Source organism: Paenarthrobacter sp. 2TAF44 (assembly GCF_052114885.1).
In the GTDB taxonomy this organism is placed as follows: domain Bacteria; phylum Actinomycetota; class Actinomycetes; order Actinomycetales; family Micrococcaceae; genus Arthrobacter.
Window position 1 is genome coordinate 112199 of sequence record NZ_JBFRFP010000010.1, and the last position, 49142, is coordinate 161340.

Here is a 49142-nt window from a genome sequence, read left to right on the forward strand (position 1 = left end):
TAAACTTCAAGACCTGTTTTACGGACGCGAACGGCGGTAGATTCGGGGCCATGACGAACAATCTGAGCGTTGTGATTAATGCCGACGCGCAGCAGGTTTGGACAATGCTGCGCGAACCCTCCCTGGTGGCTCAATGGCACGGATGGGAAGCCGATGACCTCGCCGATGAAATCAAACAGATCTACTTCCACCCGGATGTTGTGGAAAATGCGGATCACACCAAACTGACTGTCCACGCCGGGGATGAGTTTGAGCTCCACCCTGTTTCCGGCGGCACCGAAGTCAAAGTCACGCGCGCCGCGCTGGACCATGACTCCGAGTGGGCGGAATGGGACGAGGACATCACGCAGGGCTGGCTTACGTTCCTGCAACAACTCCGTTTCGCCCTTGAGAGACACCCCCATGGTCAGCGGCGCACCCACTTCGTGTCCCTTCCGGGAAGTGGTGGCCTCGCCATCGAAAAGCTGGGGCTTGGCGACCTCCCGCCGGTCGGCGACGAGTATTCGCTCAAACTTTCCAGCGGTGAAGAGATTTCGGGCAAGGTCTGGTTCAAGAGCCGGCACCAGGTGGGGCTCACTGTTCACAGCTACGCAGAGCACGGCGATGGATTGCTGATCGTTGCCGAGCAACTGCCGATCCCTGACAAAAGGCCCGACGGCGGTTCCATGGTGATTGCCTCCACGTACGATCTGGGGGCTCACACCTTGGCGGACATCAGGTCATCCTGGGACAAGTGGAAGGATGAGAACTACAGCTCGTAGGAAGGGTTCCGCAGGTTACCCGGGGTAAAGCTGGCACACTTGTTAGCGTGCCAGCTTCCGCTTTCCTGCCCTCGTCTCCTCCGTCCACTGCCTTGCCGGGTCTTTCTTCACGGCAATCCGAGTTCTCGTTTTCGGTGGGCCAGCGCCTGACCGAAACGTGTTCGCCGTCGGACGCCTTGATCGAAACCAATGGCGGCACTTTCCTGGGCCGGACCGGAACCATCACCACGCCGCACGGAACCATCCAGACGCCCGCGTTCATCGCCGTCGGAACCAAAGCAACAGTCAAGGCCGTGCTGCCCGAGTCCATTGCCGGGCTCGGTGCGCAGGCAGTGCTGGCCAACGCCTACCACCTGTACCTGCAGCCGGGCCCTGAGATCCTCGACGCCGCTGGCGGGCTGGGGGCCTTCATGAATTGGTCCGGCCCGACGTTTACGGATTCCGGCGGATTCCAGGTGATGAGCCTGGGTTCGGGGTTCAAGAAGGTCATCGACATGAAGAATGTGGACACCTCCGGCCCCGATGACGCGGTGGCACCCGGCAAGGAACGGCTGGCGCACATTGATGACGACGGCGTGTGGTTCAAGTCGCACCTCAACGGGGACCGACACCGCTTCTCCCCCGAGATTTCCATGCAGGTCCAGCATCAGATCGGCGCTGACATCATGTTCGCGTTCGACGAGCTGACCACGTTGCAGAACTCGCGGGCTTACCAGGAGGAGTCGCTGGAACGGACGCGGCTCTGGGCTTTGAGGTGTTTGGAAGAGCATGCCCGTTTGACTGTTTCCCGGGTGGGAAAGCCGTACCAGGCACTGTTTGGTGTGATCCAGGGTGCACAGTACGAGGACCTCCGGCGAAAGGCCTGCCGGGACCTCGGGGCCATGCCTTTTGACGGGTACGGGATCGGCGGTGCCCTGGAAAAGGAGAACCTGGGCACGATTGTGCGCTGGTGCAACGAGGAACTCCCCGAGGACAAGCCACGGCACCTGCTGGGCATTTCCGAGCCGGACGATATCTTCACGGCAATCGAGAACGGCGCGGACACCTTCGACTGCGTCTCGCCCACCCGCGTGGCCCGGAACTCAGCGTTCTATACCCCGTCTGGTCGGTTCAACCTGTCCGGGGCCCGCTATAAGGCCGATTTCGGACCACTGCAGGACGGCTGCGACTGCTACACGTGCGGAAACTACTCGCGCGCGTACATCCACCATCTGTACAAGGCCAAGGAAATGGTCTCGGCCACTCTGATCTCCATTCACAACGAGCGCTTCGTGGTGAAGATGGTGGACGATGCGCGGTTGGCCATCGAGTCCGGGGACTTCTTCGAGTTCAAGGCGGAGACGCTGGGCCGGTACTACTCGTAGCTGTGGTTGGCGTGGCAGGTCTCGCGGGGTTCCCTAGGCTGCGACTGGCCCGTAGCTCGGCTCGCGCTTCTTGATATAGCCGACCACCAACACCGTGATCGGGACGAACAGGAACTCCACGCCGGTCTTGTAGACGAAGCCCACCAGAACGTAGTTGGCGAACATGCCAAAGTCAGTGATGCCGATGACCGAGGCCGCGATGCTGCAGAAGATCAAGGTGTCCACGAATTCGCCCACAACGGATGAACCCATGAGCCGCGCCCACAAGGTTTTCTCGCCCGTGCGCTCCTTCATTTTCACCAGAATCCAGGAGTTGATGGTCTGACCCGCGAGGAAGGCCAGAAGTGAAGCGAGCACGATCTGCGGGACGGGGCCGAGTGCGCCTTCGATAGCCGCTTGCTTGGCGGTTCCGTACTCATCCGTGAAGCCAGGCAGCACGATGATCACCCAGTAGCAGAGTGAAGCGAAGGCTGAGAGAGCGAAGGAGGTAATGATGGCCTTGCGTGCCACCTTGAAGCCGTAGACCTCACTCATAACGTCGCCCAGGATGTAGGCCAGGGGGAACAGGAAGAATCCGCCATCGGTGATGATCGGACCAAGCACGACGCCCTTGGATGCGCCGATATTGGACAGGATCAGCACCACGGCCATGACGGCGAGCATGATGCCAAAGTACGGGGATCCGATCGAAGCGAAGCGGGGTGCAGGCTTGCTCAAGGTGCTGGAGCCGGAAGGCGAGGGCATGGGTCATCCATTTCGTAGTGGTTCGCGCGGGCGCTGTTGGTTCAGGCACCCGGCTGTATTAGCACTGTTGTTGGTGGGGCTCAGCCCGACACCAGCTTTATTGTCCCACCCACCAACGTTCTCTCACATCCTGACCGGTTTCCACCGATCTTCTCTCACATCCTGACCGGTTTCCACCGATCTTCTCTCACATCCAACCGGCTTCCTTCCGAACGTTTTCTGAACATGTTCAAATATGCAGCTATACTCGTTATTGAACACGTTCAAATTTAGTTCGAGGAGCAGTGCCATGGCAACAAAAAGCGAACAGACCCGGCAGCTTGTAGCCGACGTCGCACTAAGAATGTTCCGGGAAATCGGCTTCGAGAAGACCACCATGCGCGCGATTGCACAGGAGGCGGGAGTTTCCGTCGGCAATGCCTACTACTACTTCGCATCGAAGGATGAGCTCGTCCAGGAGCTGTATATCCAAGTCCAGAACGAGCATGCGGAGGTTGCGGCACAGGTTCTCAACGACGTCCACGATCTCGCCGGTCGACTGAAAGCCGTGCTGCACACGGGCGTCGACGTCATGGCGCCCTATCACGAGTTCGGCTCAGATTTCATCGCAACCGCGATCCGGCCGACGTCGCCAGTCAATCCATTTGGCGAGGCGTCCACCGCCGCCCGCGAGGCTTCGCTTGCGATCTTCCGGTCCGCCGTCGACGGTTCCTCCCCCGCCGTCGCCAAGAAACTGCGCGAAGATCTACCGGAGCTGCTGTGGCTTGCATATATGGGTGTCGCCCTTTTCTGGGTCTACGACAAATCCGAGGGCCAACGCCGCACACGGAAACTGATCGACGGTGCCGCGCCCTTGGTAGCGAGGGGGTTGTCGCTGGCGAAGATTCCTGGCGTCGGCAAGGTATTCGACGACGTTCTGGGACTCGTCCGCAGCGTGAAGGAAGGCTCGTGATGGAGCGGACAGTGGCACTTGCGGGCGCTACCGGGTTCATCGGCACCTACTTCAGGCATCGATTTGCCACAGAGGGTTGGCGGGTGCGAACGGTTGGACGAGGCGGTTCAGCTGATGCTTTATGGAACGACGACGGCGCCATCACCAGGGTGCTGAACGGCGCCGAACTGCTGGTGAACCTCGCCGGACGATCTGTGAATTGCCGCTACAATGACAGGAACCGCCGGGAGATCGTAGACTCCCGGGTCTTAACGACTCGTGCCCTGGGCCGTGCCATTGCTCGATGTGCCCAGCCGCCCACGACGTGGATCAACTCCAGCACTGGCACCATCTATCGGCACGCGGAGGACGGTCCACAATCCGAAGCATGGGGTGAGCTGGGTAGCGGGTTCTCCGTGGCAGTTGCCCGTGCCTGGGAGGACGAGCTGGCTGCTGCCCATGTTCCGGGCACTCGAAAGGTTCCCCTTCGCATTGCGATCGTCCTCGGTCCGGGCGGTGGCGTGATGACTCCTCTGCGGATTATGGCCCGGCTTGGTTTAGGTGGGCGTATGGGGCCGGGCACGCAGAAGTTCAGCTGGATTCACGTGGAGGATCTGTTCCGCGCGGTGGCATTTGTCCACGGGCAGTCTGCACTTACTGGTGCAGTAAACGCAGCAACGCCATATGCCGTGGATAACCGCGAACTGATGTCGCTTATTCGGCAGAGTATGGGTCCCGTGGACTCCCGACGCCAGCTTGGCTGCTCGAAGCCGGAGCTGTCCTCATCCGGACACAGACGGAACTGGTGTTGAAGAGCCGGTGGGTCGAACCCCGGAAGTTAGTCGATGCGGGTTTCACCTTCTCCTATCCAGCTCTGGGCGGCGCGCTCAATGCGATCGCGGGGGGCAAGTGATGAGTCTGACCGCCCGTTCGGAAGTCTGGATCTACGGACCAAAGGATCGAGTGGTTTTGGGCTGGAAGGCCCTGATCATCGGGATCTTGATGTCACACCTTGTCTTTGGCGTCCTCCTAGCCCTATCAAACCCAGCATGGGGCGTCGTCTTGTTCGCCTTCAGTGCCCCGCCAACATGGGGAGCCGCTGCTGCGGTCGGCTCACTGTTGGGCCTGGCACTGCGACGCATCCGGAATCAATGGATTCATGTCGCTGCCTTCTTTGCGACCCCGGCTCTTGTGAGTGTCCCCTTCGGAGGGTTTTGGAATCCCTCAGCATGGGCCTTTCCCTTGAGCATTGCCGTCGCTGCAGGAATCGCGCGCCTTTCCGTTTGGAAAATCGTCCGGATCAACGACCTGCCTTCTCTCACATAATCACCGCCTTCCGGGCAGCAACGTTCTCTCACATCCCGACGCTTTCCGGGCAATGTTCTCTCACATCCCGCAGTGCGCGAGCGGTCATCGGCGTCGTGATCTTGTGCCTAGGTAGCGGTGAACCCTTTTCTCGTATTCCGCGTAGGGCCGCCCAAAGGCCTCCAAGAGCGCAGCCTCTTCACGCAGCACGCCCAAATGGTCCATGAGCATTCCGACCGGCAGGGTCACCACCACCCATGATGAACCGGTGAGTGTCCCCGCACCCAAGTGGATCAACCACCACCCCACGTACATAGGATGGCGGGTCATTGCATAAGGACCGCTCGTCAGGAGTTCCTCAGGCCTCTCCAAATCGAAACTGCCCGTCGAGCGGCGGTCTCGTTCGGCCAAAGCCCAGGCATTCAGCCCACCGCCAATCACCAGCAGCCCGGAACCCACCATCCGGTGAAGCAGGTCAGGGCCGGGCAAGGACCGCGGACTAGTTCTTCCGAGAAAGAACATCACGGCCACTCCGGTCACTTGGCCCGGCGGCAGGGGCAGGTTTCCGAATAGCCTCCTCAAGGTGAGCCGAGGGGTCGGGGATGGCTGAGAAATAGTCGCCATGCCTGAACAGTAACCCCGCGATCCGCTCTTGTCCGCAGCAAGGAAACAGGACGTGACAGAGCATCCACCGAAAGCGGTCAGCATGTGAGAGAACATCCGCCCAAACCGATCAGGACGTGACAGAGGAACCGCCGAAAGCGGTCAGGACGTGAGAGAACATCCGGAAGGGGCCACAGCGCAAAGGCGGGATCAAAGCAAAGCCGCACACCGCCGTCGGGCGTTCAGGTCGTTCAGGGTGTTCACGTCGTTCAGGGTGTTCACGTCGTTTAGGGCGTTCAGGGGCTTGAAACCTAAGGAAGTGTTAGGAAATCGCTTCCAGCGTTGGCTGTGCCCTGCATCACCAATAGTTTGGATTATGTCCTCTTCACCCATGGAGGACCTTTCTTAGTCGACGAAGAGCCATGCGCAAGGACGCCATGAGCAAGAGCTTCATGGACAGAACGAACTCATGCAAGACACGGCTGCCATCGCAGGCGCCGTCCAGGAAGGTTCATTGATGAGCACCCAACAAGCTGCGCCCCTCAGCGAGGCCGCACAGACACGCAAGGCCGTGAGCAACATCCTCAAAGGCTCCGCGGGCAACCTCGTGGAGTGGTTCGATCTCTACGTCTATACGGTTTTCGCGGCGTATTTCCAGTCGCACTTCTTCAATTCCTCGGACGATCTGCAGGCTGGCCTCGAAGCTATGGCGGTCTTCTCGACGTCGTTCCTCATGCGTCCGATCGGCAGCTGGTTCTTCGGCCGTTACGCGGACCGTAAGGGCCGCAAGGCAGCACTGACCCTCAGTGTGACTATGATGTCGGCCGGTTCGTTTGCTATCGCGATCCTGCCAACGCAGGACGTGATTGGGCTCTGGGCCCTGATCCTGCTGGTCTTCATCCGCGTTGTGCAGGGCTTCTCGGTCGGCGGCGAATACGGCACCAGCGCCACCTACATGTCCGAGGCTGCGACTGCCAAGCGCCGCGGCTTCTTCTCCAGCTTCCAGTACGTGACACTCATTGGCGGGCAGATGTTGGCCCTCCTGGTGCTCGTGATCCTGCAGAACACCATGAGCAAGGAAGACCTGACTGCTTGGGGCTGGAGGATTCCTTTCGCGATCGGTGGCGTGGCTGCATTGGTTGTCCTCTGGCTTCGCCGATCCATGGAAGAAACGCTTTCCGCGGATCAGCTCCGCGCCGCCCACGTGAAGGTTGAAGGCGAGGCACAGCCGGGGACCATGAAGCTGCTGTTCACCAAGCACTGGAAGCCGCTGCTCATCTGCATTGGCATCACGCTCGGTGGCACGGTGGCGTTCTACACGTACACCAACTTCATTCTGAAGTTCATGAACGATACGTCCGGCATCGCCAAGACCGATACCTCCGTCATCAACTTCTGGGCTTTGTTCATCTTCATGCTGCTGCAGCCGGTCTATGGCTTGATTTCGGACAAGATTGGCCGCAAACCGCTGCTTATCTGGTTCGGCGTTACGGGCGTCCTTTTCACTTGGCCGTTGCTCTCCACGTTGTCGGGAACCAAGGACCCATTCATGGCGTTCCTGCTCATGCTCGGTGGCCTGCTGATGGTGGGCGGCTACACCTCGATCAATGCGCTGGTGAAGGCTGAGTTGTTCCCGGCATCGATACGCGCCCTGGGTGTCGGCCTGGGATACGCGATCGCGAACTCGCTGTTCGGTGGCACGGTTCCCCTGATTGGCGCCGCTCTGCAGAAGGCCGGGCAGGTGGACATGTTCTTCACCTACGTGACTGCCGCGATCTTCATCTCGCTGCTGGTGTACATCTTCGCGCTGAAGAACAAGAAGGCCACGCACTTGGACGCCGAGCAGGGAAGCGCATTCGCCGCGAAAGGCTCTGATTCGCGCGACGCCGACGAGGACAAGAAGGACCTCGCCAAGGCCTAACCCTGCCGCTTGTGAGGCCCGTTCTGCGCTCTTTGGTCACTCCGAGGGGCGCAGAGCGGGCCTCGCAACGTTAACCCGGCGGCCGCGGGACGTGAGAGAACGTTCCGGCAAACGGCGCACGACGTGAGAGAACGTCCTGCCAAAGGCCGCGGGACGTGAGAGAGCGTCCTGCCAAACGGCACACGACGTGAGAGAACGTCCTGCCAAACGGCGCGGGACGTGAGAGAACGTACGACGGCGGGTTGGGAACCGAGGGCGTGCGGGCGCTGGAAGGCGGATCCGGCAGGAAGGGAGTAATCTCCAAGACGGACCATCGGGCCTCCAACCGTCACCCATCAGCCGTCAACCGACCAACCAACCCCGTCCAACCTTCGGGCACAAACCCACCAACAACCAAGCGGCAAAGGATCACACAGTGCACGTGCTCATCGTCGAGGATGACGACGCGATGGCGTCCGCTTTGAGCGCTGCTGTTGCATCTGCCGGCCACAAAGCCAGCAGGGTATCCCGCGGCGAGGACGCACTCCTGGGGCATCGGCACCACGAGGTGATCCTGCTCGATCTCGGTTTGCCGGACTTGGACGGCCTGGACGTCCTACGGAAACTGCGACAGGTCACGCAAGTCCCCATCCTGATCCTCACGGCGCGCGACGACGAGCGCAGCGTGGTCCTGGGTCTTCGTTCCGGGGCAGATGACTACCTGGTCAAACCTGTGAAGCTCGTTGAATTGCTGGCAAGGATCGAGGCAGTGACTCGCCGTACCAATCGTGCCGGGCAGTCGGCGCCCCACAACATCCAGGTGGGAGACGTCAGTGTGGACCTGGACCGAAGGATGGCATCTGTGGGCGAAAGGGAACTCTCCCTGACCGCAACAGAGTTCGAACTCCTCAGCCTCCTGGCCAGGAACGCGGGGTCAGTGGTGACCAGGGAACAGATCCTCGATGCCCTCTGGGGTGATGCTTTCCTCGCAAATTCCCGCTCGCTGGATGTGCACCTCACCGGCCTCCGGTCCAAGCTCCAATTACCCGGCTTCATCATCAACGTCCGCGGGGTCGGTTACCGCGTCGAGCAACCGTGAAAATCCGTGTCCTGGCCATCCTGAGCGTGATCGCGGTGCTCATCGTGGTCACGGTATCCAGCGTGGTACTGACATCGGCCGGCAGGGAGCTTGCCCAGGAACTCCAGATCAACCGGGTCACGTCTTTGAACCGCTTCGCCCAGCTCGCCAATGATGCTTCTTTGGACAACGACACCACCCAGCTGCAACGCGAAATGGACCGCTATTCCGAGCTCTACGGCGAGGGGATCCTGATCCGCCTGCAGCAGCAGACAGTCCGCTCGGGCAATCTCAACGAGGACCGTGCCGAAGTCAGTGACGCACTGAACCGGGCCAGCCTGAACCTCAGCGACACCACGCTCAGCCCGCTGAGGCCCTTCGGATCCGGGACGGAGGTTATCTCGAGGTCCTTCGGCACAGCCAGCCAGGTGCTTGGTGAGGCCGTCCTTGAAGTCAACCCCGAGGCGGCCCGGCAGAAACTACGCGAGCGTTGGCTCGTCGTCGGGCTTGCCGCAGTGGCGCTCGGTGCGCTCCTCCTCCTGGCAGCGGCCCGCCTCACCGGCTGGGTCCTGCGGCCGGTCCATCGCCTGAGCAAAGCCGTTCACGAACTTGAGACGACGGGCAAGACGAGCCATCTTCCCGACGCCGGCCCACCCGAGCTCAGGGAGCTGAGCCGTTCGTTCACCGCGATGGCCAACACTGTCACCGAGAGCATCGATTCGCAGCGCCAACTGATCGCCGACACATCGCACGAACTACGGAATCCAGTGGGTGCCTTGCGGCTCCGGATCGATCTGCTGCAGCTGGCACTGAAGTCCGAACCCGAAAAAGCCGCGGCAGCCGGCGTGGTTGCTGAGCTTGAGCGTGTGGAGGCAATTCTCGACGGCGTGCTGAAGCTGGCGACGGCGGAACACCGCGCCTTCGAGGGCTCGGCGCGCGTGCAGCAGGAAACTGAGCACAAACACCACACCGTCGTTGACCCTTTCCCTGTCCTGCAGGGAGAGGTGGAGCGGGCGACGCCGGCTGCTGAACGAGCTGGTTCGACGATCACCCTGGCGCAGCCGGAGCAACCGCTCCACGTCGCCTGCAATCCGGACGAACTGGCGCATATGGTGGGTGAGCTTCTGGCGAACGCGATCAAGTACGCTCCTGCCGCCCGGATTACGGTGGAAATGAAGCGGACGCGAGGAGGGGTCGCCGTCGAGATTTCCGACGACGGTCCCGGGCTTTCCGCCGAGCAGCGCGCTGCGTCCACGACGCGGTTCTGGCGGGCACCGCAACACAGCAGGATCGCAGGGAACGGCCTGGGCATGACGATCGTGGACCGTTTGGCGCATGCGAACGGCGGTGAGCTTATGCTCGAGGGAAGACAACCACACGGATTGACGGCACGGCTTGAATTCCAGCAGCCTCCCGGAGGCCCGGATGAGTAGCAGGACCATGCCAAGGCGCGCTGTACTCAGAGCCGGACTGTCAGCTGGTTTGGCTGGACTTCTGCTGCCGGTGTGGACCGCTTGCACCCCTGAGGAGAAGCCGCAAAAGCTAACGGTCGCCGGCGGTGAACCAGGTGGCTTTTACCTTGAGTTCGCAACGTTGTTCGCGGAGCTGCTCCAACGTGAGGGTGTGGCAGAAGCCGCCGTGCCACTGACCACTGGCGGAAGCCTGGAAAACATCCGGCGGGTCTTGTCCGGAGAGGCAACGTTCGCCGTCGCGCTCGCGGACGCAGCTGCCCAGGCTGCGGCCACCCGACAACCCGGCGGGAATCTTGTGGCGCTCGGAAAGGTGTACCAAAACTACGTTCACTGCATCGTGCGGGAGGACAGCGGTCTGCGCTCCTTCGCCGACCTGGCTGGGAAGACAGCCGGTGTTGGCGAGGTGGGCTCCGGGACGTCACTGACCGTTCCGCGCATCCTCTCCGCGCCGCCGGCCAGCATGGGCCTCAAGCAGGTGAACCTCGGCTTGAATCAAGGGTTGGCGGCGTTACGCGACCGTTCCATTGACGCCCTCTTCTGGTCCGGCGGTGTGCCAACCGCTGCCATCGCATCCACTGCCAATGACATTGGCCTTCGACTGATCGACCTCTCCGAGCACATCAAGGCCATGCGCGAACAATATGGCGTTTTCTATGATCGCGTCCTGATCCCCGCCAAGAGCTACGGGGACGCAGCTGCCACCTGGACCGTGGGCGTGGCCAACCTGCTCCTTTGCCGCAGCGACCTGGCCGATCACCTGGTTTCGGAGGCCGTGAGACTGTTGGCAGAGAAGGCACAGGAACTGGTACCGAAGACGAGCACCGGCGTGCAGTTCCTCAGCCCTGAGACGCTCATCAACACCGCGGGCGTGCCCCTTCATCCGGCCGCCGAGGCAGCCTACCGCCGCTTGCACGGCTAGGGGCTACCTGCGCTGCCGCCCTAACGGCGCCGGGCCGAAACCGGCTGGCCGGCCCGAAATCGGCGCCCCGCCAGGCAGCTGGCAAGATGGAAGACATGACTTCAGCCGTTGCCCCTGCCATTGCACTGACGATCGCCGGCTCCGAAGCGACCGGCGGCGCCGGTGCGCAGGCCGACCTCAAGACCTTCCAGGAACTGGGAGTGTTCGGGATCGCGAACCTCACGTGCATCGTTTCCTTCAATCCTCAGGACAGCTGGAACCACCGCTTCATGCCGGTTGACCAGCAGGTCATCGCGGACCAATTGGAAGCGACGACGGCGGCCTACGGTCCCGCTTCCGGCGCACCATCCGTGCTGGACACCGTGAAAATCGGCATGCTCGGAAGTCCGGCAACCATCAGCACAGTGGAGAAGGCGTTGGCCGACGGCTCTTTCGCGAATGTCGTCCTTGACCCTGTCTTGATCTGCAAGGGACAGGAGCCGGGCCACGCCTTGGATACTGACCAGGCCTTGAAAGCGCAGATCCTGCCTCTGGCTACCTTCGTCACCCCGAATCACTTCGAGGCCGAGTCATTGTCCGGGCTGAGCATCACGGACGAAGAATCGTTGAAAGCCGCTGCCATTCGCATTCACGAGATCAGCGGCGCAGTAGTCCTCGCCAAAGGTGGAGTGAGGCTGGAAGGCCCTGACGCCGTCGACGTTTACTACGACGGCGAAACGCTGGAAGTCCTGCGCAGTCCTAAGGTTGGCGACGTGGCTGTGTCGGGTGCCGGTTGCTCCCTGGCTGCCGCCGTGACTGCTGAATTGGCCAAGGGCGCCACGCCAGTGGAAGCTGCCCGCACCGCCAAGGCGTTCGTAACAGCCGGCATCAAGAACCGCGTGTCCTCGGGTGCTCCGTTTGATGCCCTATGGCAGGGCGGAAACCGCTAGCGCGAGACCTTGCCCATCAGCGAGGCGACCGGTCGCAGGAACAGCGGGCGGGCAAGGAACCAGGCGGCCGCCGTGAAGACGATTGAGGCGGCGAAAATGCCGAAGCCCCACCAGCTGTAATCGTTGTTCGAGGCGTACATGTGGTTCAGGTTGTTCAGCGCGCCGGTGGCCAGGACCAAGGTGACGTGGACGATCACGAACGCCACAAAGTAGATCATCACCGGGAAGTGGATCTGGCGGGCGAGCTCGATCGGGTAGAACTTGTTGATCGCCGCCTTTTTCGGCCATGCACCGGACATCCGCAAGCCCGTGATGATGGCCAGCGGGGCGGCGATGAAGACGGTGACGAAGTACGTCAGGAGCTGAAGGCTGTTGTAGTTGTTCCAGCCGTTCTCAATGGGCCAGTTCAGCGAGGCGTACTGCAGTGCTGCGGAAAGAGCGTTGGGGAAGACGTCCCAGTTGGTCGGGATGATCCGCAGCCATTGGCCGGTTGCGAACAGCAGGACGATGAAGATGATGCCGTTCAACACCCACAAGGCATCCAGCGTGAGGTGAAACCAGAGATCAAGGCTGATCTTGCCCGGTGCGTTCTTGGTCTTGATGAAGCCTTTGTTGTTCCGGGTCCAATAGGCCGGCGGCCTTGTGGTGGTCCGGACCTGCCAGCCAGAGCGGATGATCAGGACCAGGAAGAACATGTTCAGGAAGTGCTGCCAGCCGAGCCAGGCCGGGAAGCCTGTTGGGGTGCCTTCGGGGATCGCTGAGTGTCCGGGGTAGTCCACCAGGAACTGCTGGACGGGTTGCATCGTCCGGAGCCACTGCGCGATAAGCACCAGGACCAGCGCCACCACCAAAGCTATGGCGGTAACGACGACGGGTTTGAACCACCTGTTCGACGTGATCCCGGACGACTTGCTTGAAACGGACATCAGGCCGCGTTCCTCTCTGGCTTTGTTTGGCGTGCGACCAGTTGGCGCTCTCTCATAGCGATTCAACCAGTTACAGCGCGACGGTGAAAACGGCACCCGGGTTTCGGGGCGTTTGACGTCAAAAATCGCAGCATTCGGATACATACCGCAACACATATTTCTAGAACGAGCTTCTAAGATTGTTTCCTTTACTTGATTGACGGTCAAGGGGTTTGATTGCTTAAGTTCCGGTCCTGGTGAAGGTACGATTCCAGAAAGAAGCCCGACGACACTCCGGCAAACAGCAAATCGCGGCGAAGGGAGCATCCTTGGTTCGCAAAACCTCCGACGCGGCAGTCCATGCCGGCTCGTGGCAATGGACCCGGACAGCCGCCACCCGAAGAAACCTCCTGGATGCAGCCAGTGTAGTTTTCTGTGAGCACGGCTTCACCGATGCCAGCATTTCCGACGTCGTAGCCCGTTCCGGGTCAAGCGTTGGCAGCCTCTATCACCACTTCGGCGGCAAGACCGAACTCTTCCTGGCGCTCTGGGATGACTACCAAAACGAACATGAGAGACTCGTCGCCGCGGCCGTAGCCAAGGCCCGGAAGTCAGGCGAGAACGATCCATTGGCACTGTTCAACGTGGGCAGCCGCAGCTACTTCGACTACACCTGGACACATCGCGCGCTGGAGCGGGTGTTTATCGAGGGCGACACTCCCCCGGGATTCGAGGTACTGCGACGTGAACGTGGACGCGAGTGGGTCCGGCAAAACTCCGTACTTCTGGGAGCCAGCGATGACACCCTGGGAAAGCTCACGGTCGCTGTCATCACGGACATGATTACTCTGGCCGGACACGAGGTCGCCTTGAGTTCATCCAAGCGGCAGGCCGACGACGTCGTTGAGGCTGCGGCAGTGCTCGTGGCGCGACTGGTTCACTAGCCGACGTTCTCTCACATCCTGATGCCTTCTCCCGGACGCTCTCTCACATCCCGCCCCGTTGCGGCCGGTGCTCTCTCACATCCGGGCGCGTTCCGGCCGATGCTCTGTCACATCACTCCTATAGCGAGCGCTACCAATCTTCTGCTGAGCTCTTGCCGGATGGGTGATTAAAGGCGTGGAGTAGTCTGGCGAGCGTCTCGACGTCGGCGTCGTTCCAGTCCTTGATTCGGTCGAAAAACGAAGTTCCCCGCAGGTCGAGGGCTTTCTTGACCCGGGCTTCTCCTTCAGAAGTGAGCGACACGATGACGGCTCTCTTGTCACTGGGGTCAGGCGTGCCCTTGAGCAGGTTGAGTGCTTTCATGGACCGGATCAGGCTGCTGGTGGAACTTCGGTCCATCCCAACGGACTCTGCCAGGGTGCTTGGCTTTGCCGGCCCGTAAGAGAAGAGCCATCGAGCGAGATGAAACGCAGCAGGCTGGAGATCCGGGTGAAATGCCGCAGCACTCCGCTCGGTAAGAACCCTTGATGCGCTCAGAAGGGCGCTCAATTCTGAGCCGAGGGCGAGTTCGAGATCGCGGCGGTCTGAATTCTTGTCGTCGTTGGAAACACTGGAACTGATGGACATTTCCCCATTAACTCCCTATGGTTAGGAAATCCCCACTATATCCCGTCGCCTTGAAGCCCTGCCGAAGGAGAAATCTTTGCGTTCCACACCTCTGATTGTCATGACAGGAGCAACAAGCGGCTTGGGCCGCATCGTAGCCATCGAATTGGCCAGACGGGGTGCCCGTCTCGCGCTGACTACCCGGGATGCCGAGCGCGCTGCGGCAGTCTCGGCCGAAATCGAACTCTCGGCACCTGGGACTTCAGTGGATTTCTTCACAGCGGACTTCTCGCGCAAGGGAGATGTCCGACGCGTCGGCCGTCAGATGGCAGAGCGCTACCACCAGATCGACGTCCTGATAAACAACGCTGGCCTCCACGCCTTCGAGCAGCGCATCACGGCGGATGGGTTTCCGGAGATGATGGCCGTCAACTACTTGGCACCGTGGATACTTACGCAGGAACTGCTTCCCTCCCTCAAAGCCACACCGAATGCCCGGATCGTGAATGTCGCCTCGGAGGCGTCACGTCGGCATGGATCCCTGGCTCTCCCTGGGGATCTCACCGATACTGCCCCTTTTTCCGCGCGAGGCTCTTCTGCGGTGTATGGGAAGAGCAAACTGTTGGACATCATGTTCACGTTGGAATTGGCCCGACGTCTGGAGGGGACCGGAGTCAGTGCCAACTGCGTAGACCCTGGCTTCAACGTCACGGGCCTAGGGCGGGAACTCAGGTTCGCGCCACTGCTGGAGAAGATCCTCGCTCACCTTCATATTGGGGATCCCGAACGCGGTGCAGGCCTCATCATCAAACTTGCCAGCGACTCCACATTCTCAGGAATAAGCGGCGGCTACTACACAAGGCGGAACACGAAGCGCCTCACGCCAGTTCACCCGGCAGATGATCCAAACTTGTGCAGGCAGCTATGGGAGCACACGGAGCAGTTGCTTGCCGCATCATTTGACGGTGATGTCGCCAGCAGGTGAGAGAACATCCCGCCAAAACGGTCGGGAAGTGACCGAGCATCGGGGAAAACCCCGCGGGAAGTGACCGAGCATCGGGGAAAAACCCGCAGGACGTGACCGAGCATCGGGGAAAAACCCGCAGGACGTGAGAGAGCGTCAGCGCTCGGAGTGGGCCGCCAGGAAGCTGTACACCTCGGTCTCGTCCACGCCGGGAAACGCGCCGGGAGGCATGGCGGCCAGCAGGTGCGAATGAGCCCGCGCCGACGGCCAGGCGTTGCCGGCCCATTCGTTTGCAAGTGAGGCAGGAGGCCTCTTGCAGCAGTTCGGGTCCGGGCAGGTCGAGGTAGCACGGGCCGTCGTCTCGCGCCCGCGGAACCATTTCACATGCTGGTACGGCACCCCAATACTCAAGGAAAACTCACCAGCGGCAGAGCGCTCGGTCCTGGCCGTGCACCAGTAAGTACCGGAAGGCGTATCCGTGTACTGGCTGTACGCGCTGAACTTGTCCGGCACGTCGAACACGGCCCGCGACGTCCAGGCCTTGCACGACGGTTGCCCTTCGATGGCGCCCGTGTGATCCTGCGGGAAGGTCACGCCGTCGTTCTCGTAGGCCTTGTAGATGATGCCTGACTGGTGTGTCTTCTGGAAGTGCGTGGTGATGCCCAGGTGCTTGGTGGCCAGGTTGGTGAAGCGGTGGGCGGCGGTCTCGTAGGACACAGCGAAGGCGTCGCGGATGTCCTCCACCGCGATTTCTTTCGCTGCCTTGGCTTTTTGGAGGAATTCAACGGTGGCATGCTCGGGCAACAGCAGAGCCGCGGCGAAGTAGTTGGTGGCCACTCGCTGTGCCAGAAAATCGCCGTAGTTCCGCGGAGTTTCATGCCCCAGGACATAATGGCCAAGCGCCTGCAGCAGCACCGAACGCGGATCGTGATCCTGGCGCTGGTTCTGCGTTAGGTAAATTCTGCGGTTCTTCAAATCCGTCACTGACCGGGTGGAATGGGGCAAATCGCCCACGTGGTGCAACGAAAATCCGAGGTTCTCGGCGATGTCCGCAATGACATGCTGGCTGAGCGGCCCAGTGGTGTAGCCGACCCCTTTGAGGACCTTCTGCGCCTCCGCCTCATACTCCGGGAAATAGTTACCGCGCTCGCGCATCATGGCACGCAACTCGCCGTTCGCGCGGCGCGCTTCTTCCGGCGTCGCGACCTGCTCATTTAGCTTGCGCTCGAGCTCCTGAAGCAGCCCCACTTGCGACTCCAGCACATCCAGCGGAAGCCGCGAGCTGATGCGGATTTTCGGCAGATTCAGCGACTCGTACAGGGGTCCACGTTGGTATCGTTCCAGCTCGATTTCCAGGGCAGCGCGGCGGCTGGGCGGCTCGGCCCCCAGAAGCTGATCGATGCTCACGTTGAGGGCCGCGGCAAGCTGCTGAAGGAGTCCCAATTTGGGTTCGCGTTTACCGTTTTCGATCAGGCTTAACTGGCTTGGCGCAGTCCCGACGGCGGCACTCAAGTCGTCCAGCGTAAGGCCGGCTTGCTTGCGCAGATGGCGCACGCGGCGGCCGAGGCTAATGACGTCCAGTTCGGGGGACGTCGTGGACGACGACGGCGGCGCGACTTCGCGATTCCAGCTCACAGGGGACATTTCTTGAGAATACGCGAAGAAGTGCATTTCTTTCCATAGCTTTCCTCTAGAAAGCCTTTTGTAAGTGCAGAAAAGTAGGTCTTACGAAAAAGAAATACAGACCCCGGGTAAGCCGGCCGATGCAGCAAAGGCGCAGCGGAGGCCGGCCCGGGGAGCCCCGCTTGGATATTAGGAGAATGCAATGACCGCATCATTTGAACCAGCAGAATCGGCACAGACTGCAGAGCAGCAGGCAGCAGCGCTGGAACTTGAATGGTCCGCCAACCCGCGTTGGGAAGGCGTCACCCGTGATTACTCGGCCACCGACGTCGTCCGCCTCCGTGGTCGCGTCTCCGAAGAGCACACCCTGGCCCGTCGCGGTTCGGAAAAGCTCTGGAAGCAGCTGACCGAGGAAGCTCCCACCGGCGGCTACACCAACGCCCTCGGTGCCTTGACCGGCAACCAGGCCGTTCAGCAGGTCAAGGCCGGCCTCCGCGCCATCTACCTTTCCGGTTGGCAGGTGGCAGCTGACGCCAACCTCTCGGGCCAGACCTACCCGGACCAGTCCCTGTACCCGGCCAACTCGGTTCCCCAGGTTGTCCGCCGCATCAACAACGCCCTGCTCCGCGCAGACCAGATCGAATACGCCGAGGGCGTCAAGACTGTTGAAGACTGGCTCGTCCCGATCGTCGCCGACGCCGAAGCCGGCTTCGGTGGCCCGCTCAACGCCTACGAACTCATGAAGTCCATGATCACCGCAGGCGCCTCGGGCGTTCACTGGGAAGACCAGCTGGCCTCGGAAAAGAAGTGCGGCCACCTTGGCGGCAAGGTCCTGATTCCCACCCAGCAGCACATCCGGACCCTCAACGCAGCCCGCCTCGCGGCCGACGTCGCCGGCACTCCGACCGTCGTCATCGCCCGAACCGACGCCGAAGCAGCAACGCTGATCACCTCTGACGTTGACGAGCGCGACCAGGAATTCATCACTGGTGAGCGCACCGCCGAGGGCTTCTACAAGGTCCGCAACGGCATCGAACCCTGCATCGCCCGCGCCAAGGCCTACGCCCCGTACTCGGACCTCATCTGGATGGAGACCGGCACCCCGGACCTGGAACTGGCACGCAAGTTCGCCGAATCGGTCAAGGGCGAGTTCCCGGACCAGATGCTCTCCTACAACTGCTCCCCGTCCTTCAACTGGCGCAAGCACCTGGACGACACCACCATCGCCAAGTTCCAGCGCGAACTCGGTGCCATGGGCTTCACGTTCCAGTTCATCACCCTGGCCGGCTTCCACGCCCTGAACTACTCGATGTTCGATCTCGCCCACGGCTACGCCCGTGAAGGCATGAGCGCCTACGTCGAACTCCAGGAAAAGGAATTCGCCTCCGAGTCCCGCGGCTACACCGCCACCAAGCACCAGCGCGAAGTCGGCACCGGCTACTTCGACGACATCGCTACTGCGCTCAACCCGAACGCATCCACCCTCGCCCTCGTGGGATCCACCGAAGAGGGCCAGTTCCACTAACCAACACGCCCAGGTGAGCTGTTCGCTTCGCTCACCACAGGGCACGACGGCGGCACTCACCGCCATCGGCCGGGAAGGGGAATCCGGAAGCGTGCGTAAAAGGGGCCCTGTCCCGGACGTCGGCCGAGCCCCGCGAGGCCATGCGGCCGGGACGGGGAATAGCACGCGGAGGATTTCTCTTCCCGGCCCCACCAACCCAGGCAAGTGCCGCCGTCGAACCTCTTCTTAGGAGTTTTGAAATGAACAGCTTCACTGACAACTTCACTATTAATGGCATCACGATCACCGCTCAGCCCATTTGCCGTCAGAACGAGGTTTTGACGCCGGACGCCCTTGAGTTCATCGGCAAGTTGCACCGGGCTACGGCTGATCGTCGTCAGGAGCTGATGCAGGCACGGCACGCCCGCCGGAACCAGATTTCCAGCGGCCAGGATCCCCGTTTCCTCCCGCAGACCGAGGGCATCCGGAATGACCCGTCGTGGCGGGTCGCTCCGCCGGCTCCGGGTCTGGAGGACCGCCGCGTGGAGATCACGGGTCCGGTGGATAAGAAGATGACCATCAACGCCCTGAACTCGGGTGCGAAGGTCTGGCTCGCTGACATGGAAGACTCCTCGACGCCGACGTGGCGCAACGTGATCCAGGGGCAGCTGAACCTGACGGATGCTTTGGAGCGCCGCATTGATTTCACGTCCCCGGAGGGCAAGGAGTACAAGCTCAAGGCTGCCGAGGACCTGCCCACCATCGTGGTCCGTCCGCGTGGCTGGCACCTGCCGGAGAAGCACATGCTGGTTGATGGAAAGCCGATCGCGGGTGGCATCGTGGACTTCGGTTTGTTCTTCTTCCACAACGCCCGCCGACTGCTGGCCCAGGGCAAGGGACCGTACTTCTACCTGCCGAAGATCGAGAACCACCTCGAAGCCCGCCTGTGGAACGACATCTTCGTCCTGGCCCAGGACCTGCTCGGCATCCCGCAGGGCACCATCCGCGCCACGGTGCTGATCGAAACCATCACGGCCGCGTTTGAGATGGAAGAGATCCTGTACGAACTGCGGGACCACGCCTCAGGTTTGAACGCTGGCCGATGGGACTACATCTTCTCCCTGATCAAGAACTTCCGTACCCGCGGACCGCGCTTCGTACTCCCGGACCGCGGCCAGGTGACCATGACGCAGCCGTTCATGCGTGCCTACACCGAACAACTCGTGCGGGCTTGCCACCGCCGCGGCGCCATGGCGATCGGCGGTATGGCTGCTGCTGTTCCGAACCGCAAGGACGAGGCCGCTAACCTGGCATCGTTTGAGAAGGTCCGTGCGGACAAGACCCGCGAAGCCAACGACGGCTTCGATGGTTCGTGGGTTGCCCACCCGGACCTCGTGCCGGTCTGCCGCGAAGTTTTTGACTCAGTTCTCGGCGACCGTCCCAACCAGCTGGAGCGCTCCCGCGAAGACGTCACCCCCGACGACCGCGCCCTGATCGACATCGCCAGCACCGAGGGCACCATCACCGAGGCCGGCGTTCGCCTGAACATCGAGGTAGGCATCCGCTACATCGAGTCCTGGCTCCGCGGCAACGGGGCTGTGGCCATCCACAACCTGATGGAAGACGCCGCCACCGCCGAGATCTCGCGGTCCCAGCTGTGGCAGTGGATCCACTCCCACGCCATCACCGACAACGGCGACATCATTACCCGCGAATGGGTGGAAGACATGCTGGACGAGGAATTCGCCCGGCTGGAACGCTTCGACGGAGACCGCTTCGCCGACGCCCGTGCCATCTTCGAAGAAGTGACCCTGGCCGAGGAATTCCCCACCTTCCTGACGATCCCGGCCTACGCCCGTTTCCTCACCGAGGCCCGTGAAGAGGCCACGGAAGAGGAACTCGTCGCCGCCTAGGTGCATTGACCTGAAAAGGTAGCGACAAACCAAGCCCCGACGCTGGGCTGCCTGCACTCTTCGCAACAAGTGACCCCGATGGTCGGGGAGGCAGCCCAGCAGCGGGGCTTTTCCATGCCACCGGCGGCCAGCTCACTCCATTTCGATGGTTAGCTGCACACCATGCCGTGCGCACGGCACGTCTCGCAGCGCACCCCCGAATCGGTAGCCCACGGAGACGGCCCCACCCGCCCATTCGATGGCCCGCTGCACACAAGACGATTCCTACCGTCTACTGCGCGGCCAGCCCCCGAATCGGGCAAGCGCATCGGACACACCCCGACGGCGGTCTCCCACCTACCGCTGCCAACTCGCTCCATTTCGATGGTTGGCTGCACACCATGCCGTGCGCACGGCACGTTCGGCAGCGCACCCCCGAAACGGGCAGCGAATGGAGACGGGCCCGCCCGCCCATTCGATGGCTTGCTGCACACAAGACGATTCCTACCGTCTACTGCGCAGCCAGCCCCCGAATCGGGCAAGCGCATCGGACACACCCCGACGGCGGTCTCCCACCTACCGCTGCCAACTCGCTCCATTTCGATGGCTGGCTGCACACCATGCCGTGCGCACGGCACATTCCGCAGCGATCCCCCGAATCGGCCAACGAACGGAGACGGCCCCGCCCACCCATTCGATGGCTTGCTGCGCGCTAGACGCTTCCTCGGTATATATCAAGCTGTTTGTGACAGCGGGGTGGGTTGTTTATGGTTGATGCCGGCCCGGGGAGGGACTCCGGGTGCGGTGGGCCTGCGGCGGTAGCGGTGTGGGTTGCGGGGCGTAGCAGGCATCGAGTGTTGTTTGCCGTTGCCGGCGTGCTTGCTCGACCAGTCAGTAGTGGACGGTGTCTGGGGTGTAGTAGTTCAGGCCGCTGTGGCGGTGGTTGGTGTTGTAGTCCGTGAAGAACGCCGCCATGTAGTCGCGTGCGTGCTGGAGGTCCTGGAAGCGTTGTGGAAAGTCCAGGCAGTATTTGACGGTCTTGAACAGGGATTCCGAGTAGGGGTTGTCGTCGGAGACCCGTGGCCGGGAGTAGGACAGGGTGATGCCCAGGGCCCTTGCGAGGTCCAGGGTGGTTCCTGCCCGCATGGGGCCGCCGTTGTCGGCGTGGAGCACTGCAGGGCAGCGCTCGTTATCGGCCACCGCGTTCCGGATTAACGTTGCGGCCAGGGCTGCGGATTCGGTGTACTCGACGCGATGGCCGACGACCCTGCGCGAGAATACGTCCATGATTGTGTAGAGCTTGTAGGTGTGTTTTCCGGGGGCCGTGGAGCATCGTGATGTCCCAGCTCCAGAGTTGGTTGGGAGCCGTGGCTTCAAGGACTGGCTTGACCCGGGCGGGGCCGGTTCCGCCGCGTTGGGCGCGGCGGTCTCCGTTTTGTCCATGGCTGGCCACGATCCGGTGGGCTGCGGCGATCGAGAATGAACAGTGGCCTTTATCGAGCATCCGGTAGTAGGCCTGGGTGACTGACAGGTTCCCGTAGTCCTGGGAGTTGAGCAGTTCCATGAACTCCTCGGATTCGGCCGGTGTGATCCGGTTTGGGTAGGCCCGGTCGGCTTGAGGGACACTGATCCCTGCCCGGACCGGCGGGTTCAGGTGCCGGTACCAGGTGGTGCGGTGCAGACCCACTAAAGCGCAGGCCTTCACCGCTGACCAGCCAGCAGCCACGAGCTTCCCGGCGAAGCTCAGGGTGACGTCTTTCCAGGCTTTGACGTCAACCATTCCGGGCGCTGGGGCTCGGGTTCCTTCAGTTCCGGATCCGTTGCCGCTGCGCTCTTGGCCATGGCGTCCAAGAGCGCGGAAGCTTTTCCCAGGATGTCCACCGCGGCCTCGGATCGGGCCAGCTTGGCTTTGAGGACCTCGTTCTCTTTCAGGACCTGTTTGAGCAGTCTCTTATCGTGTTCGCGCAATCGATGATCCTCTCTGCCTTGCTTGCTGCGGGATCTGAGCTCCCCAGTCTCGCGCTGTTGGACCCAGAGGCGAATGGTGTTATCACCGATGCCCACGGCCCGGCAGAACGCAATCCGGGAACCACGCTCGAGGCACTTGTCGTACTCATCCAGAATCGCGTGCTTTTGATCGAGAGTGAAGTGGCTCCGCTTCGTACGACGGGGAGGAACAATAAAATCCATGACGGACCTTTCCCTGCCGCGTGTATCACCTGGTGGGAACAGCAAACCTGTCACACAACAGCCTGACACACACGGTCCTACCGTCTAATGCGCAGCCATCCCCCGAATCGGGCGCAACACCGCGGCACAGCCCGACGGCGGCCCCCAGCTACCGCTGCCGGGCCACCCAGCGCACGGACAACGTAACGCACACACAGAACGCGAGCACCGAACCCAGGAGCACCAGCAGCGGCACAGTCCAGCCGCTGGACACAGCGTGGACGTAGCCGATGACCGTTGGCGCCAAGGCTGCAACCAAATAGCCCACACCCTGCACAACTGCGGACATTTTCCCCGCGGCCGCTTGGGAGTGCGCGAACTTGATGATGGCGATGAACACGACCGTGATGCCGCCACCCTGCGCAACGCCGCCCATCGAAGACCACATCCACCACAAACCGGGTGCCAGCAGCAAGCCCACGGGAACCGTTAGCCATAACGCACTCAAGGTGACGGCCACCGTCGTCGTACTCGCAAAGCGGGCCAAGAGCGGTACTCCCAGCCCGCCCACGATCGCGAAGATCTGGAACAGTGATGACCCGGCGCCGGCCTCGGCGGCGCCCATCCCGAGCTCGTCGGACAGGAAGGTCGGCAGCCACGCCGTGATGCCGTAGTACGAGAACGCCTGGCCCGCGAAGCCAATCGTCAGGCCCACGGTGAGCCAGCCCACTCCAGCAACCGCAGCGGATGCAGAACGGTCGGGCGCAGGAACCGCAGCCGGAACCAGCGCGCGCCGGAATCCAACAGTCGGTATCCAGAACAGGATGGCTGCCAACGCCAGAAGGGCGCTCGCGGCCAAGGAAAGCCGCCAGCCCATCCATTCAGCGAGCGGCGCAGTAGCCACGGATGTAAGGAACGATCCGATATTCAAGGCGGCCGTGTAGACGCCCATCGCGGTAGCTTGGCGCCGTGGAGCAAAGTCCCTGCGAATGATGAGCGGCACGGCGATATTGCCGATGGTAATAGCCACCCCGATGATGACCGTCCCCACCATCACCGGCACGCCACCGCCGCTGGACCGGATCACGACGCCGGCCAGTACGCCAAGCAGCGTGAGCATCACCGCGAATTCGGCACCGAGCCGCCGGCCAGCCAAGGAGGCCAACGGCGAGGCCAGCGAAAAACAGAGCACAGGGATGCCAGTCAACAGGCCGAGTTCAACAGGTGAGAATCCCAGGTCGGCCTGCAGGGAACCCACCACGGGGGCCACTGCTACGAACGGCCCTCGCATGTTGAGCGCGATCAGGCCAATGCAGGCGAGGATCAACCAACCCCGGGGAACTTTCGCGAGGAACTGGCTCATGGGGTGTGCTGGAAGGTGGCGGGAAACGTTTTCATCACTTTCATTGCTATCACGCCATCACCGGCCATCCCGTCACAAAAGGCGCCTATCCCGCTGCTTGGAGCGTGGCTTCAATCACTGCCGGCGACAGCACATACTGCGTCACCATCTGACTGGCGCCCAGGATTGCGGCGCGATCACCGGCCATGGAAATACCGATCCGCAGGTGCGTCGTGGCCAACGGCAGCGAACGCCGGTACACAACCTCGCGAATGCCGGCAACGAGGTGTTCGCCAGCCTCTCCCACGCTGCCGCCGATGATGATCATGGACGGATTGAGCAGGTTGACCACCGTGGCCAGCACATCGCCGACGTCCCGTCCCGCCTGCCGGAGAGCCTGGATGGCCTGCAAATTTCCTTCGCCCACCAGACGTAGAACGTCAGCGCCCGTGGCGGCTTCGAGACCTTGAGCCTTGAGTTGACGTGCGACGGCGGGACCTGAGGCGAGCGCTTCGAGGCACCCGTAGTTGCCGCAGCGGCAAAGGACGTCGTCGCCACGGGGCACCCGGACGTGGCCGAGGTCCCCCGCAGTGCCATTGGCGCCGCGCTGTAGCTGTCCACTGCTTATGATGCCTGCGCCGATGCCAGTGGCCACTTTGATGAACAGGAAATTCTCGTGGTCGGGCCAGTATGCGGTACGTTCGCCGAGCGCCATGATGTTGACGTCGTTGTCCACCAGCACGGGAACTGGCAGCGAGCGCTGGACGTAAGGGACGACGTCGAATCCATCCCAGCCGGGCATGATGGGCGGCTTGACCGGCCGTCCGGTCGCGTGTTCCACGGGGCCGGGCAGTCCGATGCCAATGCCGGCGAGGTCGCCAAGTTCGCGCCCGGCTTCCGTCAGCAGCTCACGTCCGGCGTTGATGACCTGGCCAAGCACGACGTCGGGGCCCTCGGCGACTTCCTGCGTGAGCCTGCGTTCGGCGAGGACGCTTCCACCGAGGTCGGTGACGGCAACAATCACGTGGGTCGCTCCGACGTCGACGGCCAGGACCACGCGCGCGGCGGGGTTGAAGGCAAAGCGCGACGGCGGCCTGCCGCCACTGGATGTGGCCTCCCCGGCAGGCCCTACGAGGCCGGATCCGATCAGGGCGTCGATGCGGGAAGCGACGGTGGAGCGGGCGAGTCCTGTGGTGAGGGCAAGTTCAGCACGAGTCCGGGCTTGGCCGTCCCGGAGGAGCTGGAAGAGGTCCCCGGCACGTGAAAGGTTACCGGCGTCCTGCGCGGGGGCGTCTTTTCCGCCGTGGTGTCCGGGTGCTGAGGTCATGCCATTAGTGAAGCACGATTGCTTATGCGTGTCATGCAGCAGAAGTTTGTCGGCCATATTTCAACTTTTGCTTGACGCTCGGCAAAAGTCCCCCTAGGTTGTGAGGAGCAGCACATCACCCCCTTGGATGTCGTAAATCAACGGCATCAATTTGCCTCCACCCACAACGACGAGGAGAGACAGTGTCATATTCGATCCAGCTCTACACGGTCCGAAAGGCCCTTGAAGAGGATCTGGCGGGAACCATCCAGCGCTTGGCCGAGATCGGCTTCACCATGGTTGAGCCATACCGTTTCGTTGCCAAGGCCGAAGAACTCAAGCAGGCATTGACGGAGAACAACCTCACCGCTCCGTCCGGCCACGCTCCTTTGCTCAGCGATGACCAGGACGCAATCTTTGCTGCTGCAAAGCACTTGGGCATCGGAACTGTTATTGACCCGCATGTCCCGATCGAGCGCTGGAACACGATCGAAGACATCAAAGCAACCGCGGAACAGCTCAACGCGGCTGCCGCCAAGGGATCCGAATACGGTGTCCGCGTCGGTTATCACAACCACTGGTGGGAAGTTGAGTCCGTCATTGACGGCAAAACGGCAATCGAACACTTGGCCGACCACCTCAACCCCGAGGTCGTCCTTGAATTGGACACGTACTGGGCTGCAGTCGGTGGTCAGAATCCCGCCGAACTCCTGGCCCGGCTTGGTGATCGGGTCAAGTTCATCCACATCAAGGACGGTCCCGTAACCCCCGATCCGTCGAGCCAGCTCGCCGTTGGTGCTGGCCAGATGCCTATTTGGGACGTACTGAACGCTGCCGGATCACTTGAAGCAGCGGTCGTGGAACTGGACGACTTCCAAGGCGACATGTTCGACGCCGTGGAAGACAGCTACAACTACCTCAGCGCCGGGAAGGTGTCCGCATGAGCCACGCAGCAGGAGCGGCCTTTGGTTCTCTGATGTCAACCCCCTTAGGTTCAGGTCCCGTGGGCGTGGGCATCATCGGCGCAGGTGTCATCAGCAAGCAGTACCTCGACAACCTCACAAGCTTCCCCGATGTTCGCGTTGTGGCGATCGGTGACTTGTTCGAAGAGGCCGCAGCCACCCGCGCCAGCGAGTACGGCATCCCCGTACACGGTGGCATCGATGCTGTCCTCGGCCACCCGGAGGTGGAGATTGTCATCAACCTGACCATCCCCGCCGCTCACGTGGAAGTTGCCACGCAGGCTGTCAACGCAGGCAAGCACGTTTGGAGCGAAAAGCCCTTCTCCTTGGACCGCGAAAGTGGCTTGGGCCTGCTGAAGGCCGCGGACGCAGCCGGCGTCAGGCTCGGTTGCGCACCGGACACGTTCCTCGGCGCCGGCCTCCAAACTGCCCGCCGGATGATCGAACGCGGTGACATTGGCACTCCCCTGACTGCGCTGACCTTGATGCAGTCCCCGGGCCCGGAATCCTGGCACCCGAATCCTGCTTTCCTCTTCCAGGACGGCGCCGGCCCTCTGTTCGACATCGGCCCCTACTACCTGACCACGCTCGTGCAGACCTTTGGCAGCATCCGCAAGGTAGGCGCTTTCGGTTCCAAGTCCCGCGAAACACGCGTGATCGGCTCGGGTCCCAAGGCCGGCGAGACGTTCGACGTCACAGTCCCTACGCACGTCAGCTCCATCCTGGAGTTCGAGAACGGTGAGTCTGCCCAGAGCATCTTCAGCTTCGATTCCCCGCTCAAGCGCGCAGGGTTCGTGGAGATCACGGGTTCCGAGGCCACCATCGCTTTGCCGGACCCGAACAACTTCGACGGCGACATCAGGATTTGCGCGCTCGGTTCCGACGATTGGACAACCGTCCCTTCAATTGGCTCAACTGCCAGCCGTGGCGCGGGCGTCCTGGAAATGGCCCGCGCCATCCGTGAGGGCCGGCCGCACCGCGCCCAAGGTGAACTTGCGTTCCACATCCTGGACACCATGGCCTCCATCGCAGAGTCAATCGACAACCGGGCCTTCGTGGATGTGGAAAGTTCCGCAGCACAGGTCCCTGCGCTGCCCGAGGATTGGGATCCCACGGCAGCAACGCTTTCAGCCTAGTTTCAGCCAGCACCAGCTCGACGACGAGAAAACCGGAGCATCATGAAGAATCCCCTGAAAGTCCTTTCGGCGGTTGCCGCGACGGCAGCCTTGGCACTGGGTCTCAGCGCCTGCGGTGGCGGTAGCACCCCACAGGCAAGCAGCGACACCATCACCTACTGGGCATCGGACCAAGGCAACAGCCTGGACGACACCGCAGCCAAGCTGAAGCCCACGCTCGACCGTTTTACGGAAAAGACGGGAGTAAAGGTACAGCTGGAAGTCATCAGCTGGACTGACCTCTACAACCGCATTCTCACTGCCGTCACCAGTGGCGACGGCCCCGACGTCCTCAACATCGGAAACACGTGGGCTGTGACCCTTCAGGAGACGGGCGCCTTTGAACCCGTGGAAGGTGAACTTCTGGAGGCCGTTGGCGGCAAGGACCGCTTCCTGAAGACCAGCTGGTCAACCGGTGGCGCGGAAGGCAAGACCCCCACGTCTGTGCCGCTCTACGGCTTGGCCTACAACATGTATTACAACACCAAGCTGTTCAAGGAAGCCGGCATCGAGAAGGCCCCCACGACGTGGGACGAGTTTGTAGCCGATGCCAAGAAGCTCACCAAGGACACCAACGGTGACGGCAAACCTGATCAGTGGGGCTTCACCGCAGCCGGGGCATCCGTTTCCGCCAACTCGCACCAAGCGTTCGTTCGTGGCCTGCAAAACGGCGGCACCTTGTTCGACGGTGACGGAAAGCCCACCTTCGACAGCGATCCCCAGGTAGAGGGAGTCAAGCAGTTCGTGGACTTGATGGCCACGGACAAGGTGATGTCGCCGTCGGACGCTGAACTGAGCCAAGGCAGCCAAAAGGTGGACAACCTCATCAACGGCAAGGCCGCCATGATGTTCGACCAGAGCCCGCTGAAGAACTTTGCGGCGCGCGACTTCAAGGACTGGGGCGTAGCCCCGATCCCCATGATGACCGCCGGAGCTACCGGTGAGCGTGGCACACAGAGCCACGTGGCCGGTATCAACCTCAGCGTCTTCAAGAACAGCGGCAACAAGGCAAACGCCATCAAGCTTGCCGCGTTCCTGACCAGCGACGAAGAGCAGATTGCCCTGAACAAGGCCTATTCCTCGCTGCCGGTAGTCACTGCGGCGTCGAGCGATGCAGCCTTCCAGACTGAAGAAGTCAAGGCCAAGAACGACGCCCTGGCCAACCACTCCCTGCCCATGCCGCTGATCGCGAAAGAGGGTCAGATGGAGACCCTCACCGGCACGGCAATCAAGAACCTCTTTGCCAAGGCGGCAACGGGAACTGTTTCCGAAGACGACATCCGGGCGGCCCTCAAGGACGCCAACAACCAGATGGCCGCGGCCCAGTAACCAAGCCTCATGAGCGGGGACGCCACCACAACGTGGGCGTCCCCGCTCCGGCAAAGGAGTTTCCATGTCCCATTCAGCATTGGACAGCGGCCCGGCCGCTGCAGGCAGCCCCGCTGCCATTGATCCCGAGCCCGGCCAACCACGGGCCGCAAGCACACCGCCGGTACGTAAACGGCGTCGCTCATTCCTCCCCTACGGCTTGATCCTTCCGGCCGCGATCCTTGAGCTCCTGATCCACATCGGACCGATGCTCCTTGGCATCTGGATCGCGTTCATCTCCCTGACGCAGCTCAACCTCACCAACTGGCTCAACGCACCGTTCGTTGGGCTCCAGAACTTCATCAACGGCCTCAACCCGGACAGCACCATCGGTCAGGCCTTCTTCAGCACGGTTGGCCGCACGCTGGGGTACACCATCCTGGTGGTCGGCTTCTCCTGGGTGCTCGGCATGGCAGGCGCGGTTTTCCTCTCCTCCAACTTCAAGGGACGCGCTCTTCTTCGCACGTTCTTCCTGGTCCCCTACGCACTCCCGGCCTACGTGGGAACCATTGCCTGGGCCTTCATGTTCAACCAGCGCGACGGCGCAGTGAACCAAATCCTCGTGGACACCCTCCACCTCTTCGGCGACGAACGCCCCTTCTGGCTGCTGGGCCAGAACTCCTTCGGAGCCATGGTGATTGTGAACGTGTGGCAGTTGTGGCCCTTCGCGTTCCTCATGCTGATGGCGGCCCTGCAGAACGTTCCCACTGACGTCTATGAGGCAGCGGCCATTGACGGCGCCACACTCTGGCAGCAGTTCCGGCGCATCACGTTGCCCATGGTCCGCCCGGCCAACGGTGTGCTGCTCATGGTGATGTCGCTGTGGACCTTCAACCAGTTCAACGTCCCCTTTGTCCTGTTTGGAGCCACGTCTCCCAAGGAAGCCACCCTTATTTCCCCTTTGATCTACCAAAACTCCTTCGGCAGTTGGAACTTCGGTCTGGGCGGCGCGATGAGCGTGCTCCTGCTGATCGCCTTGTTCATTGCCTCCGCTTTCTACATCCGCATGGTGCTGCCCAAGGGAGCCGACAATGATTGAGACACGCAACTTCCGGATCCTCAGGAACATAGTCCTGACCATCCTGTCCCTCTGGGTGGCGGTCCCGCTCTTCGTCGTGGTTTCCACATCGCTGAAACCCCTCAAGGACGTCTCCGGACTCTTCCAGTGGATTCCCCGCGAAATCACGGCATCACCATATCTGGACATCTGGACCACGGTTCCGCTGGCCAAGTACTTCCAGAACAGCCTCATCATCACCGTCTGCGCAACAGCGTGCTCAGTGACAGTCGCCGTCCTTGCCGCCTACGCCATTGCGCGCTTGCAGTTCAAAGGAAAGCGCGCTTTCAGCCTGACTGTCCTCTCTACCCAGATGTTCCCTGGCATCCTGTTCCTCCTGCCGCTGTACCTGATCTTCACGCAGATCCGCAACATGACCGGCTTGCAGCTGCAGGGCTCCTACCTCGGGCTGATCATCACGTACATGACGTTCACTCTGCCTTTCGCCATCTGGATGCTGAGCGGCTACTTTGCCTCGATTCCCAAGGAACTGGAAGAGGCCTCGATGATCGATGGCACTGGCAGGATGGGAGCACTGTTCCGTGTGATCCTCCCTGTTGCCAAGCCGGGCATCATCGCGGTGGCCGTGTATTCGTTCATCTCCGCGTGGGGCGAGGTTTTGTTCGCATCCGTGCTGACCAACGAATCCACAAAAACACTGTCCCTGGGGCTCAAGGCCTACGCCAGCGAGTCGGATGTTTTCTGGAACCAACTCATGGCTGCTTCGGTTGTGGTCAGCCTGCCCGTTTTGATCGGCTTCATCCTGGTGCAAAAACACTTGGTGGCAGGGCTGTCGTCAGGAGCAGTTAAGTAGGTTCACTGTTAAGTGGAAGCAACACCCAAGTACGAGCAACACCGTTATCCGGACGATCACCGAGAAGGCATCCATGTCGTATTCACTTCAGCTCTACACCGTTCGCAACGCCATCCAGGAAGACCTGCCTGGGACCATCAAGAAGGTTGCCGAGATCGGCTTCACGCAGGTTGAGCCGTACAACTTCGTGGCCACCGCCAAGGAACTCGGCGCCGCTTTAAAGGAGAACGGCCTTACCGCTCCTTCCGGGCACGCACCGCTTTTGAGCCAGGACCAGGACGAGATTTTCGCTGCGGCCAAGGAACTGGGCATCACCACTGTGATTGATCCCTTCCTTCCGGCCGAGCACTGGCAGGACGCCGAAACCATCCAAGACACGGCCGAAGCGCTGAACGCGGCAGCGAAGAAGGGCGCTGAGTACGGCATCCGCGTCGGCTACCACAACCACGCCTGGGAGCTGGAGTCCACCATCGAAGGCCAGACCGCCTTGGAGTACTTTGAGGGACTGCTGGATCCGGAACTCGTCCTTGAGGTGGACACGTACTGGGTTGCCGTGGGGGGTCAAGACCCCGTGGAACTCCTGACCCGCCTGGGTGAAAGAGTGAAACTCATCCACATCAAGGACGGACCGGCCACCACGGATACCAAGGCCCAACAGCCCGCCGGCCAGGGAAGCATCCCGGTCCTGGACATCATCGCCGCAGCCCAGTCCCTGGAAGTTGGCGTGGTGGAGTTCGACGACTACTCCGGCGATATTTTTGAGGGCATCACCGAGAGCCTGAGGTATTTGACGGCTGCGGCAAGCGTTCAGGCGGCCGAAGGAACTATTTCCGAGGAGGCAGGGGCATGAGTTTCACACCTTCAACCCGCAAGGGTCCCGTTGGCATCGCGGTCATCGGTGCGGGCAATATCAGCAAGCAGTATCTGGATAACATCACCACGTTCCCGGACGTGAAGGTCCTCGTGATCGCAGACCTCTTCGTCGAGGCCGCCGAGGCGCGGGCCAAGGAATACGGGATCCCCGAATTCGGTGCGCCCGAGCTGGCACTGAACCATCCCGACGTCGAGATCATCGTGAACCTGACCATCCCGGCGGCGCACGTCGAGGTTGCCACGGCCGCGGTCAAGGCCGGCAAGCACGTCTGGACGGAGAAGCCGTTCTCCCTGGACCGTGAGTCCGGGCTTGGCTTGTTGAAGGTAGCCGACGCTGCTGGGATGCGGCTTGGTACCGCGCCTGATACGTTCCTGGGCGCCGGGCTACAGACCGCCCGTAGGATCATCGAGCGCGGGGACATCGGCACCCCGTTGACGGGAATGACCACGTTCCAGACGCCAGGCCCGGAATCCTGGCACCCGAACCCGGCGTTCTTGTTCCAGCACGGCGCAGGCCCGTTGTTCGACATGGGCCCGTACTACCTCACAGCCCTCATCCAGACTTTCGGCTCGGTCCGTAAGGTGGCCGCCGTCGGCTCCTCCGCCAAGGCGACCCGGATCATTGGTTCCGGTCCAAAGGCCGGGGAGGAATTCGCCGTCGAGGTCCCTACACACGTCTCCGCGATGGCACAGTTCGAAAGCGGCGCGTCGTCGCACAGCGTGTTCTCCTTCGAGTCCCCGCGCCTGCGGATGGGCTTCGTGGAAATCACCGGCTCCGAGGCCACGCTCTCGCTGCCTGACCCGAACTATTTCGACGGCGACCTCAAGCTCTGGCGCCCCGGGGCGGAAGAACCCGAGATCATCCCGGCCACCGGACCGGCCAACGGCCGCGGTCTGGGCGTGCTGGACATGGCCCGTGCCCTGCGCTCAGGCGCCCCGCACCGCGCCACCGGCGAACTGGCCTATCACGTACTGGACACGATGGTCTCGATTTCCGAATCCGTGGAATCGGGCTCCTTCGTAGACGTCACCAGCAACGCGCCCACCTCCGAACCAGTCCCGGAGGACTGGGCGCCGGAAACCGCAACACTCCAGGCAACCGCAACTCCGTAAGTAACGAGGAACCACACCATGAGCACCCCCGCCCACACTGACCAGAGCCAGGGCAACCAGCAACCTACCCGCACCTTGGGGGTCGCCGCGATCGGCTATGCCTTCATGGGTAAAGCCCACTCGAACGCGTGGCGGAATGTGGCCAGCTTCTTCGACGTCCCGGCCTTCGAGCAAAAGGTGCTCGTCGGCCGGGACGCGGATGCCGTCGCGGAAGCCGCGGCAAAGTACGGTTGGACCGAGTCCGCCACCGACTGGCGGTCCGTCATTGAGCGGGACGACGTCCACATTGTCGATATCTGCGCCCCAGGCTGGATGCACGCCGAAATCGCCATCGCCGCCCTCCAGGCCGGCAAACACGTCCTGGTGGAAAAGCCGCTGGCGAACACGATCGCCGAGGCAGAAGCCATGACCACTGCCGCCGCGGCCGCCCGCGCGAAGGGCGTGCAGTCGATGATCGGCTTCAACTACCGCCGCGTCCCAGCCCTGGCCCTTGCACGCGAACTCATCGCCGAAGGCCGCCTCGGCACCGTCCGCCACGTCCGGGCCGCTTACCTGCAGGACTGGCTCTCCGACGCCGAATCCCCCATGACCTGGCGGCTCCGCAAGGAAACCGCCGGCTCCGGAGCGCTGGGCGACATCGCCTCGCACGCCATCGACCAAGTCCTGTTCCTCCTGGGTGATGCCGTCACCGAGGTCACGGGCCGCCTCCACACTTTCGTGACTCGCCGCCCCGGGGCGAATGGCCCCGAAGATGTCACGGTCGACGACGCCGCCTGGGCCACGCTCACCCTCGCCTCCGGAGCAATCGCCTCGGTGGAAGTCAGCCGGGTAGCGACCGGCCAGAAGAACTCCCTCAAGCTTGAGATATACGGCGACAAGGGCACCATCCTGTTCGACCTCGAAGCGCTGAACGAGCTCGGATTCCTGGACGCCACCGCACCAGTCCGCGAACAGGGCTTCCGCCGGATCCTCGTCAACGAACCCGAGCACCCCTACCTCGAAGCGTGGTGGCCGCAGGGTCACATCATCGGCTGGGAACACACCTTCACGCACCAGATCCGGGACTTTCTGCTGGCCATTCGGGACGGCAGCCAGCCCTCGCCGTCGTTCGAAGAAGGCCTGAACGTCCAGCATGTGCTCGCTGCCATCGAAGAATCCGCGGCGGCCAAAAGCTCACTGATCCAGCTTCACACCACCTCCCTAAACACCACCACCACTGAAGGAGCCTGACATGCCCCGCCCGTACACCCTGTTCACCGGCCAGTGGGCCGACCTCCCCTTCGAGGAAGTCGCGCGCCTCGCCTCGGGCTGGGGCTACGACGGCCTGGAAATCGCCGTCTCCGGAGACCACCTGGACGCCTGGCGCTGGGACGAACCCGGCTACGTCGAATCCAAACTCGCCGTCCTTGAAAAGTACAACCTGAAGGTCTGGGCCATCTCCAACCACCTCAAAGGCCAGGCCGTGTGCGATGACCCCATCGACTTCCGCCACGAAGCAATCGTCGGGTCCAAAGTCTGGGGTGACGGGGAGCCCGAAGGCGTCCGTCAACGCGCCGCCGAAGAAATGAAACACACCGCCCGGCTCGCCCGCGCATTGGGGGTCGACACCGTGGTGGGGTTCACCGGCTCCTCCATCTGGCAGTACGTCGCCATGTTCCCGCCCGTCCCCGAAAAAGTCATCGACGCTGGCTACCAGGACTTCGCCGACCGGTGGAACCCCATCCTGGACGTCTTCGACGAATGCGGGGTCCGCTTCGCCCACGAAGTCCACCCCTCCGAGATCGCCTACGACTACTGGACCACCGTGCGGACCCTCGAAGCGATCGGCCACCGGCCCGCGTTCGGCCTGAACTGGGACCCCTCCCACTTCATGTGGCAAGGCATCGACCCCGTGTCTTTCATCTGGGACTTCAAGGACCGGATCTACCACGTGGACTGCAAGGACACCAAGCTCCGCCCCACCGGCCGCAACACCGTCCTGGGTTCCCACCTGCCCTGGGGCGACCCGCGCCGCGGCTGGGACTTCGTCTCCGCCGGACGAGGCGACGTGCCCTGGGAATCCTCCTTCCGGGCACTGGCCGCGATCGGCTACAACGGCCCCATCAGCATCGAATGGGAAGACGCCGGAATGGATCGCCTCCACGGCGCCCCCGAAGCCCTCGCCGCCCTGAAGAAATACGACTTCCCCGCCTCCCAAACCAGCTTCGACGCCGCCTTCAGCAGCAAGGACTAGTTCAGCAGCAAGGACCAGGAAAGGACCGACGTGATCCGCACCCTTCAATCCGGCCAGCGCTGCGAGGTGTGGATCGCGTCGGTCAGTGGGGAGTCGGCACTGCTCTACACCACCGATGACCTTCTTCTCGAAGCGCCCAACTGGACCCTGGAGGGAAGCTCACTCATCCTCAACGGGGATGGCAAGCTATGGCGTTTCGATCTCGACGCAGGCTCTCTGGAACCTATCTCCCTCACTGGGGTCCCGGACCTGAACAACGACCACGTCCTGGCACCTGACGGCCAGGGCATCTTCGTCTCCGCGAACGACGGCCACATCTACCGTGCTTTACTGAGCGGCGGACCGGTCACGCGCATCACCGACGACGACGGCTCCTTCCATTTCCTCCACGGCGTCAGCCCGGACGGCAAGGAGCTGGCGTATGTGGGGATCGAAGCGGGAGACTTCACGCAGCCAGGTCGCCTGATGACCATAGCGTCCGACGGCGGCGCCAGCGCCAGCGTGGATGTCGGCCGCTTTGATGTGGGCCCAGGCCACTGCGACGGGCCGGAATACTCGCCCGATGGGGAATGGCTTTACCTGAACACGGAGTCCTTTTCGACCACACAGGGTCACGCCCAGCTCGCCCGGGTTCGCGTGGACGGCACTGGCCTCGAACGGCTCCTCGAATCCGAAACAGTCGACTGGTTCCCGCATCTCTCCCCCGATGGCAGGTACGCCAGCTACATTCGGTTCCCCAGCGGAACCGCAGGACACCCCGCGGACCTGCGGGTCGCCGTCGTGCTTGTTTCTACAGACGACTGGGCCACGCCGCTGCATACATGGCCACTTTTCGGTGGCCAAGGTAGCCTCAACGTCAACAGCTGGTCGCCGGACTCCCGGCGTTTTGCGTATGTGGCCTACCCGCTTTCTGACTCGACGAAGGACTAAGCACGTGACCCTCAGCAATGGCACCTCCGACGGAACAATCCGCTGGGGCATCCTCGGCACAGGATTTATTGCCGGACTCCAGACGCAGGACCTGAAAGAGAACGGCTTTACCGTGCAGGCTGTGGGCTCGCGCTCATTGGAGTCCAGCAAAGCATTCGCTGAGCTGCATGGAGTGATGACCGCCCACGACAGCTACGAGGACTTGGTGGCAGACCCGCTGGTTGACGTGGTCTACATCGCTACGCCGCACCCCTTCCATCATGCCAACGCACTCTTGGCCCTGAATGCCGGAAAGCACGTGCTGGTGGAGAAGGCCTTCACAATGAACGCCCGCGAAGCCCAAGAGATCGTGGATCTGGCCGAGTCAAAAGGGCTTGTGGCCCTGGAAGCCATGTGGACGCGCTTCCTCCCGCACATGGTGCGCATCCGCGCACTCATCCAGGAAGGCACCATCGGCGAGGTCCGGAAGGTGGTTGCCAGCCACAACCAGAGCCTTCCCAAGGACCCTGCCCACCGGCTCAACGATCCCGCCCTGGGCGGTGGAGCGTTGCTGGACCTGGGCATCTACCCGATCTCCTTTGCCTTCGACATCCTTGGTACGCCTGCCGTAATCCGGGCAAGCGCCTCCATGTCGGCCACGGGCGTGGACAGGCAAACGGCGGCGATCTTCGAGTACGCCGACGGGCAACAGGCCATTGTGGACTGTGAGCTCGACGCCGCCAGCGCCAACCGCGCCATGGTGATCGGTACAGAGGGCTACATTGACATCGAACACACCTGGTACAACCAAGTGCCCTTCACCGTTTTCCGCGTTGATGGCGAGGTGGTGGAGCGTTTCGAGCAGCCCGTGAAGAGCCGGGGAATGCAGTACCAGGCGGCCGAGCTGGAACGCCTGATCCGCGCCGGTGAGACCGCTGGCACCATCCTGCCGCCGAGCGAAAGCGTGGCCATCATGGCGGCCATGGATGAAATCCGCCGCCAGATCGGGCTGTCGTACGCGGCGGATGCTGTTGTTTCAGAAGAAGGTGCAACGAAATGACTGAATCTGCCCGCCTTGTGGAACTCCGCCAGCAAGAGGAAGAACTCGTCTTCGCAAGCTTTGACCACCACGACGCTTGGCGCCTGGGTTCGCTCATCGCCAACCACGCGATCGCTTCCGGTTATGGCGTTGCCATCGACATCCGCCGGCACAACCTTGTGCTCTTCCGCTGCGTCCTGCCTGGAGCCACGGCCGACCAAGAGGAGTGGATCCGCCGCAAGTCTGCCTCGGTGCTGCGTTTTGAACACAGCACAGCCTTGTTAACTGAGCAGTTCTCCGCCCGCACCCACAGCCCCCTGGGAGGCGGCTGGCTTGCGCATGAGGATTACACCCTCGCTGGTGGCTCGTTCCCGATCCGGGTGCGGGGTGCGGGTGTTATTGGTGCCGTTACTGTGGCTGGCTTGAGCTCTGATGAGGACCACCAAATGGTGGTTGATGGGATCCGGAATTATCTGAAGACGGTGGCGGGGTGATGTCAGCCGATGATCCAGAGTCCGTGCAGGAAACCCTCCACTGGCTATCCCAGCCCGGCATTCGCGAAGACCTTGCCCAGGCACGGCGCGACATCGCCGACGGCAATACCATCAGCGGCGACGATCTTCGCCGTGAATTCGAGTTGCCTATGAGAAAGTCTTACAAGATTTAGGAGACTTTATTGCGTTCTAATAAAGCGCCATAAGATGAATAAATCCCTGGCCGCTCCAAATTTGCACGGCCCAAGAGTGCAGAGACTAGCCCCCTCGCGCCTTCCGGGTTGCGGAGTCGTTGGCTTTCTGCAGCGCCGTGACGAGTTCATCCTTGCTCATTTTCGAACGGCCCTTGATGTCCAGCTCTTGGGCGCGCTGATAGAGATGTTCCTTGGAGGCGTTGGCGTCCACTCCCCCGGCGGTTGGTTTCGTTGATCCAATGCCCTCTTCCGCGTGCGGGTCCGAAGGACCGCGTTCCTCCTTCGCCTCCCAATGGTCGCCAACCTTCTCGTAGCTATGCTTCACCGCGGCAAAGGCGGTGCGGGCCGCCCGGCTCTCATCGTTGTCGTAGGTCTCCATAGCAGAGTCGTAGGTCTTGGCGAAAGTGTCCTGGGCCTTCTGCTCAGAACGCTGCAGCGTCGATGGGAGTTCGTCTTTACGGGCATGATCGTTCTTGCCGGTCTTAGGCATAATACTCACGCTCCTTTGTCAGAAAGCCTGATCATGGACGTGCACCCAGTTTATCAATTGACCCTTGGGGCAAGACGGACGGGCACCCCGTCACAAGCGGCTCACCGCCCCTTCAGCACATACCTTCTCTCAGGACGCCCGACGCCGTATTTGAGCCTCACTTCCAGCGCACCTTCATCGTGGAGGTACTCAAGGTAACGGCGGGCACTCACCCGGGAGGTCCCCAATTGCTCGGCAACTTCGGCGGCGGAGACGTCGCCGGGGGCCGATTTCAGTGCGGTCTCCACGAGTTCCAGTGTCTCCACGCTGCATCCCTTGGGCAGCGTACGTTGAGCAGAGTCCAGCCCGAATACCCGGTTGACATCCGATTGCTCGGCCACGTCCTTGGTAGCGTCCAGCCCTTGGTAAGCATTCAAATAGTGCTGCAATCGCTCCTGAAGATCAGACTGCGAAAACGGCTTGATCAGGTAGTGCACAATACCCCCGCGCAGTGCTTTGCGCACCGTCTCGGTTTCCCGGGCCGCGCTGATCACCAACACGTCAAGGTCCGGGGCAACGTCCCGGAGCTGATGCATCAGGTCCAGGCCGTTGACGTCCGGGAGGTGGATATCCAGCAGCACAAGGTCCGGCTGCAACCGCTGCGTCTCAAGGATGGCCTGCGCGCCAGTGTGCGCTACCCCCACGACGCCGAACCCGGGCGTCCGTTGGATGAAACCGGCGTGGACCTTGGCCACCATGAAGTCGTCATCCACAATCAAGACTTTGATCATGATTACACTGCCCCTTTATTGAATTGTGCGGTGAAAACTGCCCCGTGGTCGTTGGTTACCGTCAGGTCGCCACCGGACCGACGGCAGATCACCCGTGAGAGCGCCAGGCCGAAGCCGCGGGCGTCGCCGGGCCCCGGCTCCTTAGTGGAAAAGCCCTGACGGAAAATGTCCTCTGCGGAGTCGGAGGGCACGCCTGGTCCGTTGTCCCGGACGGTGACTGAAACACCGTCCGCTGAGTTGACCACCAACACACTCACCGACGCCCCAACCAGCCCAGTGACGGCGTCGAACGCGTTATCCACCAAGTTGCCCACCACAGTGGTGAGGTCCCGGGACAGTTCATCATCGACGCGCGGAAGCCCGGACTGCGGGTCGAGTTGCAGTTCCACGCCGCGCTCGGTGGCCAAACTGGCTTTGGCTATCAAGAGGGCTGCGAGCGCCGGGTCCTGGATACGGCTGGTCACTTCATCGTTGAGCCGGGTCCGGTCCACGGTGGCGCCGTTGACGAACTGCACCACGGAATCATATTCGCCAATCTGGATCAGGCCGGAAATGACGTGGAGTTGGTTTGCGAATTCGTGGGCTTGGGCACGCAAGGTGTCGGTCACGGTTCGCGTGGCACCGAGTTCACTCTCCAGGGACGACAACTCGGTCCGGTCCCTCAGGGTTGTCACGGAGCCGATGTCGCGCCCATGGGACTTCAGGGCCACCCTGTTCATGACTACCAGCCGGTCCCCCACGAGCACCAGTTGGTCGGGGTCTGACTGTTCCCGGGTTAATCCCACCTTCAGCGCGTGGTCCACATGGAGAGACCCAAGTTTTCGGCCCACACAGTCTGCGGGCAATCCGAGGAGTTGACGGGCGCTCTCATTTGCCACTGTAATCCGCTCGTGCGGGTCCAGCGCCACCACCCCTTCCTTGAGGCCTTGCAGCATCGCTTCACGGTTTTCCACGAGCCCGGTGATCTCCCGGGGCTCCATTCCGAGGGTTTGCCGTTTGACGCGACGGGACAGCAGAAGGGAACCGGCGACGCCCAGGACACTCGCGACGCCAAGGTAGGTGAGGAGGTTGGGGACCACGTCTTCCAGCCGTTCAAGGGCGGACGGATAGTTCCTGCTGATGGAGGCGATGCCGATCATGGTCCCGGAGTCGTCCAGTACCGGCACATGTGCTGAGAGAACTTTCCCTTCGTTGCCGGCAAGGACTCCGGTCCAGGCCCGGCCTTCCTTGACCCTGCTGTCGCCCAGCAGGAGCGGCTTGCCCAGCTGGCTGGGATCCGAGGACGTCACCACCGTGCCATCCAGCTTTGCGAGTGCCACGTGGGAAGATCCGGATACAGTGCGAATGGACTCGGCCACGGCGGGAAGGGATGACCCGTTGCGGGGTTCGGCGGTGGGCAACAGGGCGCGCACAGTGGGGTTGTTGCCCAGGGCCTCTGCCGCGGACAATGCCCGGCGTCCTTCAGTGCGTTCAAAAGCAGCAGCAGATTGGGCCAGGGAGATGGCTACAACAGCGACCAGGACCGCCAGGACGATCAACAACTGCAGCACAAGGTACTGCCCTGCCAAGGACATTCCTCTTCGTCGAGTCACTGTTTGGATCCTTTGGTGATTCCAATATGCAAGGGCCGCTAACAGTTTCAAAAGTAGTCCGCCTTGGCGTATCGGAACTATACCCTAAGCACGCTGAGCACCAGCGGGGCTGCGCCGTATGACACGGCAGAGGCGTGAACGCAATGAACTTAAAGATCACTGCGAACACAAGAGTGATGACCGTCACGCCGGCACCTAGCATCAGTTCACGGGGGCACAACGCTGATCGCCCCGCACTGAATTTTTCGATGATGAGAAGAGGAATACCATGCGCCAGATCCGCGCATTGCGAATCGCCGCCGTCGCTGCCGGCATCGCCCTGATGGCCACCGGCTGCGGCGCCACAGGTAAGAGCTCCACCGGTTCTGCCAGCTCCGGCGCTGCAGCCGGACCCGTCACCGGACTCCAGATCATGGTTCCCAATACTCCCGGCGGCGGTTATGACACCACCGCACGGGCGGCCGCCAAGGTGCTCGACGACGAGAAGATCGCCAACAACACGGAGGTCTTCAACCTTGCAGGTGCAGGCGGCACGGTGGGTCTGGCCCGCGTCGTCAATGAAAAGGGCAACGGGGACCTCACCATGCTCATGGGTCTGGGTGTTGTTGGTGCCAGTTACACCAACAAGTCCGAGTCGAAGCTGACCCAGACCACCCCGCTGGCACGGCTCATTGAAGAGCCCGGCGCCATCATGGTTAGCAAGGACTCCCCATACAAGACCATCGATGACCTCGTGAAGGCCTGGAAGGCAGATCCCGGTTCGATCTCCGTGGGTGGCGGTTCCTCGCCTGGTGGTCCCGACCACCTCTTGCCCATGCAGTTGGCAGGCGCTGTTGGTATCGACGCCACGAAGGTCAACTACGTCGCATACGACGGCGGTGGAGATCTCCTTCCAGCCATCCTGGGCAACAAGCTTGGCTTCGCTGCTTCCGGTGCCGGCGAGTACCTGCAGCAGATCAAGTCCGGTGAAGTACGTGTCCTGGCCACAAGTGGCGAGAAGCGTCTGGAAGGTGTTGACGCCCCCACGCTGAAGGAGTCCAAGATCGATCTGGTCTTCACCAACTGGCGTGGCATGGTGGCCCCTCCGGGCATCAGCGAGGACGACAAGAAGTCCCTGATTGCCGCACTGGAGAAGATGCACGAATCCGCTGGCTGGAAAGAAGCCCTCAAGACCCACAGCTGGACCGACGCCTTCATCACCGGTGACGAGTTCCAGAAGTTCCTGACGGACCAGGACAAGCGGGTTGCGGACGTGCTCACCAAGCTTGGCTTGGCGTGAGCACTCTGGCAACAGGCCTCAAAGGCCGCGCCGAGCTGGGGGTAGCCCTCCTGCTCGGCGCGGTAGGCGTCCTTGTCTTCCTCGACGCCAACGGCCTGGTCACCCCCTATTCGAAGTCGGACCCGGTAGGGCCCAAGGCGGTTCCCTTCGTCGTTGCCGGGCTCCTGGTGGTCTGCGCAATTCTGCTGGCCATCAACGTTCTCCGCGGTGGCAAAGGCGAAGTGGAAGGCGGCGAGGACATTGACCTCGCACACCCCGCCGATTGGAAGACCGTGCTTCCCCTTGCAGGAGCCTTCATCCTCAACATCCTGCTCATCGACTGGGCCGGCTGGGTCATCTCCGGCACTGTCCTGTTCTGGGGCAGCGTGCTGGCACTTGGCAGCCGGCACTACGTCCGTGACGGGATCATCTCCGTTGCACTATCCCTGGCCACCTTCTACGGCTTCTACCTCGGCCTTGGCATTGCGTTGCCGGCCGGACTCCTGGAAGGAATCCTCTGATGGACGTCTGGTCCTCTTTGATGGACGGTTTCGCAACCGCCCTCACCCCCATGAACCTCTTGTACGCCATGATCGGCGTACTCCTGGGAACGGCCGTTGGCGTTCTGCCAGGGCTCGGCCCGGCCATGACTGTGGCGCTGCTGCTTCCGGTCACGGCCGCCCTTGAGCCCACCAGCGCCTTTATTATGTTCGCGGGCATCTATTACGGCGGCATGTATGGCGGCTCAACAACTTCCATCCTGCTGAACACACCCGGCGAATCGTCGTCTGTTGTGACGGCCATCGAGGGCAACAAGATGGCGAAAGCCGGGCGGGCAGCACAAGCGCTAGCGACGGCGGCGATTGGTTCGTTCATTGCCGGCACGATCGGTACTGCCCTGCTGGCAGGTCTGGCACCGTTGGTGGTTCAGTTCGCCGTGAGCTTGGGCGCACCGAGTTACTTCGCCATCATGATCCTCGCCTTGCTGGCCGTCACCGCGGTCCTGGGTTCATCCCGGCTCAGGGGCTTTGCCTCCCTGGGACTGGGCCTGGCAATAGGTCTGGTGGGCATTGACTCCGTTACCGGCCAGCGCCGCCTGACATTCGGCCAGCCGATGCTGGCCGACGGCCTGGATATCGTGGTGGTGGCAGTGGCCATCTTCGCCGTCGGTGAAGCGTTGTGGGTTGCCGCGCACTTGCGGCGTTCACCGCTTCACATCATTCCCGTCGGACGGCCCTGGATGGGCAAGAAAGACTGGGCCCGCTCCTGGAAGCCCTGGCTGCGTGGCACGGCCTTCGGCTTCCCGTTTGGCGCACTTCCCGCAGGTGGTGCCGAGATCCCCACCTTCCTCTCCTATGTCACCGAGAAACGGCTGACCAAACATCCGGAGGAATTCGGCAAGGGAGCCATCGAAGGCGTCGCAGGCCCCGAAGCGGCCAACAACGCTGCGGCAGCCGGAACCCTGACCCCGATGCTCGCCCTCGGCTTGCCCACCAACGCCACAGCCGCCGTCATGCTCGCGGCGTTCACCTCGTACGGCATCCAGCCCGGCCCGCAGCTGTTCTCCAGCCAAGGTCCCCTGGTGTGGGCACTCATCGCGAGCCTCTTCATCGGTAACCTGCTGCTCCTGCTCATTAACCTGCCACTGGCACCCCTGTGGGCCAAGCTGCTGCAGCTTCCACGGCCCTACCTCTACGCGGGCATTCTGTTCTTCGCCACGCTGGGCGCCTACTCGGTGAACCTGCAAGCGTTCGACCTGGTGATCCTGCTGGTGCTCGGAGCCCTGGGATTCATGATGCGGCGCTTCGGGCTACCTGTGTTGCCCCTGATTCTGGGCGTCATCCTCGGCCCACGCATCGAAGGCCAGCTACGCAGGACTCTCCAGCTGTTCGCCGGAGACCCCGCCGGGCTGTGGAGCGAGCCAATCGCCGTCGTGGTCTACATCATCGTGGCTATCGTCATCCTCTGGCCGCTGCTCTTCAAGCTGGTCCGCCGCAACCGTCCGGTGCCAGCCAGCGTCGTACCGGCGCACCCCAGTGAAACGCTCCTGACAGAGGATGCCGCCATCCAAGCTGACGAGTTCCAGCACAACGGCCACCACAACGTCCACCACAACAAGGAGAAGCCATGACCATCGTGGTGGGATACGTCCCGACGCCCGAGGGCGAAGCCGCATTGACCCAAGCCATCGCCGAAGCGAAGAAAAGCAACGACACCCTGTTGGTGATCAACTCTTCCAAGGGCGACGCGTTGGTGGACAACAGGTATGCCCAGGAACCTGAGATCCAGACCATCGAGGAACGCCTGGCACTGCAGGGTATCCAGCACATCATCAAGCAGCCGGTCCGCGGCCATGATGCCGCAGCTGAGGTACTGGATGCGGCCGACGAGCACAACGCCGAGCTGATTGTGATTGGCCTCCGCCGCCGCAGCCCGGTAGGCAAACTCATCATGGGCAGCGTCTCGCAACGGATCCTGTTGGAAGCGGACTGCCCGGTGCTCGCAGTGAAAGCAGACTAAACGCAAAACCGGGAGATTGTGTCCAGCTAATGCCCTTAAGATTCGTTCTTAGGGGCATTAGCCATATACAAACTCCAAGGGGGACCACGTGGCCGAGACCATTCGAACAGCAACAGCAGACGACGCCGGAAAGCTGGCCGAGCTTGCAGCCGTCACCTTCCCGCTGGCCTGCCCACCCGGTGCCTCGCCAGCGGACATTCAAGCCCATCTCGAGAAGACGCTCGCCGAGGCCAACTTCGTGGATTACCTCGCCGATCCGAACATCACCATTTTGGTGCTCGACGACGACGGTCAGCTCAACGGGTACACCATGCTGATTGCCAAGCCGGCAGGCGACCCGGATGTAGCCGCCGTCCTCTCGGCGCTCCCCTCCACGGAGCTCAGCAAGTGCTACGTCCACCCGGACCACCACGGCCAAGGAGCCGCATCCCGCCTCATGAAGGCCTCCATCGCCGACGCTGCAGAGAAGGGCGCGGCGGGACTCTGGCTCGGCGTTAACAGTGAAAACGCCAAGGCCATCCGTTTCTACGAAAAGAGTGGTTTCCAGAGGGTGGGCACCAAGTCCTTCAAACTGGGAGACACCGTGGAGCATGACTTCGTTATGGAGCACACCCTCTAGCCGATGGCAGCTCAGCCTGAGGCCGTGGCCAGCTAGCCGAACAAGTCCCCCGCCAAGGGTGGGCGGGGATCGGAGTGCAGCTCCAAGCCGGCCGGCAATCCTGTCACGGTGCCATTGCCCGCGGAAGCCTGGATAGTGACCCGCGAGCGCCCCAGCAGCACGTTTTCGGCTTTGAACTCCCCGAACGCGTCCGGGAGGATGGGTGCCAGATGGAGTACTTTCCTGGTGAAATCGGGGTCAAACCGCAGCAGGATGCGGGCCAGCTGAATCGGGGCCGCAGCCGCCCACGCCTGCGGGGAACACGCCGTCGGATAGGGCACCGGCTCCGGGAAGTCCGAGCGGTCAAAGCCGCAGAACAGTTCCGGAAGCTGACCGCCAAAGTGCTCAGCGGCGTCGAACAATCCACTCGCTACCCGGCTGGCTTCCTTGACGAAGCCGTACCGCATGAGTCCAGTGGCCACGAGAGCCGTATCGTGAGGCCAGACCGAGCCGTTGTGGTAGCTGACGGGGTTGTAAGCTCCCATGTCCGAACCCAGGGTGCGGATCCCCCAGCCCGTGAACATCTCAGGCGACATCAGCCGCTCCGCCACAAGTGCAGCCTTGTCCTCGTCCACAATGCCCGTCCACAAACAGTGGCCCATGTTGGACGTACAGGAATCCACGGGTTTCTTGTCCTTATCCAGGGCAAGGGCGAAATAACCCTTGTCCGGCAGCCAGAAAGCCTCGTTGAACGCATCCTTCAGCGCTTCGGCCCGGTCGGCGCAACGGCGTTCGACGGCGGTATCGCCCGCTGCACGCGCCAAGAGCGAACGCCCAACGTAGGCCCCATAGGCGTAGGCCTGGACCTCGCACAATGCGATGGGTGTTTCAGCGATCCTGCCGTCTGCGAAGTTGATGCCGTCCCAGGAGTCCTTCCACCCTTGATTGATCAGGCCGTGGCTGTTGGGGCGCTGGTACTCGATGAACCCATCGCCATCCCTGTCGCCGTAGTTTTCCATCCAGGAGATAGCACGATCGGCATGGGGAAGGAGGGACTCGATGATGTCCGCGCCCAAGCCCCATCGGCTCAGCTCCCCCAGCAGCATGACGAAGAGAGGCGTCGCATCGATCGTCCCGTAGTAGGCGGTTCCGCCCAAGGAGAGTCCTGCCGTGACTCCCAGCCTCACCTCGTGGGGCATCCGGCCCGGTTCTTCCTCGGAGTCGACGTCCTCTTTGCTGCCCTGAAGTCCGGCCAGTGTTTGCAACGAGCCCGCTGCCAGTCCGGGATCCACCATGAGTGACATATACGACGCCACTATGGAGTCGCGTCCAAACAGTGCCATGAACCAGGGCGCGCCTGCTGCGACAGCAGCACGCCCGGGGTGTTCGTGGTCGAAGATCCGCAACGAACCAAGATCGCTCTGGCTTCGTTCCAGGACTTCCTCAACGTTTCTGTCCGTGACTGCGATCCGGGGAATGTGCTCCGCCCACGCCATGTGCCGACGGACCCCAATGGTGTGGTGCAGCGCCGTGGTTTCCGTGAACGGGTCATCCGGTCGTTTTCCGTTGATCAACGGAATGGCAATGACGCTGGTACTCCATTGACTGCGGGCCGGGATGGTGATGTGGAACGTTAGACCTTCCGGATTCGCTTTGGCTCCCGAAGCCCGGAACACCACGCCACGGCGTTCCCCGTTGGCGTGGACGGACTCAATGTGCAGCTCCTTCTTGTGGGCAGTCTTCTCGGCGGTTCCTGCCCGGCTTGCCCGGCCACCCTTGACGTCGAAGAGGTCTGCGAGGTCGGCATCGATGAGCAATTCGATTTCGCACGGCGCCGGCTGCCCGGAGTAGTTCCTGATAGTGAGGTCATCCCGCAGTCCGGCGCCCACATGCCGCTGATGCTGTACGACCAGTGGACTGTCAAAGCGCCCATCGCTGGAGCAGGCCCGGCCAACATATTCGGCTTGAAAAGCGGTGCGGTTGGTGGTGCCCAATGGTTCCCGGAGGGCCCCGTTGATCCTCAGGATCCAACGCGACACTATCCGGGTGTCCTGGTAGTAGGTGCCTTGGGAGCCGCCGCCGTGGATGTCACCGGAGTGGGCGGAGATGCAGAAGGATGAACCTTCCACGATGGTTACAGCGCCCAGCTCGGAAGCGCCTGCCTCCGTATCGGCGTTCCAAGCAGTCATGGCCCACGAAGCCTTCCTCGGGAGATGTCCTGCTCATCAGTCACAGGTTGATGGGGGCTTGCCTCTGATTGTCTTGCAACTTGCCGTCCCCGGGAAGTCCCCCGGCCTTGAATTCTTCAATGACCGTGGCGTAAAGGTCGAGATGGTCCGCCGCCATCCGTGCAGCGTTGAAATACTCATCCACGGTTCGCCGACATTCCGCACGGCTGAGACCTTGCACGTCCTGTACAAACCCTGCGAGTTCATTGGTCTGCGCGAGATATCCTGTGACGCCATGCTGGACTATTTCCGGTGCCGCGCCCATGGGGGTGGACAGAACTGGTGTTCCTGTGGCCAACGCCTCGATCATGACCAGCCCGAACGGTTCATGCCACTGGATAGGGTTGATCAGGGCCATCGCTCCACCCATCAGTTCGTACTTCTCCGGGTCTGAGAGTTCGCCGAGGAATTCTTCCTGTGACCCAAGGATCGGCTCCACGACGTCGTGGAAGTAGTCCCGCTCCTCCTTGGCATGCATCTTGGCAGCGATGCGCAGCGGCACACCGGCCTCGCGGGCAACGGCCACCGCCTCCAGCAAGCCTTTGTCCGGGCACATACGTCCAACAAAGCATGCGTAGCCGCCGGCCCCGTCGCCGACAGAAACCGTGGACAGGTCCAGGCCGTGGTGGATGACTGCGGATATTTGCAGGTCGGAAATGCGGCTGCATTGGTCATGCGAAATGCCGATGATTGCGGTGTCCTGGGCCATATCCCGGTAGAGCCCTGCATACCTCGGTGTCAGCGGGCCATGGACGGTGGTCACTACGGGAACACCCGGCGGCCGGTGGGCGTAGAGGGGCCCGGCAAGGGTGTGGTCGTGGATGATGTCTACGTCCTTCATGCCGGCATAAGCCTTGATGACGTGGTGCAACTCGCTGAGCGTCTGCCCCAACTCTTCAGGCTCGCTCGGCCCAAAGCCCCGCAATTGGGGAACCGGGCAAGTACTGTCGGCTGCCGTGGCCAGGAGCACCTCGTGCCCGGCATCGGCAAGGGCGCGGGCCAACGCATCTACAACCCGTTCCGTGCCGCCGTACCGTTCCGGGGGCACTGTGAACCATGGCCCAACGATGAGTCCAACGCGCATGCTGTAGGCCTCCACAAACATTCGAACCCACGCACGGGGTTCAACCTCGTGTTGATCGCGGCCCCAGACACACGCGATTCCTGGGGCGAAGAGCGCCCCACCGGCTAGCTGCATAACCTGCTTCACACATTAGGCTGGGCACGCCCGCCCCGGCAATGGGTGACGAAAATAACAGACTTTTCCGGAATGCCCCCGCGGCCCTGGAGGTTGACCACAGCATGAAGATTGAGATCTGGTCCGACGTCGCGTGTCCGTGGTGCTACATCGGCAAGCGCCGTTTTGAGACTGCCCTGGCACAGTTCCCGCACCGTGATTCCGTGGACATTGAGTGGAAGAGCTACCAGCTGGATCCCTCAATCCCGGAGCACTATGACGGCACGGAATTGGATTACCTGAGCAAGCGCAAGGGCATGGCTCCGGAGCAGGTCAAGCAGATGTTCGCCCACGTCACGGAGACCGCCAAGGGCGAGGGCCTGGACTATCACTTCGACAAGGTAGTAGTTGCCAACAGCTTCACAGCCCACCGCCTCATCCACCTCGCCGCGGCCCATGGCCGCCAGGATGCCGCCAAAGAACGGTTGCTGAGCGATCACTTCGAGCACGGCAAGGACATCGGCAACCAGGAATACCTCACGGAACTTGGCACCGCTCTGGAACTCCCCGCCCACGAAGTCGCAGAGCTGTTCACCACTGACAAGTATTCAGACGGCGTCAACGAGGACATCAACGAGGCCCGCGCCATCGGCGTCACCGGCGTTCCGTTCTTCGTCATAGATCGTAAGTACGGCATCTCCGGCGCCCAACCGGCGGAGCTCTTCAGCGAGGCGTTGAACCAGGCGTGGCAGGAAGCGAATCCGCTGATCCCCGTGGGCGCATCCGACGCAGAGGCCTGCGGTCCGGACGGCTGCAGCGTCAATTAAAACAACGCGGGGTCACTTATGGCCCATAATCCCCCTCGGGATAGGCCATAAGTGACTGTGAGGATTGTTGTGGCTGGTCTGGGACTGGCTGGCAGAGTGGGTATTGGCCGTGCTGCCCCTTGGATGTGACTCGGTAAGTGACTGGCCCCGCAAGGGTGTCCTGGAGTGGGATCTGTCCATCCGAGGGGTGGG

The 49142-nt window shown here is 62.0% G+C and carries 47 protein-coding genes and 1 pseudogene; 33 read left to right on the forward strand and 15 right to left on the reverse strand.

Going from position 1 to position 49142, the window contains the following annotated elements:
• Window positions 1-50 precede the first annotated feature (50 nt).
• Together AB4Z15_RS11725 and tgt are read left to right on the forward strand one after the other, a co-directional pair.
• Window positions 51-761 (forward strand): SRPBCC family protein, encoded by a 711-nt coding sequence (locus AB4Z15_RS11725; RefSeq protein ID WP_442017405.1) that lies wholly within the window; start codon window positions 51-53, stop codon window positions 759-761.
• A 47-nt stretch (window positions 762-808) separates the two neighbouring features.
• On the forward strand, window positions 809-2125 hold the full coding sequence (gene tgt, locus AB4Z15_RS11730) for a tRNA guanosine(34) transglycosylase Tgt (RefSeq protein ID WP_442017406.1): 1317 nt from the start codon (window positions 809-811) through the stop codon (window positions 2123-2125).
• Between the two features lie 33 nt (window positions 2126-2158).
• Here tgt and AB4Z15_RS11735 read toward each other — a convergent pair whose 3' ends face one another.
• Window positions 2159-2869, reverse strand: coding sequence for a queuosine precursor transporter (locus AB4Z15_RS11735; protein ID WP_442017407.1), 711 nt, complete (start codon window positions 2867-2869; stop codon window positions 2159-2161).
• Window positions 2870-3158: 289 nt separating this feature from the next.
• Between AB4Z15_RS11735 and AB4Z15_RS11740 the strand changes: the two genes are divergently transcribed.
• From AB4Z15_RS11740 to AB4Z15_RS11750, 3 genes and pseudogenes are all read left to right on the forward strand, one after another.
• Window positions 3159-3821, forward strand: coding sequence for a TetR/AcrR family transcriptional regulator (locus AB4Z15_RS11740; RefSeq protein WP_442017408.1), 663 nt, complete (start codon window positions 3159-3161; stop codon window positions 3819-3821).
• A pseudogene (locus tag AB4Z15_RS11745) lies at window positions 3821-4713 on the forward strand (TIGR01777 family oxidoreductase). Before AB4Z15_RS11740 ends, AB4Z15_RS11745 begins: the two are co-directional and overlap by 1 nt.
• Window positions 4713-5126, forward strand: coding sequence for a hypothetical protein (locus AB4Z15_RS11750; RefSeq protein WP_442017409.1), 414 nt, complete (start codon window positions 4713-4715; stop codon window positions 5124-5126). The pseudogene AB4Z15_RS11745 and the gene AB4Z15_RS11750 overlap by 1 nt, the downstream one beginning before the upstream one ends.
• Before the next feature lie 84 nt (window positions 5127-5210).
• Here AB4Z15_RS11750 and AB4Z15_RS11755 read toward each other — a convergent pair whose 3' ends face one another.
• Window positions 5211-5594: a methyltransferase family protein gene (locus AB4Z15_RS11755; protein WP_442017410.1), complete on the reverse strand. Its 384-nt coding sequence runs from the start codon at window positions 5592-5594 to the stop codon at window positions 5211-5213.
• Window positions 5595-6225: 631 nt separating this feature from the next.
• Between AB4Z15_RS11755 and AB4Z15_RS11760 the strand changes: the two genes are divergently transcribed.
• From AB4Z15_RS11760 to AB4Z15_RS11780, 5 genes are all read left to right on the forward strand, one after another.
• A complete protein-coding gene (locus tag AB4Z15_RS11760; protein ID WP_442017411.1) occupies window positions 6226-7629 on the forward strand; it encodes an MFS transporter in 1404 nt (467 codons plus the stop codon).
• A 415-nt stretch (window positions 7630-8044) separates the two neighbouring features.
• Window positions 8045-8707 (forward strand): response regulator transcription factor, encoded by a 663-nt coding sequence (locus AB4Z15_RS11765; RefSeq protein ID WP_442017412.1) that lies wholly within the window; start codon window positions 8045-8047, stop codon window positions 8705-8707.
• Window positions 8704-10119: a HAMP domain-containing sensor histidine kinase gene (locus AB4Z15_RS11770; protein ID WP_442017413.1), complete on the forward strand. Its 1416-nt coding sequence runs from the start codon at window positions 8704-8706 to the stop codon at window positions 10117-10119. Before AB4Z15_RS11765 ends, AB4Z15_RS11770 begins: the two co-directional genes overlap by 4 nt.
• Window positions 10112-11077 (forward strand): TAXI family TRAP transporter solute-binding subunit, encoded by a 966-nt coding sequence (locus tag AB4Z15_RS11775; protein WP_442017414.1) that lies wholly within the window; start codon window positions 10112-10114, stop codon window positions 11075-11077. Before AB4Z15_RS11770 ends, AB4Z15_RS11775 begins: the two co-directional genes overlap by 8 nt.
• Before the next feature lie 95 nt (window positions 11078-11172).
• On the forward strand, window positions 11173-12006 hold the full coding sequence (locus AB4Z15_RS11780) for a hydroxymethylpyrimidine/phosphomethylpyrimidine kinase (RefSeq protein ID WP_442017415.1): 834 nt from the start codon (window positions 11173-11175) through the stop codon (window positions 12004-12006).
• Here the strand turns inward: AB4Z15_RS11780 and AB4Z15_RS11785 are convergent.
• Window positions 12003-12932 carry a cytochrome b/b6 domain-containing protein gene (locus AB4Z15_RS11785; protein ID WP_442017416.1) on the reverse strand — a complete coding sequence of 310 codons (930 nt, stop codon included), beginning with the start codon at window positions 12930-12932 and terminating at the stop codon, window positions 12003-12005. The two genes, AB4Z15_RS11780 and AB4Z15_RS11785, sit on opposite strands and share 4 nt — an antisense overlap.
• 308 nt (window positions 12933-13240) lie before the next feature.
• On the opposite strand from AB4Z15_RS11785, the gene AB4Z15_RS11790 reads away from it, so the two are divergent.
• Entirely contained in the window at window positions 13241-13855 is a 615-nt protein-coding gene (locus AB4Z15_RS11790; RefSeq protein ID WP_442017417.1) for a TetR/AcrR family transcriptional regulator, read from the forward strand.
• Between the two features lie 130 nt (window positions 13856-13985).
• Here the strand turns inward: AB4Z15_RS11790 and AB4Z15_RS11795 are convergent, their stop codons facing one another.
• Window positions 13986-14480 carry a MarR family winged helix-turn-helix transcriptional regulator gene (locus AB4Z15_RS11795; RefSeq protein WP_442017418.1) on the reverse strand — a complete coding sequence of 165 codons (495 nt, stop codon included), beginning with the start codon at window positions 14478-14480 and terminating at the stop codon, window positions 13986-13988.
• Window positions 14481-14556: 76 nt separating this feature from the next.
• Here AB4Z15_RS11795 and AB4Z15_RS11800 point away from each other — a divergent pair, with 76 nt between their 5' ends.
• Window positions 14557-15444 carry an SDR family NAD(P)-dependent oxidoreductase gene (locus AB4Z15_RS11800; RefSeq protein WP_442017419.1) on the forward strand — a complete coding sequence of 296 codons (888 nt, stop codon included), beginning with the start codon at window positions 14557-14559 and terminating at the stop codon, window positions 15442-15444.
• Window positions 15445-15579: 135 nt separating this feature from the next.
• Here the strand turns inward: AB4Z15_RS11800 and AB4Z15_RS11805 are convergent, their stop codons facing one another.
• Window positions 15580-17094: a helix-turn-helix domain-containing protein gene (locus AB4Z15_RS11805; RefSeq protein ID WP_431118201.1), complete on the reverse strand. Its 1515-nt coding sequence runs from the start codon at window positions 17092-17094 to the stop codon at window positions 15580-15582.
• Between the two features lie 154 nt (window positions 17095-17248).
• On the opposite strand from AB4Z15_RS11805, the gene aceA reads away from it, so the two are divergent.
• Window positions 17249-18571, forward strand: coding sequence for an isocitrate lyase (gene aceA / locus AB4Z15_RS11810; RefSeq protein ID WP_442017420.1), 1323 nt, complete (start codon window positions 17249-17251; stop codon window positions 18569-18571).
• A gap of 239 nt (window positions 18572-18810) precedes the next feature.
• Window positions 18811-20463 carry a malate synthase A gene (gene aceB / locus AB4Z15_RS11815; RefSeq protein WP_442017421.1) on the forward strand — a complete coding sequence of 551 codons (1653 nt, stop codon included), beginning with the start codon at window positions 18811-18813 and terminating at the stop codon, window positions 20461-20463.
• An 870-nt stretch (window positions 20464-21333) separates the two neighbouring features.
• Here the strand turns inward: aceB and AB4Z15_RS11820 are convergent.
• From AB4Z15_RS11820 to AB4Z15_RS11840, 5 genes are all read right to left on the reverse strand, one after another.
• Window positions 21334-21729: a transposase gene (locus AB4Z15_RS11820; protein ID WP_442017422.1), complete on the reverse strand. Its 396-nt coding sequence runs from the start codon at window positions 21727-21729 to the stop codon at window positions 21334-21336.
• The gene (locus tag AB4Z15_RS11825) at window positions 21632-22222 is read right to left on the reverse strand and encodes a hypothetical protein (RefSeq protein ID WP_442017451.1); all 591 of its coding nucleotides are present in this window, start codon (window positions 22220-22222) and stop codon (window positions 21632-21634) included. The genes AB4Z15_RS11820 and AB4Z15_RS11825 overlap by 98 nt, the downstream gene beginning before the upstream one ends.
• The gene (locus AB4Z15_RS11830; protein WP_442017423.1) at window positions 22186-22632 is read right to left on the reverse strand and encodes a hypothetical protein; all 447 of its coding nucleotides are present in this window, start codon (window positions 22630-22632) and stop codon (window positions 22186-22188) included. Before AB4Z15_RS11830 ends, AB4Z15_RS11825 begins: the two co-directional genes overlap by 37 nt.
• Window positions 22633-22780: 148 nt before the next feature.
• Complete coding sequence (locus tag AB4Z15_RS11835; RefSeq protein ID WP_442017424.1) at window positions 22781-23974, reverse strand: MFS transporter; 1194 nt, start codon at window positions 23972-23974, stop codon at window positions 22781-22783.
• 85 nt (window positions 23975-24059) lie between these two features.
• A complete protein-coding gene (locus AB4Z15_RS11840; RefSeq protein ID WP_442006887.1) occupies window positions 24060-25280 on the reverse strand; it encodes an ROK family protein in 1221 nt (406 codons plus the stop codon).
• Between the two features lie 182 nt (window positions 25281-25462).
• On the opposite strand from AB4Z15_RS11840, the gene AB4Z15_RS11845 reads away from it, so the two are divergent.
• From AB4Z15_RS11845 to AB4Z15_RS11905, 13 genes are all read left to right on the forward strand, one after another.
• Window positions 25463-26203 (forward strand): sugar phosphate isomerase/epimerase family protein, encoded by a 741-nt coding sequence (locus AB4Z15_RS11845; RefSeq protein WP_442017425.1) that lies wholly within the window; start codon window positions 25463-25465, stop codon window positions 26201-26203.
• Window positions 26204-26235: 32 nt separating this feature from the next.
• Complete coding sequence (locus AB4Z15_RS11850) at window positions 26236-27357, forward strand: Gfo/Idh/MocA family protein (protein WP_442017448.1); 1122 nt, start codon at window positions 26236-26238, stop codon at window positions 27355-27357.
• 42 nt (window positions 27358-27399) lie between these two features.
• On the forward strand, window positions 27400-28725 hold the full coding sequence (locus AB4Z15_RS11855; protein ID WP_442017426.1) for an ABC transporter substrate-binding protein: 1326 nt from the start codon (window positions 27400-27402) through the stop codon (window positions 28723-28725).
• A 64-nt stretch (window positions 28726-28789) separates the two neighbouring features.
• Window positions 28790-29803 (forward strand): carbohydrate ABC transporter permease, encoded by a 1014-nt coding sequence (locus AB4Z15_RS11860; protein WP_442017427.1) that lies wholly within the window; start codon window positions 28790-28792, stop codon window positions 29801-29803.
• Window positions 29796-30635 carry a carbohydrate ABC transporter permease gene (locus tag AB4Z15_RS11865; RefSeq protein WP_442017428.1) on the forward strand — a complete coding sequence of 280 codons (840 nt, stop codon included), beginning with the start codon at window positions 29796-29798 and terminating at the stop codon, window positions 30633-30635. Before AB4Z15_RS11860 ends, AB4Z15_RS11865 begins: the two co-directional genes overlap by 8 nt.
• 73 nt (window positions 30636-30708) lie before the next feature.
• Entirely contained in the window at window positions 30709-31485 is a 777-nt protein-coding gene (locus AB4Z15_RS11870) for a sugar phosphate isomerase/epimerase family protein (RefSeq protein ID WP_442017429.1), read from the forward strand.
• Entirely contained in the window at window positions 31482-32621 is a 1140-nt protein-coding gene (locus AB4Z15_RS11875) for a Gfo/Idh/MocA family protein (RefSeq protein ID WP_442017430.1), read from the forward strand. Before AB4Z15_RS11870 ends, AB4Z15_RS11875 begins: the two co-directional genes overlap by 4 nt.
• Before the next feature lie 18 nt (window positions 32622-32639).
• The gene (locus tag AB4Z15_RS11880; RefSeq protein ID WP_442017431.1) at window positions 32640-33851 is read left to right on the forward strand and encodes a Gfo/Idh/MocA family protein; all 1212 of its coding nucleotides are present in this window, start codon (window positions 32640-32642) and stop codon (window positions 33849-33851) included.
• A gap of 1 nt (window position 33852) precedes the next feature.
• Window positions 33853-34854, forward strand: coding sequence for a sugar phosphate isomerase/epimerase family protein (locus AB4Z15_RS11885; RefSeq protein ID WP_442017432.1), 1002 nt, complete (start codon window positions 33853-33855; stop codon window positions 34852-34854).
• A gap of 30 nt (window positions 34855-34884) precedes the next feature.
• On the forward strand, window positions 34885-35784 hold the full coding sequence (locus tag AB4Z15_RS11890; RefSeq protein WP_442017433.1) for a TolB family protein: 900 nt from the start codon (window positions 34885-34887) through the stop codon (window positions 35782-35784).
• A 4-nt stretch (window positions 35785-35788) separates the two neighbouring features.
• Window positions 35789-36823: a Gfo/Idh/MocA family protein gene (locus AB4Z15_RS11895; RefSeq protein WP_442017434.1), complete on the forward strand. Its 1035-nt coding sequence runs from the start codon at window positions 35789-35791 to the stop codon at window positions 36821-36823.
• Window positions 36820-37296: a heme-degrading domain-containing protein gene (locus AB4Z15_RS11900; protein ID WP_442017435.1), complete on the forward strand. Its 477-nt coding sequence runs from the start codon at window positions 36820-36822 to the stop codon at window positions 37294-37296. Before AB4Z15_RS11895 ends, AB4Z15_RS11900 begins: the two co-directional genes overlap by 4 nt.
• A complete protein-coding gene (locus tag AB4Z15_RS11905) occupies window positions 37296-37469 on the forward strand; it encodes a hypothetical protein (RefSeq protein WP_442017436.1) in 174 nt (57 codons plus the stop codon). Before AB4Z15_RS11900 ends, AB4Z15_RS11905 begins: the two co-directional genes overlap by 1 nt.
• Window positions 37470-37554: 85 nt before the next feature.
• On the opposite strand, the gene AB4Z15_RS11910 is transcribed toward AB4Z15_RS11905, so the two are convergent.
• The 3 genes from AB4Z15_RS11910 to AB4Z15_RS11920 form a co-directional block, all read right to left on the reverse strand.
• The gene (locus AB4Z15_RS11910; protein ID WP_442017449.1) at window positions 37555-37980 is read right to left on the reverse strand and encodes a ChaB family protein; all 426 of its coding nucleotides are present in this window, start codon (window positions 37978-37980) and stop codon (window positions 37555-37557) included.
• A 101-nt stretch (window positions 37981-38081) separates the two neighbouring features.
• A complete protein-coding gene (locus AB4Z15_RS11915; protein ID WP_442017437.1) occupies window positions 38082-38750 on the reverse strand; it encodes a response regulator in 669 nt (222 codons plus the stop codon).
• A 2-nt stretch (window positions 38751-38752) separates the two neighbouring features.
• The gene (locus AB4Z15_RS11920) at window positions 38753-40324 is read right to left on the reverse strand and encodes a sensor histidine kinase (RefSeq protein ID WP_442017450.1); all 1572 of its coding nucleotides are present in this window, start codon (window positions 40322-40324) and stop codon (window positions 38753-38755) included.
• 286 nt (window positions 40325-40610) lie between these two features.
• Here AB4Z15_RS11920 and AB4Z15_RS11925 point away from each other — a divergent pair, with 286 nt between their 5' ends.
• The 5 genes from AB4Z15_RS11925 (at window position 40611) to AB4Z15_RS11945 (ending at window position 44739) form a co-directional block, all read left to right on the forward strand.
• Window positions 40611-41621: a Bug family tripartite tricarboxylate transporter substrate binding protein gene (locus AB4Z15_RS11925; protein ID WP_442006902.1), complete on the forward strand. Its 1011-nt coding sequence runs from the start codon at window positions 40611-40613 to the stop codon at window positions 41619-41621.
• Window positions 41618-42121, forward strand: a complete 504-nt coding sequence (locus tag AB4Z15_RS11930; RefSeq protein ID WP_216921747.1) for a tripartite tricarboxylate transporter TctB family protein — start codon at window positions 41618-41620, stop codon at window positions 42119-42121. The genes AB4Z15_RS11925 and AB4Z15_RS11930 overlap by 4 nt, the downstream gene beginning before the upstream one ends.
• Window positions 42121-43731 (forward strand): tripartite tricarboxylate transporter permease, encoded by a 1611-nt coding sequence (locus AB4Z15_RS11935; RefSeq protein ID WP_442017438.1) that lies wholly within the window; start codon window positions 42121-42123, stop codon window positions 43729-43731. The genes AB4Z15_RS11930 and AB4Z15_RS11935 overlap by 1 nt, the downstream gene beginning before the upstream one ends.
• The gene (locus AB4Z15_RS11940; RefSeq protein WP_216921753.1) at window positions 43728-44120 is read left to right on the forward strand and encodes a universal stress protein; all 393 of its coding nucleotides are present in this window, start codon (window positions 43728-43730) and stop codon (window positions 44118-44120) included. The genes AB4Z15_RS11935 and AB4Z15_RS11940 overlap by 4 nt, the downstream gene beginning before the upstream one ends.
• Before the next feature lie 88 nt (window positions 44121-44208).
• Window positions 44209-44739, forward strand: a complete 531-nt coding sequence (locus AB4Z15_RS11945) for a GNAT family N-acetyltransferase (protein WP_442017439.1) — start codon at window positions 44209-44211, stop codon at window positions 44737-44739.
• A 32-nt stretch (window positions 44740-44771) separates the two neighbouring features.
• Here AB4Z15_RS11945 and AB4Z15_RS11950 read toward each other — a convergent pair whose 3' ends face one another.
• Both AB4Z15_RS11950 and AB4Z15_RS11955 read right to left on the reverse strand, forming a co-directional pair.
• A complete protein-coding gene (locus tag AB4Z15_RS11950) occupies window positions 44772-46907 on the reverse strand; it encodes an amylo-alpha-1,6-glucosidase (protein ID WP_442017440.1) in 2136 nt (711 codons plus the stop codon).
• A 40-nt stretch (window positions 46908-46947) separates the two neighbouring features.
• Window positions 46948-48030 carry a glycosyltransferase family 4 protein gene (locus AB4Z15_RS11955; RefSeq protein ID WP_442017441.1) on the reverse strand — a complete coding sequence of 361 codons (1083 nt, stop codon included), beginning with the start codon at window positions 48028-48030 and terminating at the stop codon, window positions 46948-46950.
• 218 nt (window positions 48031-48248) lie between these two features.
• Between AB4Z15_RS11955 and AB4Z15_RS11960 the strand changes: the two genes are divergently transcribed.
• The gene (locus tag AB4Z15_RS11960; protein ID WP_442017442.1) at window positions 48249-48950 is read left to right on the forward strand and encodes a DsbA family oxidoreductase; all 702 of its coding nucleotides are present in this window, start codon (window positions 48249-48251) and stop codon (window positions 48948-48950) included.
• Window positions 48951-49142: the final 192 nt, after the last annotated feature.

Coding starts and splice junctions, on each gene's coding strand:
- AB4Z15_RS11725 (WP_442017405.1), top strand. CDS start 51: ATGACGAACAATCTGAGCGTTGTGATTAATGCCGACGCGCAGCAGGTT.
- AB4Z15_RS11735 (WP_442017407.1), bottom strand. CDS start 2,869: ATGCCCTCGCCTTCCGGCTCCAGCACCTTGAGCAAGCCTGCACCCCGC.
- AB4Z15_RS11740 (WP_442017408.1), top strand. CDS start 3,159: ATGGCAACAAAAAGCGAACAGACCCGGCAGCTTGTAGCCGACGTCGCA.
- AB4Z15_RS11750 (WP_442017409.1), top strand. CDS start 4,713: ATGAGTCTGACCGCCCGTTCGGAAGTCTGGATCTACGGACCAAAGGAT.
- AB4Z15_RS11760 (WP_442017411.1), top strand. CDS start 6,226: ATGAGCACCCAACAAGCTGCGCCCCTCAGCGAGGCCGCACAGACACGC.
- AB4Z15_RS11775 (WP_442017414.1), top strand. CDS start 10,112: ATGAGTAGCAGGACCATGCCAAGGCGCGCTGTACTCAGAGCCGGACTG.
- AB4Z15_RS11780 (WP_442017415.1), top strand. CDS start 11,173: ATGACTTCAGCCGTTGCCCCTGCCATTGCACTGACGATCGCCGGCTCC.
- AB4Z15_RS11785 (WP_442017416.1), bottom strand. CDS start 12,932: ATGTCCGTTTCAAGCAAGTCGTCCGGGATCACGTCGAACAGGTGGTTC.
- AB4Z15_RS11795 (WP_442017418.1), bottom strand. CDS start 14,480: ATGTCCATCAGTTCCAGTGTTTCCAACGACGACAAGAATTCAGACCGC.
- AB4Z15_RS11805 (WP_431118201.1), bottom strand. CDS start 17,094: ATGCACTTCTTCGCGTATTCTCAAGAAATGTCCCCTGTGAGCTGGAAT.
- aceA (WP_442017420.1), top strand. CDS start 17,249: ATGACCGCATCATTTGAACCAGCAGAATCGGCACAGACTGCAGAGCAG.
- aceB (WP_442017421.1), top strand. CDS start 18,811: ATGAACAGCTTCACTGACAACTTCACTATTAATGGCATCACGATCACC.
- AB4Z15_RS11820 (WP_442017422.1), bottom strand. CDS start 21,729: ATGGACGTATTCTCGCGCAGGGTCGTCGGCCATCGCGTCGAGTACACC.
- AB4Z15_RS11825 (WP_442017451.1), bottom strand. CDS start 22,222: ATGGTTGACGTCAAAGCCTGGAAAGACGTCACCCTGAGCTTCGCCGGG.
- AB4Z15_RS11830 (WP_442017423.1), bottom strand. CDS start 22,632: ATGGATTTTATTGTTCCTCCCCGTCGTACGAAGCGGAGCCACTTCACT.
- AB4Z15_RS11835 (WP_442017424.1), bottom strand. CDS start 23,974: ATGAGCCAGTTCCTCGCGAAAGTTCCCCGGGGTTGGTTGATCCTCGCC.
- AB4Z15_RS11840 (WP_442006887.1), bottom strand. CDS start 25,280: ATGACCTCAGCACCCGGACACCACGGCGGAAAAGACGCCCCCGCGCAG.
- AB4Z15_RS11850 (WP_442017448.1), top strand. CDS start 26,236: ATGTCAACCCCCTTAGGTTCAGGTCCCGTGGGCGTGGGCATCATCGGC.
- AB4Z15_RS11855 (WP_442017426.1), top strand. CDS start 27,400: ATGAAGAATCCCCTGAAAGTCCTTTCGGCGGTTGCCGCGACGGCAGCC.
- AB4Z15_RS11860 (WP_442017427.1), top strand. CDS start 28,790: ATGTCCCATTCAGCATTGGACAGCGGCCCGGCCGCTGCAGGCAGCCCC.
- AB4Z15_RS11865 (WP_442017428.1), top strand. CDS start 29,796: ATGATTGAGACACGCAACTTCCGGATCCTCAGGAACATAGTCCTGACC.
- AB4Z15_RS11870 (WP_442017429.1), top strand. CDS start 30,709: ATGTCGTATTCACTTCAGCTCTACACCGTTCGCAACGCCATCCAGGAA.
- AB4Z15_RS11875 (WP_442017430.1), top strand. CDS start 31,482: ATGAGTTTCACACCTTCAACCCGCAAGGGTCCCGTTGGCATCGCGGTC.
- AB4Z15_RS11880 (WP_442017431.1), top strand. CDS start 32,640: ATGAGCACCCCCGCCCACACTGACCAGAGCCAGGGCAACCAGCAACCT.
- AB4Z15_RS11885 (WP_442017432.1), top strand. CDS start 33,853: ATGCCCCGCCCGTACACCCTGTTCACCGGCCAGTGGGCCGACCTCCCC.
- AB4Z15_RS11900 (WP_442017435.1), top strand. CDS start 36,820: ATGACTGAATCTGCCCGCCTTGTGGAACTCCGCCAGCAAGAGGAAGAA.
- AB4Z15_RS11905 (WP_442017436.1), top strand. CDS start 37,296: ATGTCAGCCGATGATCCAGAGTCCGTGCAGGAAACCCTCCACTGGCTA.
- AB4Z15_RS11910 (WP_442017449.1), bottom strand. CDS start 37,980: ATGCCTAAGACCGGCAAGAACGATCATGCCCGTAAAGACGAACTCCCA.
- AB4Z15_RS11915 (WP_442017437.1), bottom strand. CDS start 38,750: ATGATCAAAGTCTTGATTGTGGATGACGACTTCATGGTGGCCAAGGTC.
- AB4Z15_RS11920 (WP_442017450.1), bottom strand. CDS start 40,324: ATGTCCTTGGCAGGGCAGTACCTTGTGCTGCAGTTGTTGATCGTCCTG.
- AB4Z15_RS11925 (WP_442006902.1), top strand. CDS start 40,611: ATGCGCCAGATCCGCGCATTGCGAATCGCCGCCGTCGCTGCCGGCATC.
- AB4Z15_RS11935 (WP_442017438.1), top strand. CDS start 42,121: ATGGACGTCTGGTCCTCTTTGATGGACGGTTTCGCAACCGCCCTCACC.
- AB4Z15_RS11940 (WP_216921753.1), top strand. CDS start 43,728: ATGACCATCGTGGTGGGATACGTCCCGACGCCCGAGGGCGAAGCCGCA.
- AB4Z15_RS11950 (WP_442017440.1), bottom strand. CDS start 46,907: ATGACTGCTTGGAACGCCGATACGGAGGCAGGCGCTTCCGAGCTGGGC.
- AB4Z15_RS11955 (WP_442017441.1), bottom strand. CDS start 48,030: ATGCGCGTTGGACTCATCGTTGGGCCATGGTTCACAGTGCCCCCGGAA.
- AB4Z15_RS11960 (WP_442017442.1), top strand. CDS start 48,249: ATGAAGATTGAGATCTGGTCCGACGTCGCGTGTCCGTGGTGCTACATC.